This is a genomic window from Streptomyces tanashiensis (assembly GCF_014648895.1).
Taxonomy (GTDB): domain Bacteria; phylum Actinomycetota; class Actinomycetes; order Streptomycetales; family Streptomycetaceae; genus Streptomyces; species Streptomyces tanashiensis.
In genome coordinates, this window is sequence record NZ_BMRZ01000024.1 from 54,427 (window position 1) to 96,142 (window position 41,716).

39 protein-coding genes, 1 tRNA gene and 4 pseudogenes (1 of these 44 cut by a window edge) are annotated in these 41,716 nt (G+C 72.3%); 26 read left to right on the forward strand and 18 right to left on the reverse strand.

Annotated features, from left to right (window positions below; genetic code table 11):
• Positions 1-344: the final stretch of a phosphoglyceromutase gene (locus tag IE237_RS38105; protein ID WP_189806791.1), read on the forward strand. 418 nt of this gene lie to the left of the window's left edge; the window shows 344 of its 762 coding nt (coding positions 419-762); the start codon falls outside the window, past its left edge; it ends in the stop codon at positions 342-344.
• 78 nt (positions 345-422) lie between these two features.
• Here IE237_RS38105 and IE237_RS38110 read toward each other — a convergent pair.
• A pseudogene (locus tag IE237_RS38110) lies at positions 423-686 on the reverse strand (tyrosine-type recombinase/integrase); the annotation flags it as partial.
• Positions 687-1,018: 332 nt separating this feature from the next.
• On the opposite strand from IE237_RS38110, the gene IE237_RS38115 reads away from it, so the two are divergent.
• Positions 1,019-2,689, forward strand: a complete 1,671-nt coding sequence (locus IE237_RS38115; RefSeq protein WP_229844011.1) for an FG-GAP repeat domain-containing protein — start codon at positions 1,019-1,021, stop codon at positions 2,687-2,689.
• On the opposite strand, the pseudogene IE237_RS38120 reads toward IE237_RS38115, so the two are convergent.
• Positions 2,681-3,061, reverse strand: a pseudogene (locus IE237_RS38120) (transposase); the annotation flags it as partial. The gene IE237_RS38115 and the pseudogene IE237_RS38120 sit on opposite strands and share 9 nt — an antisense overlap.
• Before the next feature lie 497 nt (positions 3,062-3,558).
• On the opposite strand from IE237_RS38120, the gene IE237_RS38125 reads away from it, so the two are divergent.
• Positions 3,559-3,912: a hypothetical protein gene (locus tag IE237_RS38125; RefSeq protein ID WP_189806793.1), complete on the forward strand. Its 354-nt coding sequence runs from the start codon at positions 3,559-3,561 to the stop codon at positions 3,910-3,912.
• A gap of 33 nt (positions 3,913-3,945) precedes the next feature.
• Here IE237_RS38125 and IE237_RS38130 read toward each other — a convergent pair whose 3' ends face one another.
• Positions 3,946-4,476, reverse strand: coding sequence for a hypothetical protein (locus IE237_RS38130; RefSeq protein WP_189806794.1), 531 nt, complete (start codon positions 4,474-4,476; stop codon positions 3,946-3,948).
• Positions 4,477-4,543: 67 nt separating this feature from the next.
• Here IE237_RS38130 and IE237_RS38135 point away from each other — a divergent pair, with 67 nt between their 5' ends.
• Positions 4,544-5,011, forward strand: coding sequence for a GNAT family N-acetyltransferase (locus tag IE237_RS38135; protein WP_189806795.1), 468 nt, complete (start codon positions 4,544-4,546; stop codon positions 5,009-5,011).
• Between the two features lie 55 nt (positions 5,012-5,066).
• Here the strand turns inward: IE237_RS38135 and IE237_RS38140 are convergent, their stop codons facing one another.
• Together IE237_RS38140 and phoU are read right to left on the reverse strand one after the other, a co-directional pair.
• A complete protein-coding gene (locus IE237_RS38140) occupies positions 5,067-5,219 on the reverse strand; it encodes a hypothetical protein (RefSeq protein ID WP_189806796.1) in 153 nt (50 codons plus the stop codon).
• 127 nt (positions 5,220-5,346) lie between these two features.
• The gene (gene phoU, locus IE237_RS38145) at positions 5,347-6,027 is read right to left on the reverse strand and encodes a phosphate signaling complex protein PhoU (RefSeq protein ID WP_189806797.1); all 681 of its coding nucleotides are present in this window, start codon (positions 6,025-6,027) and stop codon (positions 5,347-5,349) included.
• A 264-nt stretch (positions 6,028-6,291) separates the two neighbouring features.
• Here phoU and phoR point away from each other — a divergent pair, with 264 nt between their 5' ends.
• The 3 genes and pseudogenes from phoR to IE237_RS41825 all read left to right on the forward strand — a co-directional run.
• Positions 6,292-7,521, forward strand: a complete 1,230-nt coding sequence (gene phoR, locus IE237_RS38150) for a two-component system sensor histidine kinase PhoR (protein WP_189806798.1) — start codon at positions 6,292-6,294, stop codon at positions 7,519-7,521.
• Between the two features lie 5 nt (positions 7,522-7,526).
• Positions 7,527-8,198 carry a two-component system response regulator PhoP gene (gene phoP / locus IE237_RS38155; RefSeq protein WP_465270246.1) on the forward strand — a complete coding sequence of 224 codons (672 nt, stop codon included), beginning with the start codon at positions 7,527-7,529 and terminating at the stop codon, positions 8,196-8,198.
• Between the two features lie 102 nt (positions 8,199-8,300).
• Positions 8,301-8,372 (forward strand): annotated as a pseudogene (locus tag IE237_RS41825) (DNA-binding response regulator); the annotation flags it as partial.
• A gap of 69 nt (positions 8,373-8,441) precedes the next feature.
• On the opposite strand, the gene IE237_RS38165 reads toward IE237_RS41825, so the two are convergent.
• A complete protein-coding gene (locus IE237_RS38165; RefSeq protein ID WP_189806799.1) occupies positions 8,442-9,077 on the reverse strand; it encodes a DUF461 domain-containing protein in 636 nt (211 codons plus the stop codon).
• A 663-nt stretch (positions 9,078-9,740) separates the two neighbouring features.
• On the opposite strand from IE237_RS38165, the gene IE237_RS38170 reads away from it, so the two are divergent.
• From IE237_RS38170 to IE237_RS38195, 6 genes are all read left to right on the forward strand, one after another.
• On the forward strand, positions 9,741-10,223 hold the full coding sequence (locus tag IE237_RS38170; protein WP_003953493.1) for a CarD family transcriptional regulator: 483 nt from the start codon (positions 9,741-9,743) through the stop codon (positions 10,221-10,223).
• A gap of 310 nt (positions 10,224-10,533) precedes the next feature.
• Positions 10,534-11,283, forward strand: a complete 750-nt coding sequence (ispD, locus tag IE237_RS38175; RefSeq protein ID WP_189806800.1) for a 2-C-methyl-D-erythritol 4-phosphate cytidylyltransferase — start codon at positions 10,534-10,536, stop codon at positions 11,281-11,283.
• Entirely contained in the window at positions 11,273-11,773 is a 501-nt protein-coding gene (gene ispF, locus IE237_RS38180) for a 2-C-methyl-D-erythritol 2,4-cyclodiphosphate synthase (protein WP_189806801.1), read from the forward strand. The genes ispD and ispF overlap by 11 nt, the downstream gene beginning before the upstream one ends.
• A gap of 92 nt (positions 11,774-11,865) precedes the next feature.
• Positions 11,866-13,266: a cysteine--tRNA ligase gene (gene cysS / locus IE237_RS38185; RefSeq protein ID WP_189806802.1), complete on the forward strand. Its 1,401-nt coding sequence runs from the start codon at positions 11,866-11,868 to the stop codon at positions 13,264-13,266.
• 77 nt (positions 13,267-13,343) lie between these two features.
• Positions 13,344-14,303, forward strand: coding sequence for a 23S rRNA (guanosine(2251)-2'-O)-methyltransferase RlmB (rlmB, locus tag IE237_RS38190; protein ID WP_189806803.1), 960 nt, complete (start codon positions 13,344-13,346; stop codon positions 14,301-14,303).
• Between the two features lie 95 nt (positions 14,304-14,398).
• Entirely contained in the window at positions 14,399-15,970 is a 1,572-nt protein-coding gene (locus IE237_RS38195) for a DoxX family membrane protein (RefSeq protein WP_189806804.1), read from the forward strand.
• A gap of 66 nt (positions 15,971-16,036) precedes the next feature.
• Here the strand turns inward: IE237_RS38195 and IE237_RS38200 are convergent, their stop codons facing one another.
• The 3 genes from IE237_RS38200 to IE237_RS38210 form a co-directional block, all read right to left on the reverse strand.
• Positions 16,037-16,753, reverse strand: a complete 717-nt coding sequence (locus IE237_RS38200; RefSeq protein WP_189806805.1) for a nucleotidyltransferase family protein — start codon at positions 16,751-16,753, stop codon at positions 16,037-16,039.
• Between the two features lie 37 nt (positions 16,754-16,790).
• Entirely contained in the window at positions 16,791-17,201 is a 411-nt protein-coding gene (locus IE237_RS38205) for a hypothetical protein (protein ID WP_189806806.1), read from the reverse strand.
• 207 nt (positions 17,202-17,408) lie between these two features.
• The gene (locus IE237_RS38210) at positions 17,409-18,506 is read right to left on the reverse strand and encodes an ABC transporter ATP-binding protein (protein ID WP_189806807.1); all 1,098 of its coding nucleotides are present in this window, start codon (positions 18,504-18,506) and stop codon (positions 17,409-17,411) included.
• Positions 18,507-18,688: 182 nt separating this feature from the next.
• Here IE237_RS38210 and IE237_RS38215 point away from each other — a divergent pair.
• From IE237_RS38215 to IE237_RS38230, 4 genes are all read left to right on the forward strand, one after another.
• A tRNA-Thr gene (locus tag IE237_RS38215) sits at positions 18,689-18,762 on the forward strand.
• 163 nt (positions 18,763-18,925) lie between these two features.
• A complete protein-coding gene (locus IE237_RS38220) occupies positions 18,926-20,245 on the forward strand; it encodes a hypothetical protein (RefSeq protein WP_189806808.1) in 1,320 nt (439 codons plus the stop codon).
• 91 nt (positions 20,246-20,336) lie between these two features.
• The gene (locus tag IE237_RS41460) at positions 20,337-21,770 is read left to right on the forward strand and encodes a PA14 domain-containing protein (protein ID WP_189806809.1); all 1,434 of its coding nucleotides are present in this window, start codon (positions 20,337-20,339) and stop codon (positions 21,768-21,770) included.
• Positions 21,771-21,866: 96 nt separating this feature from the next.
• The gene (locus IE237_RS38230; protein ID WP_189806810.1) at positions 21,867-23,960 is read left to right on the forward strand and encodes a restriction endonuclease; all 2,094 of its coding nucleotides are present in this window, start codon (positions 21,867-21,869) and stop codon (positions 23,958-23,960) included.
• A gap of 62 nt (positions 23,961-24,022) precedes the next feature.
• On the opposite strand, the gene IE237_RS38235 is transcribed toward IE237_RS38230, so the two are convergent.
• Entirely contained in the window at positions 24,023-25,411 is a 1,389-nt protein-coding gene (locus tag IE237_RS38235; protein ID WP_189806811.1) for an NAD(P)/FAD-dependent oxidoreductase, read from the reverse strand.
• Positions 25,412-25,544: 133 nt separating this feature from the next.
• Here IE237_RS38235 and IE237_RS38240 point away from each other — a divergent pair, with 133 nt between their 5' ends.
• Genes IE237_RS38240 through IE237_RS38250 form a run of 3 tightly spaced genes read left to right on the forward strand, consistent with a single transcriptional unit; the run spans position 25,545 to position 27,273 of the window.
• Entirely contained in the window at positions 25,545-26,432 is an 888-nt protein-coding gene (locus IE237_RS38240; RefSeq protein WP_189806812.1) for an aminoglycoside phosphotransferase family protein, read from the forward strand.
• Positions 26,433-26,451: 19 nt separating this feature from the next.
• Positions 26,452-26,931, forward strand: coding sequence for a GNAT family N-acetyltransferase (locus IE237_RS38245; protein ID WP_189806813.1), 480 nt, complete (start codon positions 26,452-26,454; stop codon positions 26,929-26,931).
• A 9-nt stretch (positions 26,932-26,940) separates the two neighbouring features.
• Complete coding sequence (locus IE237_RS38250) at positions 26,941-27,273, forward strand: hypothetical protein (protein ID WP_189806814.1); 333 nt, start codon at positions 26,941-26,943, stop codon at positions 27,271-27,273.
• A 21-nt stretch (positions 27,274-27,294) separates the two neighbouring features.
• On the opposite strand, the gene IE237_RS38255 is transcribed toward IE237_RS38250, so the two are convergent.
• Positions 27,295-28,293, reverse strand: coding sequence for a zinc-binding dehydrogenase (locus IE237_RS38255; protein WP_189806815.1), 999 nt, complete (start codon positions 28,291-28,293; stop codon positions 27,295-27,297).
• Positions 28,294-28,396: 103 nt separating this feature from the next.
• Entirely contained in the window at positions 28,397-29,584 is a 1,188-nt protein-coding gene (locus IE237_RS38260) for an FAD-dependent oxidoreductase (RefSeq protein WP_189806816.1), read from the reverse strand.
• Between the two features lie 99 nt (positions 29,585-29,683).
• Here IE237_RS38260 and IE237_RS38265 point away from each other — a divergent pair, with 99 nt between their 5' ends.
• Entirely contained in the window at positions 29,684-30,370 is a 687-nt protein-coding gene (locus tag IE237_RS38265) for a pentapeptide repeat-containing protein (RefSeq protein ID WP_189806817.1), read from the forward strand.
• Positions 30,371-30,407: 37 nt separating this feature from the next.
• Here IE237_RS38265 and IE237_RS38270 read toward each other — a convergent pair whose 3' ends face one another.
• From IE237_RS38270 to IE237_RS38280, 3 genes are read right to left on the reverse strand one after another with little or no spacing between them, the layout of a single operon-like run.
• Positions 30,408-30,908: a hypothetical protein gene (locus tag IE237_RS38270; protein ID WP_189806818.1), complete on the reverse strand. Its 501-nt coding sequence runs from the start codon at positions 30,906-30,908 to the stop codon at positions 30,408-30,410.
• A gap of 13 nt (positions 30,909-30,921) precedes the next feature.
• Entirely contained in the window at positions 30,922-31,584 is a 663-nt protein-coding gene (locus IE237_RS38275; protein WP_229843991.1) for a response regulator, read from the reverse strand.
• A complete protein-coding gene (locus IE237_RS38280; protein ID WP_189806819.1) occupies positions 31,581-33,107 on the reverse strand; it encodes a sensor histidine kinase in 1,527 nt (508 codons plus the stop codon). Before IE237_RS38280 ends, IE237_RS38275 begins: the two co-directional genes overlap by 4 nt.
• A 132-nt stretch (positions 33,108-33,239) precedes the next feature.
• Between IE237_RS38280 and IE237_RS38285 the strand changes: the two genes are divergently transcribed.
• The 4 genes from IE237_RS38285 (at position 33,240) to IE237_RS38300 (ending at position 38,068) form a co-directional block, all read left to right on the forward strand.
• Positions 33,240-34,157, forward strand: a complete 918-nt coding sequence (locus IE237_RS38285; RefSeq protein WP_189806820.1) for an ATP-binding cassette domain-containing protein — start codon at positions 33,240-33,242, stop codon at positions 34,155-34,157.
• On the forward strand, positions 34,157-34,834 hold the full coding sequence (locus IE237_RS38290; protein ID WP_189806821.1) for an ABC transporter permease: 678 nt from the start codon (positions 34,157-34,159) through the stop codon (positions 34,832-34,834). The genes IE237_RS38285 and IE237_RS38290 overlap by 1 nt, the downstream gene beginning before the upstream one ends.
• A gap of 133 nt (positions 34,835-34,967) precedes the next feature.
• Complete coding sequence (locus IE237_RS38295; protein WP_189806822.1) at positions 34,968-37,214, forward strand: glycoside hydrolase domain-containing protein; 2,247 nt, start codon at positions 34,968-34,970, stop codon at positions 37,212-37,214.
• A gap of 68 nt (positions 37,215-37,282) precedes the next feature.
• Positions 37,283-38,068: a hypothetical protein gene (locus IE237_RS38300; protein WP_189806823.1), complete on the forward strand. Its 786-nt coding sequence runs from the start codon at positions 37,283-37,285 to the stop codon at positions 38,066-38,068.
• Between the two features lie 62 nt (positions 38,069-38,130).
• Here the strand turns inward: IE237_RS38300 and IE237_RS38305 are convergent, their stop codons facing one another.
• The 3 genes from IE237_RS38305 to IE237_RS38315 form a co-directional block, all read right to left on the reverse strand.
• Positions 38,131-39,336, reverse strand: a complete 1,206-nt coding sequence (locus IE237_RS38305) for an FAD-dependent monooxygenase (protein WP_189806824.1) — start codon at positions 39,334-39,336, stop codon at positions 38,131-38,133.
• Between the two features lie 175 nt (positions 39,337-39,511).
• On the reverse strand, positions 39,512-40,132 hold the full coding sequence (locus IE237_RS38310; protein ID WP_015035223.1) for a response regulator: 621 nt from the start codon (positions 40,130-40,132) through the stop codon (positions 39,512-39,514).
• Positions 40,132-41,298, reverse strand: a complete 1,167-nt coding sequence (locus IE237_RS38315; RefSeq protein WP_189806825.1) for a sensor histidine kinase — start codon at positions 41,296-41,298, stop codon at positions 40,132-40,134. Before IE237_RS38315 ends, IE237_RS38310 begins: the two co-directional genes overlap by 1 nt.
• Positions 41,299-41,532: 234 nt before the next feature.
• Between IE237_RS38315 and IE237_RS38320 the strand changes: the two are divergent.
• Positions 41,533-41,716: pseudogene (locus tag IE237_RS38320) on the forward strand (heme-binding protein); the annotation flags it as partial.

Here is a 41,716-nt window from a genome sequence, read left to right on the forward strand (position 1 = left end):
CCCGCTACCAGACGATCCCGCCGGAGCTGCGCCCGCAGACCGAGTGCCTCAAGGACGTCGTCGAGCGGATGCTCCCGTACTGGTACGACAACATCGTCCCGGACCTGCTCGCCGGCCGCACGGTCCTGGTCGCCGCCCACGGCAACAGCCTCCGCGCCCTGGTGAAGCACTTGGACGGCATCTCGGACGCCGACATCGCGGGCCTGAACATCCCCACGGGCATCCCGCTCTCCTACGAGCTGGACGAGAACTTCAAGCCCCTGAACCCGGGCGGCACGTACCTCGACCCGGAGGCCGCGGCGGCGGCCATCGAGGCCGTGAAGAACCAGGGCAAGAAGAAGTAAGAAAACCGATCATGCCCCTGACCTGCGCACACGGCGCAGATCGGGGGCATTTTCGCGCTCTGGGCCCACCCTGGGCCCTCAGTGCGGAGAGCGGTCCGGCCTCAGGGCCCTGCCGAGAGCCTGCCGCGCGCGGTCCCGGCTGCTCGGCATCAGGTGGGCGTACACCTTCAGCGTGAGCCCCGGGTCCGAGTGCCCCAGGTACTCGCTGACGGCCTTGATGCTCTCTCCGGCGTCCAGCAGCACCGAGACGTAGAAGTGCCTCAGGGCGTGCATGCCGTGCTCCCGCGCGGCGGTGTACTCCCGGCCCTTCGCCGTGGGGATGACGCCAACCTTGGCCAGTGCATGCGGCAGTTCGATCGGCTGCTGCGGGTCCCCCGAAGCGGAGTGGGAACGGTCCTGGTGGTGGCCGGCCGTGGTGTTCGCTGCTGGCCGACCGGGTGCTGGTGGTGGCCGTGTACTACCGCACGAAGCTCACGATGAGGCAGCTTGCGCCAAGTATCGCCTCAGGCGCGAGCCCGCTGCGGCCGGTGGTGGAGGACACGACCGCCAAACGGCGGGCGTGTGCCTTCGCCTTGCAGGTCCGTAAGGGGGCCCTCGAGCCGCTCTGGTGTCGGAGGCGGGAGATACACTCCCGCTCACATCCAGGGGGACGCATTCCGCGTGGAAATCCGGTCATGCGCCTTGGCCCCGGTGCCTGTCATTTCGTTCCCCAGGGGGGGGATCTTTTGCGTTCCGCTTCTTCTTGGCGCTGGCGTCGTGCCGTCCTGTCGTGCACCGCGCTCGCTGCCTGCGCCGGCATGGTGATGTCGACCGCTGCGGCAGCTGCCCAGCCGACACCACCCTCGTCGGCCGAGTTCGCCACCGAACAGGCCGCACCGTCGGCGCTGTTCGACCTGAACGGCGACGGTTTCAACGAGCTGCTCTACCGCGGTGTGGACGGAGAACTTCACTCGAGCTCAACCGATAGGGGCCCGTACGAGCTGTATCCCGGCAGCACGATAGACATCGTGCCGATCGGCGATCAGGGCGGCCTCTACCCTGGCGAGCCCGAGCTCCTCACGGTGTCGGAGGACGGCCAGCTCACACTCCTTGAAGACGCCTATCACTACGGTGTCCGGGCCAAGCACCTTGTGGGGGGCGGCTGGCAGGTCTACAACAAGGTCGTATCACCGGGTGACGTGAACGGTGACGGGCTCGCAGATGTGGTCGCGCGTACGCGCGACGGTCAGTTGTATCTGTACCTGGCCACAGGAACGCTGTGGAAGCCGCTCGGAACCAGGATCAGTATCGGTGGCGGATGGGGCATCTACGATCAGGTCGTCGGTGCGGGTGACGCCAACGGGGATGGCCGGGGTGATCTCTACGCCCGCGACTACAGCGGCGTGCTCTGGTTCTACGCCGGTACGGGCAACACTGCCAAGCCGTTTGCCACGCGTAAATCCGTCGGCCGTGGCTGGAACATCTACAACCAGGTCATGCCCTCCGGCGGAGGAGGCCTGTGGGCCCGGGACGACTCCGGCACGCTCTACTCGTACGCTCCCAGCGGGAACGGCACCCTGGCTTCTCGTCAACAGAAGGGGGCCGCAGGCGAGTGGGTCGGCGTCACGCAGTTCGCGGGCTCCGGCAGCATCTCCCACACGGGTAAGGACGAGGTCCTGGCGACCACCCCCGGCGGCTCGGCGTACTGGTACGAGACCAGCACCACCGGAAAACTGGCGCCACGCACGCTCTATGGCGAAGAGGGCATGTGGAAAGGCTTCCCTTACTTCAGCGCGTCCTCCATAGGCACCGACAACGTGTCCGACGTGCTTCTCGTCTGGGACGACCGTCTCACCATCGACAACTACTACATCGGCAGTGGTTGGAGTATCTACAACCACATCGTCGGCCCGGGGGACGTGAGCGGAGACGGTCGGGGGGACCTCCTGGCACGCGATCGTTCCGGCGCCCTGTACCTGTACCAGCGCAAGCCCTCGTTGCCGTTCGAACCCCGCATCCGGGTCGGCACGGGCTGGGGAGTCTACAACGCGATTGTCGGCTCGGGTGATTACACCGGCGACGGACGCAAGGACCTTCTCGCACGGACCACCAATGGCGACCTGTACCTCTACGCCGGCACCGGGAAGGCAACGGCGCCGTTCAAGAGCCGCGTCAAGATCGGCACCGGCTGGAACATCTACAAACGTCTTGTGGCTCCCGGCGATCTGAACTCCGACGGCAAGGGTGACCTGCTCGGCGTCACCGCCACCGGCGAGCTCTACCGCTACCTGAACACCAGCCCGTCGAAGTTCTCGACCCGTATGAAGATCGGTTCCGGCTTCCAGATCTACAACTCGATGACCTGATCGCCCTTCCACATAGCGGTGCTGCGGTGAGGTGTGGGCGTTGGGCCGCCGCCAGAACGTGATGTCGACGGCCAGGACTAACCGGCCGTCGGCGGCATGCGTCAGCGGCACCGAGGCCAGGGCCTGCCGCATCCGGCTGGCGTCGACCCGGCCTTCGGCGAGCGCGGCGTAGAGCCCTTCGTGCCCGCGGCGGTGTTCGCCCACCAGCGACAGTTCGGCCAGCGATTTCACGGGTCCGTCCCCGCACAGAACCGCTTCCGGCAGCTCGAGCAGGGTGTCCGAACGGGCGTCGAGACAGCAGTCGAACTCGCCCCGGAGGCATGACAGTTCGGCTGGCAGCTCTCGTCGGGCATCGTGATGCTGCGGGCTCATCCTCACAGCCTTCGTGCTGGATGTGTGCGTTCCTTGGTGGGAGCGCATGTTCAGACGAAGGCCGCTTCCACGTAAGGCGGTTACGAACCGAGTGATCAAGTACGACGCACTGTTCGGCGGCGCACGTTAAAGATCAAGTTGGCGCTAGCAGCCATGGCGGGCCCGGGGCTGGGCCCTCTCTGGGCCCTCCGAGGGTGACCGGCGACGACCAACAATGACCAACAACAACCGCTCGACCACGGGTCACTTGGGGTGCGCGACCCTCTGGCCAGGGGTGGAAGACGGGCCCGCCAGACCCAGGGCAAGAAGTAACCCTGACCCACGAACGAGCCCCCGCCCCGCCGGTCTCCGGCGCGGCGGGGGCTTCTGCGTGCCCTGCCTCTCGGCCGGAAGGGTGAGGGCGAAACCTTCCGGCTGCGGTGCGCCGCTTACGGGGTGGGGGTGGGGGTTACGGGTGGGGGTGACCTTGGTCGTCCTCACCGAAACGAGAACCCCCCGTGCGTCTCCGCCACTCCGTCGCCGCCGTCTGCGGCGCACTCGCCCTCACCGCCGCCCTGGCCTCCCCCGCCCACGCCGCCACCGGCGAGTTCCACTATCGGTTCGTCGGGATCAGCGGCGACCCGCAGTCGGCCACGCTGCTCGACCCGGCGAGCGGTGAGTGCGTCACCATCCCCGAGGCCGCCGACCCGGGCGCCTCCGAGCCCGCGTTCGCGCCGCACAACGACACGGACGAGTTCGCGATCGTCTTCACGGAGCCCGACTGCTCGGGCGACTCCTGGACCCTCCGCCCCCACGGCCGCCCCGCCACCGACCGGCTGAAGCTGCGTTCGGTGGTGTTCCTCCGGCCGTAGCGGGGATCGGCGGGCTTCCCCGGAGATCTCTCCTCAGAGATCCGCGCACGCGTGCGCGCGGAAGTCCGCCACCGTCGTCGTCCGCACCTCGTCGCCCACCGAGTAGGAGACCTGGTCCGGGGTCAGCTTCTTCAGGTCCGCCAGGGTGAAGGTGTGGTGCGACGTCGCCCAGGAGTTGTCGTCGCTCGTGCCCTGGAGGGTGTAGCGCCGGCCCGGCTCCAGGGCGTGCGGGGGCGCGTCCGGTGTCCAGAAGTTGGTGGCGGTGTCGAAGCCGGGAGGGACGGTCAGGGGCCAGCTCGTGTAGCCGCCGACGGGCGTCGCCGAGGCCCAGGAGTCCGTGTACTCCGGTTCCTCCTCCGCCGCGTCCTTCGCGTCCGCGTCGACGTCTGCCTCCGGGTAGAGCACAGCCCCGTCGATCCGGTCGTGGCACACGAGGATCACCCCCAGCGGTTCCCCCTCCGCGGTCACCGTGACGCCCGTGAAGCCGGCGACCGGGACGGTGCAGCCGGTGAGGGCGAAGAGGGCGGATGCGGTCAGGAGTACGCGGCGCTGCAAGGTCGTCATGGGCCTCATCCTGGCCCGGTCCGATAATCACCGGCGGCGCGCGCGGACAATCGTTACCGTCCTGCACATGAGCACGTCACTCCGCCTGGAGCCGGTCACCCCCGCCACCATCGACGCCGCACTCGACCTGCGCGTCCACCCCCATCAGGAGCGCAACGTCGCCCCCGTCGTGCGCTCCCTCGCCGAGGCCTACGCCTTCGGGGAGAACGCCTGGCCGCGGCTGATCTTCGACGGCGACGAGCTCGTCGGCTTCCTGATGGCCTTCCTCGACATTCCGTGGAACGAGCAGCAGGACCCCACCGACCGCCGCAGCGGCCTCTGGCGCCTCAACATCGCCGCCGACGGACAGGGCAAGGGGTACGGACGCTTCGCCGTCGAGGCCGTACGCGACGAACTGCGCCGCCGCGGCGAGCAGCGCCTCTACGTGACCTGGGAGCCCGGCGAGGACGGGCCCGGTGCCTTCTACGACAAGCTCGGCTTCCGCACGACCGGCGAGGTCAGCGGCGGTCAGACCGTCGGCGTGCTCGACATCTAGGGGGATGGGGAGGGGGTGGGGGTGCGGCTGGCGCACCCCCACCCCCTCTCGCCGGTCAGCCCGAGCAGCCCCCGCACTGGCACGGGGAGCCCGACTGGCAGCCGCAGCCGCAGCCCGAGCCGCAGCCGCAGGCGCCGAGCACCGGCAGGAACACCGCCTCGCGCGGCGCCTCCGCTCCGGATCCGGTCGTCATGGGGGATTCGGCCATGGGGGTCCCTCCCTTTCGAGGCGCGCATCGCCTCCCCCCATTGCATGCCCACTCGGACCGGCGCATCAACGGCGCATCGGCGCCCGTGCGCTCGGGGCCCGCTCGGCCCCGATGCGCCGGACCGGCGCTACGCGCCCTCCACCGGCGCGTCCGCCGCCTGCAGCTCGTCCGCGTGCTCACCCGTCACCAGGTACACGACGCGCTTCGCCACCGACACCGCGTGGTCCGCGAACCGCTCGTAGTACCGGCCCAGCAGCGTCACGTCCACGGCCGTCTCGATGCCGTGCTTCCAGCGGTCGTCCATCAGGTGCTGGAAGAGCGTCCGGTGCAGCAGGTCCATCTCGTCGTCGTCCTGCTCCAGCTGGAGCGCCAGGTCGACGTCCTTCGTGATGATGACCTCCGCCGCCTTCGCCATCAGGCGCTGCGCCAGCTGACCCATCTCCAGGATGGTCGCGTGCAGGTCCCGCGGCACCGCCGTCTCCGGGAACCGCAGCCGCGCCAGCTTCGCCACGTGCTGCGCCAGGTCGCCGGAGCGCTCCAGGTCGGCGCTCATCCGCAGCGAGGTCACCACGATCCGCAGGTCCGTCGCCACCGGCTGCTGCCGGGCGAGCAGCGCTATCGCCCGTGCCTCCAGGTCGTGCTGGAGGTCGTCGACCTTCTGGTCCGCCGCGATCACGCTCTCCGCGAGCTTGAGGTCCGCGTCGAGCATCGCCGTCGTGGCGCGCCCGATCGCCGACCCGACGAGCCGGGCCATCTCGACCAGGCTCTCACCGATCGAGTCCAGTTCCTCGTGGTACGCGTCCCGCATGGTGTCCCTCTCTACGCAAAACTCCGGGGTCCGGGTGGGGCTTCGGACCCCCACGCTCCCACGTTCGGCCCCCTGTGCGTCCGGTTCCACCCCCTGATGTGAACCGGCACTTTCCCCCAGGTGAACTCTGGGCGACACGCGCCACCCGGGCCGCCAGGGCAAATGAACCAACCGCATCTCCACGGTGAACTCTGGGCGACGACTGTTCGAGGAGCCACTCGGACGGCTGGGAGAGTGTCCGTGAGCCCGCATAACCTTGGAGGCATGGACGTGAACGCGGCGGTCGCCGCATTGGCAGCGATCGCCGGCGTGTGCACCGGCGTGATCGCCATGCTGGCGTTCCGCTGGAGCGAACGCGACCAGGCGCGACCGACCCGTACCTCGCTGCACACCGACGCCGTGCTCCCGCCCGGCGTCGACACCGTGCTCTCCGTACTGCGCTCCTCCGCGGTCGTTCTCGACGAGAGCGACTCCGTGGTGAAGGCCAGCTCGGCGGCGTACGCGCTCGGCCTGGTCCGGGGCGGCAAGCTGGCCGTCGAACCCATGCTCAACATGGCCCGTGACACCCGCCGCGACGGGGAGATACGGCAGGTCGAGCTGGACCTGGCCCGGCGCGGCACCGGACGCGGCGAGGCCCTCGCCGTCTCCGCCCGGGTCGCCCCGCTGGGCTCGCGGCTCGTGCTGCTCCTGGTCGAGGACCTCACCGAGGCCCGCCGCATCGAAGCGGTACGGCGCGACTTCGTCGCCAACGTGAGCCATGAGCTCAAGACTCCCGTGGGCGCGCTCTCGCTGCTCTCCGAGGCGGTCATGGACGCCTCGGACGACCCCGAGGCGGTCACCCGCTTCGCCGGCCGGATGCAGATCGAGGCGACCCGCCTCACCAACCTCGTACAGGAGCTCATCGACCTCTCCCGCGTGCAGAACGACGACCCGCTGGAGGACTCCGAGCCGGTGTCCGTGGACGAGCTCGTCGCCGAGGCGATCGACCGCTCCCGGCAGCCCGCCTCCACCAAGCAGATCACCATGGTCTCCGGCGGTTCCGCCGACCTGTACGTGTGGGGCAGCCGGGGCCAGCTCGCGGCGGCCCTGGGCAACCTCGTCGAGAACGCCGTCAACTACTCACCGGCCCGTACGCGCGTGGGCATCGCCGCCCGTCGCGTCGCCGCGCCCGCCGGCGACGTGATCGAGATAGCCGTGACCGACCAGGGCATCGGCATTCCCGACAAGGACAAGGAGCGCGTCTTCGAGCGCTTCTACCGCGTCGACCCGGCCCGTTCCCGTGCCACCGGCGGTACGGGGCTCGGCCTGGCCATCGTCAAGCACGTGGCCGCCTCGCACGGCGGGGAGGTCACCGTCTGGAGCACCGAGGGTCAGGGCTCCACCTTCACCCTGCGGCTGCCCGAGGCGGGCGCCGTACGGGACCGCCGGCCCGCCTCGTCCCCCACCCCAGATCTCATGACCGAACCGCTTCCCGCCCCGGAGGTCCTTCCGTGACCCGAGTGCTCGTCGTCGAGGATGAGGAATCCTTCAGCGACGCCCTGTCGTACATGCTCCGCAAGGAAGGCTTCGAGGTCGCCGTCGCGGCGACCGGGCCCGACGGCCTCGACGAGTTCGAGCGCAACGGAGCCGACCTCGTCCTCCTCGACCTGATGCTTCCGGGTCTGCCCGGTACCGAGGTGTGCCGCCAGCTGCGCGGCCGCTCGAACGTCCCGGTGATCATGGTGACCGCCAAGGACAGTGAGATCGACAAGGTCGTCGGCCTGGAGATAGGAGCCGACGACTACGTGACGAAGCCCTTCTCCTCGCGGGAGCTGGTCGCCCGCATCCGCGCGGTGCTGCGCCGCCGCGGGGAGCCGGAGGAGGTCACCCCGGCGGCCCTGGAGGCCGGCCCGGTCCGCATGGACGTCGACCGCCACGTGGTGACGGTCTCGGGCGGCAAGGTCGACCTGCCCCTGAAGGAGTTCGACCTCCTGGAGATGCTCCTGCGCAACGCGGGCCGCGTGCTGACCCGCATGCAGCTGATCGACCGGGTCTGGGGTGCGGACTACGTGGGCGACACCAAGACCCTCGACGTCCACGTCAAGCGCCTCCGCGCCAAGATCGAACCCGACCCGGGCGCGCCGCGCTACCTGGTGACGGTCCGCGGCCTGGGCTACAAGTTCGAGCCGTAGACCGGCCGGAGCCGAGGCCGCCGGGCGGAGTCCGGCGCAGCGTCCCGAAGCCTGCGAGGCCCCCTGGGGCCGCGCAGTGCGAGGGGCGCGTCCGGGAAGGGGCTCGAACCCGACCCGGGCGCGCCGCGCTACCTGGTGACGGTCCGCGGCCTGGGCCACAAGTTCGAGCCGTAGAGAGTCTTCGGATATACGTCGAAGGGGCGCCCCCCAGGGGGCGCCCCTTCGACGTATATCCGTTCGCCGTCAGTGGCCGGCGGTCGTCGGCTCGCCCGAGGCCGGGGTCTCGGCGCCGTGCTCGGCGCCGTGCTCCGCCTCGCCCGAGGGCGACGCGGTGGCGCTCGGCGTGGCCTCCGGGGGAGCCGGGACGATGCTCGGGCCGAAGTCCTTGAAGTAGCTCTTCGACGGGACGACGAAGGCGCTCAGGCCGACGTCGCCGGTCTTGCTCAGCTTGAAGACGACCTGCTGCGCGTCGCCGTCACGGAGGGCCTGGGCGCCGTTCTCGATCAGGGCGGAGGCGTTGCCCTCGCCGCCGATGACGACGGAGCCGTGGGCCGGGACGACCACCGGGCCGGTGCCCTCGGCGGCCTTCAGCGTCACCGCGGCGCTCATGCCCGGCACGCTGATCGAGTCGATCGTCTGCGGCAGGCTGCCGTTGTTGAAGACGGTCGCCGAGACGGCGGCCGGGCCCTTGGTGCCGGGCAGCGGCTGGGTGATGACCAGTGCGTTCTGGATCTTGACGTCGTCGACCGTGACGGCGGCGTTGTCCGGCCGGATCTCGAGCGTCTGCGCGTCGTTGCCCGCGCCACAGGCGGAGAGCGCGGCGACGGAGAACACGATGGCGGTGGCGGCGAGGGCGCCGCGTCGAAGGCTGCGGCTCACGGCGGCGGCATCTCCTAGGACGTACGGACGGGCGTGGGAACTAAGGGACAGCTAAAGGTGTGTCAGCGCGCTTAGGTTACCGAGCCTCACTCCGCGTCCCGCACCCGACCCGCCCCTAACCGGTCACGGCCGTACCTGGTGGAGCCGGTGGGTGCCCCCGCCGGACCTCCCGCCGCTCACCGCGTGGCCGACCGCGTGGCCGGCGGCGCGGTGGGCGACGTGGCCGGATCACGACCCATTGGCCCGCTGTTCACATAACCGCCTTGATCAATTCGGGGGCACCCCCGCATTCCCCCGAGCCGCCCCCGCGGAAAAGCCCGCGCCGATGTCGGTTGATGTCCACTGATCAATTTCGGGAATCACCCCGACATGCATCCGTACGGGTGGTCGATCCTCGAACGGAGTAGGCGAAGAAGGCCACTCCGAACCCGACAAAACGGGACATCGCCCCTCCCTGGAGGGCCTCCAGGTGTGTGTAACGTGCGCGTTTCTCTCCGTCCACGCAGCCGCTCCGACCTGCGAATACCGCCTTCCGGAAGCCCTCCGCAGCACGTCCGTGTCACCGTTGTCAAGCCCCGAGATATGCCCTGACCTGCGAAAACGCCATTCAGAAGAAGCCGAATCCGTGTTACCCTGGATAGCCACGGAAGGGGTACCTGTCACATGACGTTCAAGGTTGGCGACACCGTGGTCTATCCCCATCACGGGGCCGCGCTGATCGAGGCCATCGAAACTCGCCAGATCAAAGGCGTGGACAAGACCTACTTGGTGCTCAAGGTCGCGCAGGGCGACCTGACGGTTCGTGTGCCGGCGGACAATGCGGAGTTCGTCGGTGTTCGCGACGTGGTCGGTCAGGACGGGCTGGACCGGGTCTTCGAGGTGCTGCGCGCGCCGTACGCCGAAGAGCCGACGAACTGGTCCCGTCGCTACAAGGCAAATCTCGAGAAGCTCGCCTCCGGCGATGTCATCAAGGTCGCCGAAGTGGTGCGCGACCTGTGGCGTCGTGAGCGCGAGCGCGGACTTTCCGCAGGTGAGAAGCGCATGCTTGCCAAGGCTCGTCAGATCCTGGTGAGCGAGCTGGCCCTCGCGGAGAACACGAACGAGGACAAGGCCGAGGCTCTCCTCGACGAGGTCCTCGCGTCCTGAGCCGCGTTTCCAAGTGAAGCAGTGAAGCGATGCCGCGGTGCCCGCTGGCGTGCTGTGATCCACACAGTGCTGTCGTCGGGCGCTGCGGCATATCCGCGTCGTCCCGTTTCGCGTACGTTCGCGGACCGTACGCGCGACCGCACCACTGAAGTAACCCGCACCCCCTGAACTTCTCTACGCCCGAACCCCTGTGCCCACGCGGCCACGCCTCGACCGTCGTCACGGAAAGGGCCCGGTCAAGGCGGTGCGTCCGGCACGGTGAGGCCATACCCATGTCGGCCGCGGAAACAAACCTGCCGGAGTGCAACCGATGTCAGACGAAGTGCGTCCTAGCCGTACCGCCGTGGTGATCCCGGCCGCAGGGCGGGGCGTACGCCTCGGCCCCGGCGCCCCCAAGGCGCTTCGCGCGCTGAACGGCACCCCCATGCTCATCCACGCCGTCCGCGCGATGGCCGCCTCCCGCGCGGTCTCGCTCGTCGTCGTGGTCGCCCCCTCCGACGGCGCCGCCGAGGTCAAGAACCTCCTCGACGCCCACGCCCTGCCCGAGCGGACCGACTACCTCGTCGTCCCCGGCGGCGACACCCGCCAGGAGTCCGTGCACCTCGGCCTCAAGGCGCTCCCCGAGGGCATCACCACGGTCCTCGTCCACGACGCGGCCCGCCCGCTGGTGCCCGTCGACACCGTGGACGCCGTCATCGAGGCCGTACGGGACGGGGCCGTCGCCGTCGTCCCCGCGCTGCCCGTCGCCGACACCGTCAAGGAGGTCGAGCCGGCCGAGAAGCCCGGCGACCCCGAGCAGGTCGTCGCCACCCCGGTCCGCGCCCGCCTCCGCGCCGTCCAGACCCCGCAGGGCTTCGACCACGACACCCTGGTCAACGCCCACGCCACCATCGCCCTCACCGGTGACGGCGCCACCGACGACGCCGGCATGGTCGAGCGGCTCGGCGCGCCCGTCGTCGTCGTGCCCGGCCACGAAGAGGCCTTCAAGGTGACCCGCCCCCTCGACCTCGTCCTCGCCGAGGCCGTACTCGCCCGCAGGAGGGCCAACGATGGCTTCTGACCGACCCGTCCTTCCCCGTACCGGCATCGGCACCGACGTCCACGCCTTCGAGAAGGGCCGCGAACTCTGGTGCGCGGGTCTCCTCTGGGAGGGTGAGGAGTACGGCCTCGCCGGGCACTCCGACGGTGACGTCGCCGCCCACGCCGCCTGCGACGCGCTCTTCTCCGCCGCCGGCGTCGGCGACCTCGGCGCCCACTTCGGCACCTCGCGCCCCGAGTGGTCCGGCGCCTCCGGCGTCACCCTGCTCGCCGAGGCCGCCCGGATCGTCCGCGCCGAGGGGTACGAGATCGGGAACATCGCCGTGCAGGTCGTCGGCGTCCGCCCCAAGATCGGCAAGCGGCGCGACGAGGCCCAGAAGGCGCTGAGCGAGGCGGCGGGCGCACCCGTCTCCGTCTCCGGCACCACCACGGACGGCCTCGGCCTCACCGGCCGTGCCGAGGGTCTCGCGGCCCTCGCGACCGCCCTCGTCTACCCCGTGGGCGCCCCGTAGGGCTCCCGTGGTGCGCCGGGCGCGGTGAAAAACGTCATCGGTGACCCCGATCAGGTCGCAGGGCACTACCACACGCCCACTACTCTGGAGTGGTGACTATTCGCCTGTACGACACCAGCGCCCGGCAGATCCGTGACTTCACCCCGCTCACGCCGGGCTGTGTCTCGATCTACCTCTGTGGTGCCACCGTGCAGGCGGCCCCGCACATCGGTCACATCCGGTCGGGGCTGAACTTCGACATCATGCGCCGCTGGTTCGCGTACCGCGGATACGACGTCACGTTCATCCGCAACGTCACCGACATCGACGACAAGATCATCAGGAAGGGCGCCGAGCAGGGCCGCCCCTGGTGGTCCATCGGCTACGAGAACGAGCGCGCGTTCAACGCCGGTTACGAGGCCCTCGGTTGCCTCCCGCCGACCTACGAGCCCCGCGCCACCGGTCACGTCCCCGAGATGATCGAGATGATGCGGGGTCTGATCGAGCGCGGCCACGCCTACGAGGCGGACGGCAGCGTCTACTTCGACGTGCGCTCCTTCCCGGGGTACCTGGAGCTCTCCAACCAGGACATCGACGACCTCCGCCAGCCCGCCGAGGACGGCATCACCGGCAAGCGCGACCCGCGCGACTTCGCCATGTGGAAGGCGACCAAGCCGGGCGAGCCCGACTGGGAGACCCCGTGGGGCCGCGGCCGTCCCGGCTGGCACCTGGAGTGCTCGGCCATGGCCCACAAGTACCTGGGCTCCGCCTTCGACATCCACGGCGGCGGCCTCGACCTGATCTTCCCGCACCACGAGAACGAGATCGCCCAGGCCAAGGCCTTCGGCGACGAGTTCGCCCGGTACTGGGTGCACAACGCCTGGGTCACCATGAGCGGCGAGAAGATGTCGAAGTCGCTCGGCAACAGCGTGCTGGTGTCCGAGATGGTGAAGAACTGGCGCCCCATCGTCCTCCGCTACTACCTGGGCACCCCGCACTACCGCTCGATGATCGAGTACAGCGAGGAGTCCCTGCGCGAGGCCGAGTCGGCGTTCGCCCGCATCGAGGGCTTCGTCCAGCGCGCCACCGAGAAGGCCGGGACGACCGTCGCCCCCGCCGCCGAGGTGCCGCCGGCCTTCGCCGAGGCCATGGACGACGACCTGGGCGTGCCGCACGCGCTGGCGATCATCCACACCACCGTCCGCCAGGGCAACAGCGCCCTCGCCGCGGACGACAAGGACGAGGCCATCGCCCGCCTCGCCGAGGTCCGCGCCATGCTCGGCGTCCTCGGCCTGGACCCGCTCGACCCGCACTGGGCCGAGGAGACCGGTGGCGGCGAGGAGCTCCACGGCGCCGTCGACACCCTCGTACGTCTCGTGCTCCAGCAGCGCGAGTCGGCGCGCGAGCGCAAGGACTGGGCGACCGCGGACGCGATCCGCGACCAGCTCAACCAGTCCGGCCTCGCCATCGAGGACAGCCCCGACGGCCCCCGCTGGACGCTGGGCAACCGTTAGAAGACGTGCCGCTCGGGCCTCCGGGCGGCACACTTCAGTTACAGACCTACGTACGCAACACCGAGGATTAGGTAGTCATGGCCGGGAACAGCCAGCGCAGGAACCGTCGGACGTCCAACAAGAAGGGTGCGACGGTCGGCAGCGGTGGCCAGCGGCGCAAGGGCCTCGAAGGCAAGGGCCCGACGCCCAAGGCCGAGGACCGCAAGGGCCACAAGGCGTACCGCGTCTCCAACGCGATGGCCCGGCAGGCGGCCAAGCGCCGTCCCGCGCCCCGCCGCGGCGGCCCCAAGGGCGCCAGCGAGATGGTCGTCGGCCGCAACCCGGTCTTCGAGGCGCTGCGCGACGGCGTGCCCGCCACCACGCTGTACGTGCAGCAGTTCATCGACAACGACGAGCGGGTGCGCGAGGCCCTCCAGCTCGCCGGCGCGCGCGGCAACATCAACCTGATGGAAGCCCCGCGCCCCGAGCTCGACCGCATGACCAACGGGCTGAACCACCAGGGTCTGGTCCTCGTGGTCCCGCCGTACGAGTACGCGCACCCGGAGGACCTCACCGCCGCGGCCTACGACGAGCACGAGGAGCCGCTGATCGTCGCCCTCGACGGCGTCACCGACCCGCGCAACCTCGGCGCGATCGTCCGCTCCGTCTCCGCCTTCGCGGGCCACGGCGTGGTCATCCCCGAGCGCCGCGCCGCCGGTATGACCGCCGGTGCCTGGAAGACCTCCGCCGGCACCGCCGCGCGCACCCCGGTCGCCCGCGTCACCAACCTGACCCGCGCTCTGCAGGAGTACAAGAAGGCCGGCATCGCCGTCGTCGGCCTCGCCGCCGAGGGCACGCACGAGGTGCAGGACCTGGAGGCGCTCGGCGGCCCGGTCGTCATCGTCGTCGGCTCCGAGGGCAAGGGTCTCTCCCGCCTCGTCGGCGAGACCTGCGACTTCCTCGTCCGCATCCCGATGCCGGGCGGCGCCGAGTCGCTCAACGCCGGTGTCGCCGCCGGTGTCGTGCTCTACGAGGCGGCCCGCCGCCGCATGGGCTGACCCGAACGAGGGACGCGCCCCGGCCGTGATCTTGACGGGCCTCGGACATTTGGCAACCGTCAAGGCAGTGTCCTAACCGCACATCACTCGGTTAGATGAGTGTGGACACCAGAACGCCCCGGCCGGGGTTCGACGATCAGCCCGCGCTGAGCATGGTCAAAGTGGATTCCGATCCCGCCCAGGTGATCGTGAACCACGCCAGCTTCCGTGTGCGGCTCGCGCCGGCCCCGCAGCCCAAGTTCGGCGCCGGTGCCCGCACCGCCGCCCTCGCCGGAGCCGCCGCAGCCGCGGCGGGCGGCCCGCGCCGTCGCCCCGTGGTGTGGACCGGGAAGTCCACGCCGGGCGCGACCGGCCTGCTCCAGGCCGTGCGCGAGTCGTCCGTCTCCACGCTCGAACCGGCCGTCGGCCGCGGCGGCCACGACCTCGGCAGCACCCAGGCCATCCCGCGCATCGACACCACGATGCCCACGCCCGTGGTGCCCTCCGAGGCCGCCCCGCTGCTGCCGCCGATGCGCCGCGCCGAGGGCGCCTACGACGAGCTGTACGACCTGAGGCCCGAGCCCACCGAGCCGTACGAGAGCGACGCGCCGCACGGCCGGGCCGCCCAGCGGCACGGGCAGGACAACGTCCGGCACGCCTACTACCCCGGCCGCCGGATGAACCTCGGCGTCGTCCTCCTCCCGCTCCGCGTCTTCCTCGGCTTCATCTCCATCTACGCGGGCATGGGCAAGCTCTGCGACCCCGTCTACTTCGACGGCGGCGAGCGCGGCTCCATGGTGAAGTGGCTCAACTCCCTCCACCCCTGGGCCCTCGCCGAACCCCTGCGGGACTTCGCCCTCCAGCACCCCGTCGGCGCCGGACTCACCGTCGCCTTCCTCCAGGTCGTCGTCGGCGTCCTCACCGTCCTCGGACTCTGGCAGCGCGTCGCCGCCGTCGTCGGCGGGCTGCTCTCCGCCGCCCTCCTCCTGACGGTCAGCTGGAAGACCGTCCCGGTCTACGACTCCGCCGACATCATCTACCTCGCCGCCTGGTCGCCGCTGATCATCGCCGGCGCCCCGGTCTACTCCCTCGACGGCCGCCTCGCCGGCGAGGCCTGGCGCACCCTCGGCCCCCGCGCCGAGCTCTGGGACCTCCGCCGCCGCGTCACCCGCCGCAGCACCCTCCTCGCCGCGGTCGTCGTCGGCCTCACCCTCCTCGTCGGCTCCGTCCTCGGCGGCGCCGTCCGCTCCACCGAGATGGTCACCGTCCCGGGCCCCAACGACGACCCGATCAACCACCTCCCCGGCGAGCCGCTCCCGCAGGAGCCGACCCGCCGCGCCCCCTCGAAGGCCGCCTCCACGGCGCCGAAGCCCGCCGCGACCACCGAGGCTCCCGCGCGGCGCGAGGAGACCCAGGAGGCCGCCCGGCCCACCGAGACGACCCGCGAGTCCACCCGGACCCAGGAGCAGCGCCCGACCGCCACCCAGGGCACGACGAGCACCGGCGGCACCAGCAGCCGTACGCCGACGCAGTCGAAGCCGGCGCCCCCGCCGTCCACGAGCGACAGCCCGGGCGGTGCCGGCGGCACGTCGGGCGGCGGCTCGACCGGCTCCACCAGCACCCCGCCCGAGAGCGGCTCGACGTCGGGCGGCGGCGCCCGGAACCCGATCGGCGGCCTGCTGGGCTGACCCACGGGCACGGGAAAGGGCGGCACCGCTTCTCCGGCGGTGCCGCCCTTCTCGTACGTCCGCCCGTCAGGCCTTCTGGGCGGCCAGCTCCTTGGCCGCCTCCGTCAGGTCCTTGGCGGTGTCGATGGCCCTCCAGTACGCGCCCTGGGGCAGCGGGAAGCCCGCCAGGCGCCGCTCGCGCGCGAGGCGGGGGAAGGTGGTCCGCTCGTGGTCGCCGAGGTCGGGGAGGAGCTCCGTGAAGGCCGCGGAGAAGACGTACACGCCCGCGTTGATGAGGAACGGGGACGGCGGCGCCTCGATGAAGTCGGTGATGTGCCCGAAGGTGTCGGTCTCGACGGCGCCCCACGGGATCCTGGGGCGGGCCAGGGCGAGCGTGGCGAGGGCGTCGCGCTCCGCGTGGAAGGCGGCCATCTCGCGCAGCGAGAAGCGGGTCCAGATGTCGCCGTTGGTGGCGTACCAGGGCTGGTCCGGGGCGGGCAGGTGCGCGGCGGCGTACTTGAGGCCGCCGCCGCGCCCCAGGGGCTCGCTCTCGACGACCGTGGTCACCTTCAGCGGCAGGTTCGCGGAATCCAGCCACTCCTGGAGCACCTCGGCGAGGTGGCCGCAGGAGACGACGGCGTCGGTCACGCCCTCGGCGGCCAGCCAGGAAAGCTGATGGCCGATGATCGGGGTCCCGGTGCCCGGGATCTCGACCATCGGCTTGGGGCGGTCGTCGGTGTACGGGCGGAGCCGTGAGCCCTGGCCGCCCGCCAGGACCACGGCCTGCGTCGGAGTGGTGTGCATACGGGGAACGATAGGCGCCCGGTATGCGTCAGGCCGTTCAGCTCGCGCGCATCACGCCGGTCGCGTACGAGGTGTCGCAGACCGGGCGGGAGAAGGACTGGGCGCGCGAGGGGCCGTAGTGCTCGACGGCGGCGCGGCCGAGGGCGCGGGCGATGGAGAAGCAGTGCTTGGCGAGGGAGGGCCGGTTCTCCACCTCGCGCTGGAGGTGGGTGAGGGCCGTGCCGGGGTCCTTCTCCTGAAGCTCTGCGAGGAGCTGGTCGCGGAGAATATCCTGCGGGGCACGGGACTTGGCCCGGACGGAGACCTCCGTGGAGGACGCCGTCAGCTGGGTGCCGGAGTCCTGGCCGGCCCACGGAACGGCGGACACCGCGAGCGTTCCCGAGAGCACCAGGACGACGGGCAGGACGAGGGCGAGAGAGCGGCCGATTCGGCGGGCAGTGTGCGTCACGCAGGCGAGCGTAGCGGCCGGTAGTGATATGGCGACATTTAGTCACTCTCGCGAGGGATGGTTCGAGGCGGCTTTTCGAATCCCGTGTTGACGCGGGGGCTTCGGCGGGGCCCCGAATGCCGGGGTTTTCCGGGGAAAGCCCGTTTAAACGAACGGCCCCGCATCTGCAACAGATGCGGGGCCGTACGGCAGTGCTCGGGGCCGGTCTCAGTCGCTGAGGCGGGCACCCGTGGAGGTCGAGAAGACGTGCAGCTCGTCGGCGCGCGGCACGACGTGCAGCGTGGAGCCCTTGGAGGGCACGTCACGGCCGCCGACGCGGACCACCAGGTCCTTGTCCTCGCCGCCGACGCGGGTGGAGCCGTACACGAAGCCGTCGGAGCCGAGCTCCTCGACGACGTTGACGGTGACGGCCAGGCCGTCCTTGGACGTCGCGCTCTGCACGTCGAAGTGCTCCGGGCGGACGCCGACGGTGACGGTGGTGTCGCCGGCGGCGGAGGCGGCGGCGATCGCGTCGCGGGTCACCGGCACGACGCTCGTGCCGAACTTCACGCCGCCGTCGACGATCGGGACCTCGATCAGGTTCATGGCCGGGGAGCCGATGAAGCCTGCGACGAAGAGGTTGGCGGGCTTGTCGTACATGTTGCGCGGCGAGTCGACCTGCTGGAGCAGACCGTCCTTCAGGACGGCGACGCGGTCGCCCATGGTGAGGGCCTCGGTCTGGTCGTGCGTGACGTAGACCGTGGTGATGCCCAGCCGGCGCTGGAGGCCCGCGATCTGCGTACGGGTCGAGACGCGGAGCTTGGCGTCGAGGTTCGACAGCGGCTCGTCCATGAGGAAGACCTGCGGCTCGCGGACGATGGCGCGGCCCATCGCGACACGCTGACGCTGACCGCCGGAGAGCGCCTTCGGCTTGCGGTCCAGGTACTCGGTGAGGTCGAGGATCTTCGCGGCCTCTTCGACCTTGGCGCGGATCTCGGACTTGTTGACGCCGGCGATCTTGAGGGCGAAGCCCATGTTGTCGGCGACGGTCATGTGCGGGTACAGCGCGTAGTTCTGGAACACCATCGCGATGTCCCGGTCCTTCGGCGGCAGGTGCGTGACGTCGCGGTCACCGATGCGGATGGAGCCGGCGTTGACGTCCTCGAGACCCGCGAGCATGCGCAGGGAGGTCGACTTGCCACAGCCGGAGGGGCCGACGAGAACGAGGAACTCGCCGTCCGCGATCTCGATGTCGAGCTGGTCGACGGAGGGCTTGGTGGCACCCGGGTAGACCCGGGTGGCCTTGTCGAACGTGACGGAAGCCATGGTGATGCGTCCCTTCACCGGCAGGAACGTGCCGGACGATCCGAGTAAAGGAAGGATTGAGGTCTAGTCCACCTGGGTGAACCGCAAGTGACGCTACCTGCCGGTGCCCGATCTGTCAGCACTCACGGGCCAGTGAGATTTCCGACCGTCGCCGGGGCCGCGTTGGTTACACTGCACTCGCTGCCTCCTTAGCTCAGCTGGCCAGAGCACCGCTCTTGTAAAGCGGGGGTCGTCGGTTCGAACCCGACAGGGGGCTCCGGACGAAGGGCCGGCGCAGGGGCGTGATTCCCCGGCGTCGGTCCTTTCGCATGGGCCTGCAACCTTCTGCGGCGTCACGGGGTCGAACGGGTGCACGGGAAGCGGGTCGGCGCTTCCGTCAGCACCAGGTGCCTCCGCATCCGGGGGCCGAGGAGGATTTCGTGGCACGTATGCGTACGGCAGTGGTGGCGGCGGCGTTGATCGCCGCGCTGGCGCCGGTGACGCTCGGGGGATCGGCGGCCTTCGCCGCGCCCGCGACGCCGGCCGCCGGCACCGCGGTGGCGGAGGTCGGGACGGTCGTCCAGAACGGCGGTCCGGTGGCCGTTCCGGCGGGTGAGGAAGGGGCGGTGACGCTTCGGTTCACGGCCTCGCTGCCGGCGGGGGTGCGGGGTCCGGTGACCGGGGCCCTCCACCTGTCCACCAAGCTCTTCGAGATCGCGGGGAACTCGCCGGTGAGCGAGAACGTGGTCCGCTCCACCTGCTCGGTCAACGGCGTCGCGTACGGCGCGTGCCGGTGGAACATGCCCTTCATGCACGACACGCAGGACGCGGATCCGCCGTCTCTCGACCTTCCGACGGTGACCGCCGCAGGTACCCTCGCCTACACCGTCACCCTGGACGCCGACCGGACCGCGGACGCCCTGGTCGACAAGGAGGCCCGGGTCGAGCTGAAGGACAGCACGGGCGCGGTGGTGGCTCGGGGAACGGTCGGCCTCGACTTCGTCCCCGGGACGCCTCCACCGGGGCAGCGCGGCACCGTGCACGCGCGGGACAAGTCCGGCGTGCTGTGGCGGTACGAGGGCACGGGCGACGTCACCAGGCCGTTCGCCGCGCGCAAGCGCGTCGGCGGCGGCTGGAACGCGTACACCGCCGTCACCCCGGTGGACAGCCCGACCGCCGCGGGGTACGGCGACCTCGTGGCCCGCGACCGGGACGGGGTGCTCTGGTACTACACGGGCACCGGCAAGCCCGACGCCCCGTTCGCACCGCGGCGGCGGGTCGGCGGCGGCTGGAACGTCTACACCTCCCTCGTCGGCAACAGCCACTACGGTCTGGTCGCCCGGGACAGGGACGGCGTGCTGTGGTCGTACGACCACGTCTTCGGACAGCGGAAGCGGGTCGGCGGCGGCTGGAACACCTACACGGCGCTGACCATGCCGGGCAACTGGGGCGGGATCCTGGGCCGCGACAAGGACGGCGTGCTGTGGAAGTACGACCTCCAGGGCTGCGCCCCCTGTGCGCCCTTCGAGCCGAGGCAGCGCGTCGGCGGCGGCTGGAACGTCTACACCGCCCTCGCCGGTACGACGGAGCTCGGACGTGACGAGAATCCCGACCTGGTCGCCCGCGACGCCGCCGGGAAGCTCTGGCTCCACCAGGGCGTGCGCAAGTCCTCGCCCTACCACTCCTGGGGCACCACCGTTCCCGGCTCGACCCGCACCCTCGTCGGCGGCGGCTGGAACACCTACAACCTGATCTTCTGAGCCCTTCCGGGGAGAAGGGGAGGGGCGGGGCAACCTTCGGGGTGGGGTGGGAGTCTTCGTGCTGAGTTTCCGTACCGTGTGAAGGGTCCCCGTGTCCTCGAAGAGCCTCGTCGCCGCCCTCGGTGGTGGCGTCATGTCCGCCGCCCTCCTCGGTGGTCTGGTGGTCGTCGCCCCGCCGGCGGCCGCCGCCAGTGTCGTCTGCCCGGCCAACGTCCCCCTGCGGACGTTCTACAAGAACACCTCGTTCTCCGGGACGCCCGTGAAGACCGACTGCGACACCACGGTCGCCGAGAGCTGGCCGGGCAGTCCGGCCGCCGGCGTGCACACGAACAACTTCGGTGTCCGCTGGTGGGTGTCCCGCGACTTCGGTTCCGGCGGGCCCTTCACCTTCACCGTGTCCGCCACCGACGGCGCCCGTGTCTACCTGGACGGCGTCCGGAAGATCGACCTGTGGGCGAACACCGGCGACACCGCGCGCTCCCGGAGCGTCAACCTCACCGTCCCCGCCGGCCGGCACACCGTCCGCGTCGACCACGCCAACTGGAGCGGCGCCGCCAAGGTCTCCTTCAGCTACACGCCCCGGACCTCGGCCACGTACGACAAGGTGAAGCCGCTCGCCCCCACCGGCGTGACGACCGCCTACAACACCACCTCCCGCAGGACGACCGTCTCCTGGGCGGGCAACAAGGAGATGGACCTCGCCGGTTACTCCCTCCACCGCCGGGCCGTCGGCTCCGGCACCTGGACGACCGTCACCGCCTCCACCACCGGGCGCAGCTTCACCGACCCCCTGGTGAACCCCGACGACCGCACGCCCTACTACTACGAGGTGCGCGCCAAGGACAGGGCGGGCAACACCTCGGCCGGCAGCGCCGACGCCCTCGTGCGTCCGCTGCCCGTCGTCACCTCCCTGACCGGCACCTTCGACAAGGCGACCCGCAGGGTCACCCTGAAGTGGCCCCTCAACACCGAGCCGCACTTCGACCACTACACGGTCCTGAGCAACGACCGGGTCGACGGCTCCTACGTCTGGGTCCCGCTCGGCACCACCAAGGGCAGCACCTGGACCACCGCCCCCCTCGCCGCCGACGGCGAGACCCGGCACTACCGCGTCCTCGTCACCAACGACGGCGGCACCACCACGTACAGCCCGAACTGGCTCGACGCCACGGCGCCCCACGAGCTGTGGCTCGCCGTCCCCGACGGCATCGCCCCCGCCTCCGCCCCGGATCTGACCGTGGGGTCCTGCACGGGCGGTGTCCTGGCGACCGCCACCGACTGGACCCCCGCCCCGATCCGTGACTTCAGCGGTTTCGAGATCGCCCGCCGGGCGGAGGGGACGACCACGTGGTCGGTCGTCCTGAACAAGGCGTTCGACCCGCGCCTCGACCCGGCCAAGGTCTCCGTCTGCGCCCCGCAGGCCGCCGACGGGGTCGCCTACGAGTACCGGGCCCGCACCTACGACGACGCCGGGAACTACTCGCCGGCCGGCGCGAGTCATGTGGTGACGCTGCCGCGCGGCTGATCCGCCGTTCGCGTGCCCCGGCCCGCCGCGGTCCCTGACACTTGGGTGTCACGGGGGTGTACCGGTGGCGTGGGTCGTGTGTGGGAGGGGTGTCTGATGAGTCGGCGTTCCGGTGGGCTGATCGGGGTGTGGGCCGAGCAGCAGCGGGTGGCGCAGAGGCAGCGGGAGGGCCAGCACCAGGCGGTGCTGCGGCAGCAGCGGGACGCCGAGCGGACGCAGCGGGCGTACGAGCGGGACGTCGCCCGCATGCAGCGGGAGCAGCGCGCCGCCTACCGGCAGCAGCGGGACGCCGACGCCCTGCGGCGGACGCAGGAGCTCGATCAGCGGGTGGCCCTCCTGGAGTCGCTGCTCGCGGAGGGCTGCCGGGCGCCCGCCTTCGGCGTGGAGTCGCTGCGGCGGGAGGAGGACGTGGAGCCCTTCGCGCCCGGGCCGTTGGGGGAGCCCGTCGCCATGCCGGACCAGCGGTTCTACCGGCCGCAGGAGGCCTGGACCGCGTCCGGGCGCGCCCAGGCCGAGCGGGACGCGCGGGCCAGGTTCGAGCACGACTGGTACGCGGCGCAGGCCGCCGAGGCGCGGCGGGTGGAGCAACTGGCGGCGTACCGCAGCGCGTACGACGCCTGGGCGGCGGCCCGCCGTGCCGAGATACGCGCCCACAACAGCGGGGTCGACGGGACGGTCGCGGCCCTGCGGGGCGGGGAGGCCGACACGGTCGTCGAGTACTTCACCGCGGTGCTCTTCGCGTCGACGGCCTGGCCCGAGGGGTTCCCCCGGGAGGTGTCGGCCGCCTACGACCGGTCCGGGCGCCGGTTCGTCCTCGACTGGGACCTGCCCGGGTACGAGGTCGTTCCCGAGGCCAAGGGCGTCAAGTACCTGCCGAGCACCGACCAGGAGAAAGAGGTCCCGCGGCCGGTGACGCAGCGGCGGGCGCTGTACCGGGACGTGCTGGCGCAGAGCGTGCTGCTCGCGGTGCGGGAGCTGTTCGCGGCGGACCGGTTCGGGTCGCTCGACGGGGTGGCGCTGAACGGGTACGTCGGCGGGGTCGATCCCGCCACCGGGCTGGCCTCGCGCGTGTGCGTCGCGTCGGTCGTGGTGGAGCGGCCGGTGTTCGACCGGCTGAATCTGGAGCTCGTGGGGGCCGTCGAGTGCCTGACCGGTGCCCTGGCCGGGCGGCTCTCGGCCAGACCGGAGGAACGGGTGCCGGTGGCAGCGCTGGTGACGCCCGATCAGGTGGGTTCCGATGTCGTGGTGCAGGGGGACGGGGAGGAGCCCGATCTGCTCGCCATGGATCCGATCGCCTTCGAGGGGCTCGTGGCCGAGCTGTTCCGGGCGCGGGGGCTCCAGGCCGTCACGACGCAGCGGTCGGGTGACGGCGGGGTCGACGTCCAGGCGCTGGATCCCGATCCGATCAGCGGCGGGTCGATCGTGGTGCAGGTCAAGCGGTACCGGAACACGGTGCCGCCGAGCGCGGTACGGGATCTGTTCGGGACCGTGCAGGACAAGGGGGCCAACAAGGGCGTGCTCGTCACCACCTCGAAGTTCGGGCCCGGTTCGTACACCTTCGCCAACGGCAAGCCGCTGACGCTGATATCGGGGACCGAGCTGGTGGATCTGCTGCACCAGCACGGTCTGCGGGGCCGGCTGGGCGGGACCGCGCCGGAGGCGGTGCCCGCGCCGGCCCCGGCCTCCGCTCCCGCCGAGGCCGCCGAGGACTTCAACCTGCTCGGGATGGTGTGGTCGGGGTCCGCCGCCCTGGACGTGTGCGCGCTGGTCTGTGCCGGGAACAGGGTCCTCGGCGACGAGTGGTTCGTCTTCTTCAACAACCCGGCGACGCCCGACGGTTCGGTGGCCATGGTGGCGGCCGCGCCCGGCGACCGTGCGGCCGTGCGGGTCGGCTTCGACGCGCTGCCCGCGCGGGCGGACCGGCTGGTCCTGGTGGCGGCCGTGGACCCGGAGGTGAACCCCGAGGCCGACCTGGGCGGGTTCACGGAGGCCGGGATCCGGCTGCGGGACGACTCGGGTGTCGAGCTCGACCGTCTGGAGGTGTCCGACGGGCGGCCGGGGGAGACGGCGCTCGTCCTCGGCTCGTTCCGGCGCAGGGCCGGCGGCGACTGGGACTTCGTCCTCGGCGGGAAGGGGTACCGGGGCGGTCTGGAGGAGCTCGTGGGGGACTTCGGCATCGAGGTGGAGTAGGTCCCTCCCGACGGATGCCCGTGCGTCCGGGTGGGGGCCGCGTGCCCCCACCCGGACGTCGTTCAGCGGCCGCTCAGGCGGTTCGCCAGGACCGCCACGCGGTCCGTCGCAGCCGAGTGGGCGGTGGCCTCGCGCCGGTCGGCGCCCCGGAACGCGGCGTACATGGTCTGGACGCCGAGCCAGCGCAGCGGCTCCGGCTCCCACTTGCGGACCTTGTGGTTCACCCAGGGGAGGGCGGTCAGGTCCGTGGGGCCCGACTGGCCGGAGTCCTGCTGGATCAGGTCGCGCAGGGTGCGGGCGGCGAGGTTGGCGGTGGCGACGCCGGAGCCGACGTAGCCGCCGGCCCAGCCGAGGCCGGTGGAACGGTCGAGGGTGACGGTGGCGCACCAGTCGCGCGGGACGCCGAGGACGCCGGACCAGGCGTGGTCGATCCCGACCCCGGCGAGCTGCGGGAAGAAGCGGACCAGGATCTCGCGGAGCGCCTCGACGGTCTGCGGCTGGGTGCGGCCGTCGTTGTCGGTCTTCGAGCCGAAGCGGTACGGGACGCCCCGGCCGCCGAGCGCGATGCGGCCGTCGGCGGTGCGCTGGGCGTACATGTAGGCGTGGGCCATGTCGCCGAGGGTCTCGCGGCCGTCCCAGCCGATGGACTCCCACTGGGCGTCGGTGAGGGGCTCGGTGGCGATCATGGAGGAGTTCATGGGGAGCCAGGTGCGGCGCTGCCCCGCGAGGGAGGCCGTGAAGCCCTCGGTGCAGCGCAGCACGTACGGGGCGCGGACCGTGCCGTACGGGGTGATCGCGTGCTTCGGCCTGATCTCGGTGACGGGCGTCGACTCGTGGATCGTGACGCCGAGGGCCTCCACGGCGTCGGCGAGGCCCTTGACCAGTTTGACGGGGTGCAGGCGGGCGCCGTGCGGGGTCCAGGAGGAGCCGACGGCTCCGGCGACGCGGATGCGGTCGGCGGTCTCGCGGGCGCCGTACAGCTCGCGGTCGCTCTCGCCGAAGGCGAGCTCGGCGGCGTGGAAGGCCTTGAGGCGGGCGAGCTGGGCGGGGGAGAGCGCGACCTCCAGGACGCCGCCGCGGTGCTGGTCGGCGTCGATCTTCTCGGTCTCGCAGACGTCGAGGACCTCGGTGACGGTGGCGTTCATGGCCTGCTGGAGGCGGACGGCGGCCTCCTGGCCGTGGAGCCGGGCGTAGCGGTCGCGGCCGGCGATGCCGTTGTAGAGCCAGCCGCCGTTGCGCCCGGAGGCGCCGTACCCGCAGAACTTGGCTTCGAGGACGGTGATGTTGAGGAAGGGGACGGCCTTCTTGAGGTAGTAGGCGGTCCACAGGCCGGTGTATCCGGCGCCGACGATGCAGACGTCGGCGGTGGTGTCGCCGGGGAGCGGTTCGCGGGGCGCGGGGGCGCCCTCCTGCGCGTACCAGAACGATATGCCGCCGTTGACCGTGCTCATGTGTACCCCTGGATTCCGGATGCGTGGGCGGGACGTTACCGGTGGCCTCCGCTTCCTGGATACAGGTCCTTCGGCGGACCCGCGCGCCGGATTCTCGAAGGCGCCGCGCGACGCGGATGTCTAGGGTCGTGGGGTGATTCACGTACCGGAGGAACTGGTCCAGTCGCAGACGAAGTACAACGGTGAGGCGGGGCGGGCGTTCGTCGCCGGGCTGCCGGAGCGGGTCGAGGAGTTCCTCGGCCGGTGGGGGCTGAGGGTCACCGGGCCCTCGATGTACGGGATGGCCTCGCTGGTGCTGCCGGTCCGGCGGGACGCGGACGGCACGCGCGCGGCCCTGAAGATGCAGCTCCTGGACGAGGAGACGGAGGGGGAGCCGGTCGGTCTGCGCGTCTGGGACGGGGCCGGCGCGGTGCGGCTCCTCGACCACGACGGCGCGACCGGGACGATGCTCCTGGAGCGGCTCGACGAGGCCCGGCCGCTGTCGACGGTCGAGGACACCGACGAGGCGCTCGGGATCGTCGCGGACCTGCTCGCCCGGCTGGTCGCCGTCCCCGCCCCGGAGGGGCTGCGGACGCTCGGGGACATCGCGGCCGGGATGCTCGCCGACGTCCCGGAGGCCGTGGCGCGGCTCGGCGCCGACGACGCGGCGGTGCTGCGGGACTGCGCGGCGGCCGTACGGGAGGTGGCCGGGGAGCCGGGGGACCGGCTGCTCTACTGGGACCTGCACTTCGGGAACGTCCTGGCGGGCGCGCGGGAGCCCTGGCTGGCGATCGACCCCAAGCCGCTCGCCGGGGACCCCGGCTTCGACCTGCTCCCGGCCCTGATGGACCGCTTCGATCCGGAGCGGTTTCTGTGGCGGTTCGACCTCCTCGCGGAGGTCGTCGGCGACCGGCGGCGCGCGACCGCGTGGACGCTGGGCCGGGTCCTGCAGAACGGTCTGTGGGACGTCGAGGACGGTGAGCCGGGCCTCGACCCCGAGCAGGTCGCCGCCGCACGAATTCTGCTGGCCAGAAGGGCCTGACCCGGGGCAGGCTGGCCCCATGATCCGTACAGCCACTCCTGCCGACGTCCCCGTCATCCACGCGCTGATCCGTGACCTCGCCGCGTACGAGAAGGCCCTCGACGAGGTCCGCGCGACGCCCGAGCAGCTCCACGAGGCCCTGTTCGGCGAGCGTCCCGCCGCTTTCGCGCACATCGCCGAGACGGAGTCGGGCGAGGCGGTGGGCTTTGCGCTCTGGTTCCTCAACTTCTCGACCTGGCGCGGTGTTCACGGCATCTACCTGGAGGACCTGTACGTCCGCCCGGAGGCCCGGGGCGGCGGCCACGGCAAGGCCCTGCTGCGCGAACTGGCCCGGATCTGCGTCGAGCGCGGCTACGAGCGCCTGGAGTGGTCGGTTCTCGACTGGAACAAGCCCTCGATCGACTTCTACGAGTCCCTGGGCGCCCGCCCGCAGGACGAGTGGACGGTCTACCGGCTGACGGACGGGGCCCTGGCGGAGCTCGGCGGGGCGACGGTGTAGGAAAGAGGCATGGATGACATCGAGCAGCGGTTCCAGCGGATCACCGGCTTCATCGAGGCGCGGCTGACGCCGCTCTTCGACCCCGCGAACGGGAGCGACCACGGGTTCGGCATGGACGACACGTCGCGGGCGCTGCGGGCCCTGCGCTACACCGTGCAGGCCGCTTCGGCGGTGAACGGGCTCGTGGAGAAGCGGGAGACGGCGCCGGAGCTGCGCCAGGTCGTCGACCAGGCGCTGGAGCACAACTGGGACGTGCTGCGTTCCATCGCCCGGATGTGGGAGGACCACCCCGAGTTCGTGAAGGAGTTCAAGGCGCACTCCTGGGACGTCCTCGGGGTGTGACCCTCAGGAGCCTCCGGGTCCTCAGGGGATGAGGACCACCTTGCCCGTCGTGCCCCGGTTCTCCAGGGCGCGGTGGGCCTCCGCCGCCTCCGCGAGCGGGAAGCGGTGGACCGCGGGGCGGAGGGTGCCGGTGGCCGCGGCGTCGAGGGCGGCGAGTTCGAGCGTACGGATGTCGCCGCCCGCCTTCTGGATCATGACGGGGCCGAGGACGGACTCCGAGGTGATGCCGCGCTCGGCGAGTTCCGCCGGGGTGAAGGTGAGCGGTTCGCCGTCGTGGAGTCCTGCGCCGGACCAGCCGAAGACCAGGTGCTGGCCGCCCTTGCCGAGCAGGTCGACGGCGGCGCGGCCGGTGTCGCCGCCGACCGAGTCGAAGACGACGGTGGCGGTGCGGTCGCCGAGGAACGCGCGGACCTTCTCCGGCCAGTCGGGACGCCTGTAGTCGACGGCCAGGTCGGCGCCGTTCGCCTCGACGAGGGCGACCTTCGCGGGGCCGCCGGCGAGGCCGATGACGGTGGCGCCGGCGTTCTTCGCGTACTGGACGAGCAGGGTGCCGATGCCGCCGGCGGCGGCCGGGACGATCGCGACCGAGTCGGGGCCGAGCTCGGTGAAGCCCAGGATGCCCAGGGCCGTGCGGCCGGTGCCGATCATGGCGACGGCCTCCGCCTCGCCGAGGTGCTCGGGCAGGGCGTGCAGGCGCGTGGCGTCGGTGACGGCGAGTTCGGCGTAGCCGCCGGGGTTCATGCCGAGGTGTGCGACGACCCGCCGGCCGAGCCAGGACGGGTCGGTGCCCTCGCCGAGGGCGTCGACGGTGCCGGCGACCTCGCGGCCGGGGATCGTGGGGAGTGCGGCGGGCGCCGGGAAGGGGCCCGTGGCGCCCTCGCGGAGGGCCGTGTCGAGGAGGTGCACGCCGGCCGCCGCGACGCGGACGCGGACCTGGCCGGGGCCCGGCACGGGGTCGGGCGTCTCCTCGTGGGTGAGGTTCTCGGCGGGGCCGAAGGCGTGGAGGCGGATGGCGTGCATGACGTTTCCCCTGTCGTCGTACGGATGAACCGGAGCGGGCGCGCAGCCCTGCGGTCCGGTGCGCACCCGCTCCGGACCGGACCGGCGCGTACAGCCTCCGACCTCAAGCGCGCTTGAGGTCAAGCCCGTGCTGGTGGTGGCGGCCCACGAGGTCCGCGCGCAGGGCCAGCGACACCGCCTCGACGGCGCTCGTGAACGACACCTCCGACAGCACGCCCGGCGCCGCGACCTGGTCGCCCACCAGGTACACCCCGTCGCCCCGGTCGACGGCCGGCCGGTCGCGCCAGGTGGTGCCCGGGCGGTCCACCGCGCCCGTACGGCCCTGGGAGACGGCCTCCCGCCGCCACACCGTCCGCTCGCGCCAGCCCGGGAAACCGAGGTCGAGCAGCCGCTCGGCGTGGGCGACGCCCTCCGCCTTCGACGCGTCGGGGCCGATGGGCAGCTGCGCCTGGATCAGCTGCTGCCCGGCCGGGGCCAGCGAGGGGTCCTGCGCCGTGAACCGCTCGACCCAGCCGGGCGCGTCCAGGTCGGAGACCACGAACGGGTCGCCCTTCCGGGTGCGCAGCGCCAGGTCGAGCAGGACCGTACGGCCGCTCTCCCAGGCCAGCGACGGGTCGCCGAGGAGCCGGGCGGCGGCGGGCAGCGCGGTCGCGACGATCACCGGCCCGCCGTCGAGCGGCAGGTCGTCGACGCGGGACGAGGTCTCGATCCGCACGCCCAGCTCCCACGCGCGCGCGGCCATCCGGTCGATGAGCTGTCCCCAGCCGCCCCGGACGAAGTGCGCCTCGGGCGGCAGGGAGGCGGCCCGGTGCAGCCGCTCCTGGACGAAGCGGGCCGAGAGCGAGCCGGGGTCGTGGTGGAAGAGCGCCACCCCGCTGTACGCGGCGGCCACGCGCGCGGTGCGCTCGCCCGCGAGACCGGTGGCCCAGGTGCGGAAGTCGACGTCGACGGGGGCCTGCTCGGCGGTCCGGAGGGCCTGGCGCAGCAGGCCCAGCGGCGGAACGCGGTGCAGGGCGCCGGCGCGGTGGAAGCGGAACCGGGCCGCCTCGGCGGCCGGCAGCGGGGCGAGCGGGCCGAGGAGGCCGCGCTGCTTGAGCCAGGTCCAGTGGGGGCCGCCGCTGTAGAGGGCGTGCGGGCCCTCGTTGGTGAGGTACGGGCCCTCGGCCGTGCGCGCCCGCCCGCCGAGCGTCCGGTGCGCCTCGTGGACGGTCACCCTGGTGCCGGCCTCGGCGGCCGTGATGGCGGCGGTCAGTCCGGCGAAGCCGCCGCCGATGATCGTGAGCTTCCGCATGTGTCCGTCTCCCTCGTATCGCTTCTCCTGGGGGACGGAGGGCGGGGCCGCGGATGTGACATCGGGGGCACTGTCAGTGGCGTACATCACGATGGGGGCATGGCGACGCGTGCGGATCGGGATCCGAATCGGAAGAAGAAGGTGGCGGGGGCGCGGCGGCCGGAGGTCCGGCTGCCTCCGCTGGAGGCGTACGGGGACGGGCTCGAACCGGACGGGGACTACGACGGCCTCGAACTGGCCGGGCTCGACCTGACGGGCCAGTCGGGCGAGGGGGCCCGGTTCCTGGACTGCGCCCTGCGGGAGTGCGGGCTCGACGGGGCGCGCCTGACGGGAGCGCGGTTCCTCGACTCGGTGCTGACGGGGGTACGGGGGGTGGGCACGGAGCTGGCCGGGGCCCAGCTGCGGGACGTGGAGGTCGTGGAGGCGCGGCTCGGCGGGGCGCAGCTGCACGGGGCGGTCCTGGAGAGGGTCGTCGTCCGGGGCGGCAAGATCGACTACCTGAACCTGCGGGCGGCGAAGCTGCGGGACGTCGTCTTCGAGGGGTGCGTGCTGAGCGAGCCGGACTTCGGGGGCGCGGTCCTGGAGCGGGTCGAGTTCGTGGACTGCGTGCTCACGGGCGTGGATTTCACGGGGGCGCGGCTCACGGACGTGGACCTGCGCGGGGTGCAGCGCCTGGAGATCGCGCGCGGTGTGGAGTCCCTGGCGGGCGCCGTGATCTCCCCGCCCCAGCTCCTGGACCTGGCGCCGATGCTGGCGGCGCGGCTGGGGGTGCGGGTGGAGGAGTGAGGGACGCGCGCCCGCGAGGGCGGGGCGCGGCCCGGTGCTACGGCACGCGGGGGAAGCGGGACTGGAGGGTCCAGATCGCCGGGTTGTCGGCGAGGCCGTCGTGCATGTCCGTGAGGTCGGCGATCAGGTCGTGCAGGAAGTCGCGTGCCTCGCGCCGCAGTTCGGCGTGGTTGAAGGTGACCGGCGGCTCGTCGCCGGGCATCCAGTCGGCCTCGACGTCCACCCATCCGAAGCGGCGCTCGAAGAGCATCCGGTCCGTGGACTCGGTGAAGTCGAGCTCCGCGTACTGCGGCTGCGCGGCGCGGCTGCCGCGCGGGTCCTGGTCGAGCTGCTCGACGATGTCGCACAGCGCCCACGCGAAGTCGAGCACCGGCACCCATCCCCAGGCTGTGGACACCTCGCGGTCCGCCTCGGTGTCCGCGAGGTAGACGTCCCCGCAGAACAGGTCGTGGCGCAGCGCGTGGACGTCCGCGCGCCGGTAGTCGGTCTGCGGAGGGTCGGGGAAGCGACGCGAGAGGGAGTAGCCGATGTCGAGCACGGCACCGATGGTGTCACGGCACGAGACCCGCGTCGTACGCGAGGATCACCAGCTGCACCCGGTCGCGCGCGTCCAGCTTGGAGAAGAGCCGCGCCACGTGCGCCTTCGCGGTGGCCGCGCTGATGTGGAGCCGTTCCGCGATCTCGCCGTTCGACAGGCCCCGGCCGACGAGGGTGAGGACCTCCCGCTCGCGCCCGGTGACCCCGTCCAGGCCGCGCGGGACGCCCCGTACCGCCCGGGGCTCGGGCCGCGCCGCGAACTCCTCGATCAGCCGGCGGGTCACGCCCGGCGCGATCAGGGCGTCGCCGGCCGCGACCACCCGGATCGCGGACAGGATGTCGTCGAGGGCCATGTCCTTGACGAGGAAGCCGCTCGCGCCGGAGCGGAGCGCGCCGTACACGTACTCGTCGTCGTCGAAGGTGGTGAGGACGAGGACCCTGGGCGCGCCGGGGCCGGCGGTGACGATCCGGGTGGCCTCGATGCCGTCCATGCCGGGCATCCGGACGTCCATCACCACCACGTCGGGCCCGAGTTCCCGGGCCATCGCGACCGCCTCCGTGCCGGTGCCGGCCTCCCCGGCGACCTCGATGTCGGGGGTGTCGGCCATGAGGACGCGCAGCCCGGCCCGGACCAGCGGCTGATCGTCGACGAGGAGGACGCGGATCCGGGGGGTCACGGGGCGGGGGGTCCTTCCGGACGCGGGCTTGGACCTGGGCTCGGGCTCGGGCTTGGACTTGGACTTGGACCTGGGCTCGGGCTTGGGCTTGGGCTTGGGCTCGGACTTGGGCTTGGGGTCGGGCTCGGACCCGGACCCGGACCCGGACGCGAACTCGGGCTCGGACCCGGACCCGGGGTCGTACGTGGGCTCGGGCCCGGATGCGGGCGGTCGGCGGGCAGCGGCAGCAGCGCGGTCACGTGGAAGCCGCCGCCGGGGCGGGGGCCCGCGGAAAGGCTGCCGCCCAGGAGCGCGGCGCGCTCGCGCATCCCGACGAGGCCGTAGCCGCCCCCGTGGTCCGCGCCGGGCGCGCCGCGGCCGTCGTCGGCGATCTCGACGAGCAGGGTGTCGGTGCGCCGCTCCACCGTCACCCGGCAGGTGGAGGTGGCCGCGTGGCGGACGACGTTGGTGAGGGACTCCTGCACGATCCGGTACGCGGCGAGGTCGACCTCCGGCGGGAGGGAGACGTCGGGGTTGCCGAGGTGCCGCAGTTCGACCCGTACCCCCGCGTCCGCCGTGGACGCGGCGAGCCGTTCCAGGTCGGCGAGGCCGGGCGCCGGGTCGCGCGGCGCGGGACGGCCGTCGGCGTCGGCGCCCCGCAGTGCGCCCAGGGTGCGGCGCAGACCCGCGAGGGTCTCCCGGCTGGTGGTCTCGATGGTGGCGAGCGCCTGGCGGGCCTCGGCGGGCTGGGTCTCGATGACCCGGCGGCCGACGCCCGCCTGGATGGCGATGACGCCGATGCTGTGGGCGACGACGTCGTGCAGCTCGCGGGCGATCCGGAGCCGTTCGGCGGCGACCGCCTCGGCGGCCGTCGCGGCGCGCAGCTGCGCCGTGTGGTCGCGCCGGATCCGTACGGAACGGCCGAGGAGCCCGGCGGTGAGCAGGGCGAGCGCGAGGGCCACGACGGTGCTGACGAAGACGTCCTGCCCGGAGGTGGTGTAGGTCGCGGCCGCGATCTGCACGGCGAGCACGCCGAGCGCGGTGGGCAGCAGGACGCGGAACGGGCGCAGGGCGGCGATCCGGCCCACGACGGCGTCGGCGGCGAGCAGCGGGAGGGCGAGGAGCGCGGCGTCCGGCCGGGTGGTCGCCACGGCGAACAGCCCTGCGAGCAGCGGTACGAGCGCCGCGAGCGGGTTGCGGCGCACCAGGGGCAGGGTCAGGCCCACGGCGACGGCGCTGAGGAAGAGCCGCAGTTCGGTGGAGTGGTAGGGGCCGGTCCGCACGGCGGTGATCAGCAGGAAGGGGTGAGCGACGGCCGCGCCCCAGGTGAGGGCCGCCGCGACCCGTCCGGGCGCGAGGGTCGTGTCCAGGGAGCCGGCCGCGCCTGCGGCGAGGGCCGCGCCTCGGGAGACGATCGCGCCCTTGGCGAGGGCCGCGCCCCTGGCGAGGGTCGCTCGCACTCGTCCGGGCGCGAAGGCCGCGCCCCGCGCGAGGGGCGGCGGCACCCGCCCGCTGGACGGGCGGTCGGTCGGGGTGGCGGGCATGGCCCCGATCGTAGGCGCGGGCGTACACCGGGACATCGGCCCGCGGGCGTACGCCCCCGGGCCACCCCCGCGCACGGGTTGTGGTCGCCGGGCCGATGTGCCGGGGGCGTGGGTCCCGGCACCGTGGGCCGCATGATCGAAGTCCACGAACTGACCAAGCGCTACGGCCGTCCCGGCGCCGGGCGCCTCGCCGTCGACCGCCTCGGTTTCGGTGTGGGGCCCGGCCGGGTGACGGGGTTCCTCGGGCCCAACGGGGCCGGGAAGTCGACGACGCTGCGGCTGATCCTGGGGCTGAACGAGCCGACGTCCGGGACCGCCACCGTCGGCGGGCGGCGCTTCCGGGAGCTGCCGCGCGGGCTGCGGGACGTCGGGGCGCTCCTCGACGCGCACGACGTGCACGGCGGGCGGACCGCCGAGGCCCATCTCGCGGCGCTGGCCCGCACCAACGGCATCCCGCGCCGCCGGGCCGCCGAGGTCCTGGAGGAGGTCGGCCTCGCGGAGGCCGCCCGCCGGAGGATCGGCGGCTACTCGCTCGGAATGAAGCAGCGCCTCGGGATCGCCGCCGCGCTGCTCGGCGACCCGCCGGTGCTGCTCTTCGACGAGCCGGTGAACGGACTCGACCCGGAGGGCGTGCGGTGGGCGCGGGGCCTGTTCCGGCGGCTCGCCGCCGAGGGCCGCACGGTGTTCGTCTCCAGCCATCTGATGAGCGAGATGGAGCACACCGCCGACGACCTCGTCGTCATCGGCCGCGGCCGGCTCATCGCGGCCGAGAGCGCGGCGGACTTCGCCGCGCGCGGCACCCGCCGGAGCGTGACGGTGCGGACGGCCGACCCGGCCGCCGCCCCGGGCCTCGCCGACGCCCTGGCGGCCGGGGGCGCGACCGTACGGCGGGGGGAGGCGGGGACCCTCACCGTGACCGGCACGGACGCGGACCGGGTCGGCGTCCTCGCCTTCCGGCACGGTGTCCCGCTCGCCGAACTGACCGCGCGCGCCTCCTCCCTCGAAGAGGCGTTCATGGAGCTCACCGCCGACAGTGTGGAGTACCGCTGATGCCCGCCCGCTTCCGTGACCTGCTCGCCGCCGAGTGGATGAAGCTGTGGTCGCTCCGGTCCACGCCCTGGGCGTTCGCCGTCGGCGCGGTCGCCGCCCTCGGCGTCAACCTCAACGCGACCCTCGCCGACCACCGCAACTACCCGGACTACCCGTACGGCATCAAGGAACTCTTCGTGCCGATCTGGGCGATGCGCGACGCGTTCACGCTCGGCGGGGCGATGGTGTTCACGCTCGCCACCGGCTCCATCGGGGCGCTGGTCGCCGGGGTCTCGTTCGCCGCCACGCAGGCCGTGCTCGACGACCGGGGCGTCGGCATGGCGATCGGCGACGCGGGCGTGCTGCGGGCCGTCGCCGCGTCGGCGCTCCTCGCGCCGGTCTGCGCGCTCGCCGGCTTCGGTCTCGGGGCGCTGCTGCGGCACACGGCGACGACGATCGTCTCCCTCACCGGGGTGCTGCTCCTGCTGCCGGCGCTGATGGACGAACGCGACCGCTGGGGAGCGACGTTCCTGCACGCGCTGCCGCAGGGCGCGTGGAAGCGGCTGACGGAGGTGGGGGTGTCGCCGGTCCCGGTGGACCATCCGTGGACCGCGGGCGGGGCGTGGACGGTGTACGCGGCCTGGGCGGCGGTCGCGGTGACGGTGGCCTTCGTGGCCGTCGGACGCCGCGACGTGTGAGACCCGAAGGCCGCGGCGGCGCTCAAGAACGACCCGGGACGTCCCGGGACGGCCGGGACACGGGCTGGGCGGGGCCCGGACCTTACGTTCGAAAGGTCCCCCGTGCTTTCCGCACCCTGGAGCAAGGAGTCCGATGGCCGACGAAATGGTGCTGCGCGCCCAGCGATTCATCAACCTCACCTACATGGACGGCGCGACGCTCGGCATCCCCAAGCTGGAGGAGAACGGCCGCACGGGGTGGGTGGTCATGTACGCCCTCACGCGTGCCCTGCAGTACGAGTTGGGCATCACCGCGCTCTCCAACAGCTTCGGCCCGACCACCCTCTCCACGATCCAGACGACGTACGGGGAGATAGACGACACCCGGCTCCCGTCGCCGAACTTCGCCAAGATCATCCAGTCCGCCCTGTACTGCAAGGGGTACGACGGCGGCGACATCGACGGGACGTACAACTCCCGCGTCCACAACGCGGTGCTGAAGCTCAAGGACGACATGGGGCTGGGCGAGACCTACCCCAACAGTTCCCTCCAGCCGAAGGTGATCAAGGGCCTGTTCAACATGGACGCCTACGTCACCGTCAACTACGGCCTGGACAAGATCCGCGCCATCCAGCGCTGGCTGAACAGCCGTTACATCCACCGCAAGGACTTCTACGTCATCCCCTGCGACGGCCACCACTCCCGTGACGTCGCCAAGTCGATGCTCTTCGCCATCCAGTACGAGCTGGGCATGGCCGACGGCGTCGCCAACGGGGCCTTCGGGCCCGGCACCCAGGCGGGCCTGAAGTCCCGCACCCTGTCCGTCGGCTCCTCCGGTGTGTGGGTGCAGCTGTTCACCGCGGCCATGGTGCTCAACGGGCGGATGGCGCCCTTCACCGATGTGTTCGACACCGGTTTCGAGGCGACGGTCCGCTCGTTCCAGAACTTCTCCCAGGTCCCCCAGACCGGTGCGGGAGACTTCCCGACCTGGGCGTCGCTGCTCGTCTCGTACGGCGACCAGACCCGCGCGGGCGCCGCCTGCGACGGCGTCACGAAGATCACGCCCGCCCGCGCCGCGGCGCTGAAGGCCGCCGGCTACGAGGTCATCGGCCGCTACCTGTACAACGCGTCCACCACCTCCCTGCCGGAGAAGGAGATCCAGCCGGGCGAGCTGGAGACCATCAAGGCCGCCGGGCTGCGCTGCTTCCCGATCTACCAGACCTGGGCGCGCTCGGTCGACTACTACAGCCCCGCGCAGGGCGTCACGGACTGCCGGACGGCCGTGCACAAGGCGCAGCAGCACGGCTTCAAGGCGCGGTCGCGCATCTACTTCGCCGTCGACTACGACGCCATGGACGACGAGGTCACCAGCTACATCCTCCCGTACTTCCAGAGCCTCCGGCGGGAGATGGACCGCCTGGGCGACCCGTACGACATCGGGGTCTACGGCCCGCGCAACGTGTGCTCCCGGGTCTCGGGGAAGGGCTACTCGGACGCCAGCTTCGTGTCGGACATGTCGTCCGGGTTCTCCGGCAACCTCGGCTATCCGCTGCCCGTCGACTGGGCCTTCGACCAGATCGTCACCAAGACGATCGGCTCGGGCGACGGCCGGATCGAGATCGACAACAACCTCGCCTCGCGGCGTGACCGGGGCCAGAGCGACTTCCACCCGACCAGCGCGGAGAGGCTGGACGTCGCCTTCGACCCCGCCCACCTCGCGCTCATGGGCATGGAGGTCGAGAACTACATGGCGGAGATCGGGAAGCCCGGTGGTACGGGACGCGTCTACACCGTGCGCGAGTGCTTCGACGAGATCATGCGGTACGACGACACGATCACCGCGGCGGCCCGCACCTTCCGCATGCGCAAGGCCCTCATCCAGACCTCGGCCTTCTGGGAGCGCTGCCACTACAGCATCAAGGACCAGGTGGAGGACGCCGGCGTCATCCAGTACCACACCGGCATCGTCCCGGACTGGGCCAAGGACCTGCCCGTCGTCGAGAAGTTCGTCGACAGCAGCACCGGCATCGCCAAGATCTCGGGACGCACCGGCATCCTCTCCCGCAACTGGGCGATCCTCGCGGGGATGCTCCAGGGCGACCTGCTCGGCCACCTCCGTGACGAGGACCGGTTCGGGATGTGGCTGAGGCTCAACGGCGACCCCGTCTTCAACCTGACCACCGTCGCGTACCTGCACATGTGGGGGGCCGCCGGAAAGGCCGGTGACGTGGCCGAGCCCGCGATGCGTCTCCCCGCGCTCGACTACACCTTGGACGAGACCCGCACGGTCCTGCGCCGGTACCAGGGCACCCCCGACAGCGTGGCGGTGGAGCACGCGCAGCTGCGGATGCCGCTCTACGCCATCTTCGAGCGCTACAACGCCCTGATCCGCAACCGCTGACGGTCCCTTCCCCGAGCGTCCCACCCACCCCTGCCACCGCACGACACCACGGAAGAAGGGCCGATCCGTTGAACCCCACCGACCTGACCCGCAGGCGCGCCCTCGTCACCGCGGCCGGTGCCACCGCCGCCGCGAGCCTCGCCTCCACCGGGCTCCTCGCCACACCGGCCGCCGCCGCGCCCCGGCCTCCGGTGCCCCCGCCCGCCGGGAGCGACGCGCTGTTCGAGAACGACGAGCTGAAGGCGGCGATCCGCCGCGCCGAGGCCCGGCACCGCCGGTTCGCCACCGGGCGGCCGTCCGCCAACGGCTGGGAGATGCAGAAGGCCGTCGACGTCGAGGGCGACATCATCACCCGGCCCGTGGTCGGCACGGGCCTGACCGTCGCCGTCCGCGCCGGAGACCCCGCGACGCTCCTCATCCACGTGATCCGCCGGTTCCACTACGAGGTCGAGGCCCTCGGCCGCGCCGGGGAGCCGGACCAGCTCGAAGGCTGGGTGCCGCCCGCGGCCGTCAGGGACGGCCGGCTCCCCGAGTCGAACCAGGCCTCCGGCACGGCCGTCGTCATCCGTCCGGGCTCCTACCCGCGGGGTGTACGGGGCGGGTTCACGGCCGGGCAGGTGCTGGTCGTCCGCGACATCCTCGCCGACACCGAGGGCCTCGTCCGCTGGGGCGGCGACGAACGCCGTCCGTACGAGGGTCTGTTCCACCTCGCCGCGCGGCCCGGCGACGCCCGGCTGGCACTGGTCGCGGGCCGGCTCCGGGCCTGGGAGGAGACCCCGGGCCAGGGCGCCGGCGTGATCCCCGACGTGACGGCCCCGACACGCCGGCGGCGCGCCGCCCGCTACGGCCGGTGACACGCGGGGATCGGTGATCCGGGACCGGTGACGGTCCACGGCCGTTCCCGGCCCGGGGGGGCTCAGCGGCGGCCGTGGACCGCCCGGGCCACCCGGGGGCCGAGCCAGCGCTTGAGGCGGCGCAGGGCCTCCAGCTGCTCGGCGGCCCGGTCGATCCGGTAGTACAGCTGCGGCGGGACGTGCGGGAGCAGCGGCGAGTGGCGCTGGCCGAGGAGCGCGAACATCTGGGCGGGCTCCAGGCTCATGTAGCGCGGCAGGTTCTCGTACCACTGGGCGCTGTAGCGGGCGGCGCTCTGCGCGGAGACGAGCTCGGCGCGGCGCCGCTTCCCGTACGCGGTGAGGGCGGCGTCCAGGTCGCCGGGGGCGCTCAGGGCGTCCGCGAGGGCGAGCGCGTCCTCCAGGGCCAGGGTGGTGCCCGCGCCGATCGAGTAGTGCGTGGTGTGGGCGGCGTCGCCGAGGAGGACGAGGTTGCCGCGGTGCCAGACCCGGTTGGTGAGGGTGCGGAAGGTCAGCCACTGGGCGGCGCCGTCGGCGCGCTCGCGGCCGATCAGCTCGTGCCCGTCGAGGAGGTCGTGGAACAGCTTCTCCAGGAGGTTCAGGCTGTCGGCCTCGCCGCGCGTGTCGAGGCCGAGGCCGGTCCAGGTCTCCGGGGAGCACTCGACGACACAGGTCGAGCGCTCGCCGCTGAACCCGTAGGCGTAGCACCAGATCCAGCCGTGCTCGGTCTCCTTGAAGGCGAAGCTGAAGGAGTCGAAGACCTTGGTGGTGCCGAGCCAGATGTACTGGTTGCGGCCGGCGGTGACCTCGCTGCCGAAGTGCTCGGAGTGGGCCTCGCGGAGCACGCTGTTGACGCCGTCGGCGGCGACGACGAGGTCCGCGCCGGCCAGTTCGGGGGCGTCCGGTCCGGGGATGTCGTGCTCGAACTCGACCCGTACGCCGAGCTCCTCGGCCCGGTCGGCGAGCAGCGCGAGCATCCGCCTCCGTCCGATGCCGAAGCCCGCGTCGCCGCGGTGGACGGTCCGCTCGTCGCGGACGATGGCGACGCCGTCGGTCCAGGTGACGGAGGCCTCGGCGACGGCGGCCGCGGACTCGGGGTCGCCCGCGCGCAGCTTGTCGAGGAGCCCGGCCCAGTAGGTGACGCCCCAGCCGTAGGTGGAGCCCTCGGGGTTCCGTTCGTACACGGCGATGTCGTGGGACGGGTCCTGCCGCTTCAGCAGGATCGAGAGGTAGAGGCCGGCGGGGCCGCCGCCGACGATCGCGAGCTTCACGTGCGCTCCCACTGAGACATGACACCGTGCGGTCGAGTGACGACGCACGGTAGCAGTGGGGGCGCTGTGGCGTGGGGGAACGGCACCCCGGACCAGCCCAACGGGCTACTGCGGGCTCAGGCGCCCCAGGGCAGTAGGCGCCCCAGGGCAGCGGGCGCCCCAGGGCAGCGGGCGGCTACGGCAGCAGGCGGCGTTCCTTCGCCACCGCGACCGCGCCCGCGCGGGTGTCGACGCCGAGCTTGGCGTAGATCCGGCCCAGGTGCGTCTTCACCGTCGCCTCGCTGATGAAGAGCGCCCGAGCGATCTCCCGGTTGCCCAGGCCCCGCCCCAGCTGCCCGAGGATGTCCCGCTCCCGGTCGGTGAGGCTCGGCCCCGCGGCGCCCCGCATGCGGTCCATGACCCGGCTGGCGACCGGCGGGGAGAGGGCCGTGCGGCCCTGGGCGGCGGAGTGGATCGCGGCGAACAGCTCCTCGGGCCGCTCGGCCTTCAGGAGGTAGCCGGTGGCGCCCGCCTCGATGGCCCGGGTGATGTCCGCGTCCGTGTCGTACGTGGTGAGGACCAGGACGTGGACCCCCGTGGGCGCGATCCGCCGGGTCGCCTCCACGCCGTCGATGCCCGCGCCGAGCTGGAGGTCCATGAGGACGACGTCCGGCTTCAGCTTCGCCGCCATCGCGACGGCCTCCTCTCCGCTGCCCGCCTCGCCGACCACCTCGATGTCGGGGGTGCTGCCCAGCAGCGCGAGCAGGCCGGCGCGGACGACGACGTGGTCGTCGCAGAGGAGGATCCGTACGGACATCAGGACTCCAGGGAGAGCGGGATCGCGGCGGAGAGCACCGTGCCCTCGCCCGGGGTGGACTCGACCGTCAGGGTGCCACCGAGCTGCTGGGCCCGCACCCGCATCGCGGGCAGGCCGTGGCCCCGCTCGGCCTGCTCGCGCGCGAGCGCCGGGTCGAAGCCGCGGCCGTCGTCGGCGATGTCGAGGACCACCTGGTCGTCGAGGTAGGTGAGGGTCAGGGCGGCGGAGTCGGCGCCGGCGTGCTCGCGGATGTTGGCGAGGGCGCCCTGCGCGATCCGCAGCAGCGCCGCCTGCACGCGGTCGGGCAGCGGCACCGCGATCCCGTCGACCCGGAAGGCCGCCGACTCGCGGGCGGCGAGGCCGCGCAGGGCCTCCTCCAGGCCGCCGCCTCCGGCGAGGTCGGCGGGGGCGAGGTCCTGCACGAAGCGGCGGGCCTCGGCGAGGTTGCGTTCGGCGATGGACTCGGCGGTGCGGACGTGACGGCGCGCGGTGACCGGGTCGCTGTCCCAGGTGCGGTCGGCCGCCTGGAGCAGCATCTGCTGGCTGGACAGGCCCTGGGCGAGGGTGTCGTGGATCTCCATGGACAGCCGCTGCCGCTCGGCGAGGGTGCCCTCGCGGCGCTCGATCGCGGCGAGTTCGCGCCGGGTGCGGATCAGGTCGTCGATGAGCGCCCGCTGGCGGGCGGCCTGCCGGTCGGAGTGGACGAAGACGCCGGTGGCGAGGGCGGCGACGGCCGGCGGGGCGACGATCAGGTTCGGGTCCCAGCCGCCGTGCGAGAGCTGGACCTGTGCGAAGACCACGAAGGCGGTGAGGAGGGTGACCAGGCCGAGGGCGGCGCGCGGCGGGAGGGTGCGCAAGCCCGTGTAGAAGAGCGGCACCGCGCACCAGGCGAAGCTGGGCGCGAGGACGACGAGGACGACCCAGACGGTGACGACCGTGCCGAGCCAGGCGATGCGGCGCGGGGTGGCGCGGGTGCCGAGGACCGGGCCCAGGAGGTAGAGGGAGGCGAGGGCGCCGGTGAGGGCGATGATCCAGGGGCTGCGGGCCTCCCAGTCGTGCCGCAGCAGGAAGCGGGCGAGGGAGGCGCCGAGCAGCAGGAAGAACGCGATGTGCATGACCCGCGCCAGCCAGCGGGCGTCCGGGTCGTGTTCCGTGGGCCGGGTCACCGTGCCGCCTCCCTGCCTTCCTGACCTGGGTGTACTCGTCCATGGTGGCCCGGAGGGACCAACCGGGCATCAACCGATCGGCTGACAGCCCCGTCGTCCGGTGTGCGCGCGGAGGGCAGCCGGACCGTGGACCGTCGGGCGCCGGTTCCGGCAGGAGGATCGATGCAGAGCGAAGGAACGAACCGCTCGCAGGCTTCTCCTCCTCCTTTCCTCCTCACCTCTACGGAGTCCCTCATGAAGAAGATCCTCCTCGGTGCCACCGCCGCCGCTGTCGTCGCCGCCGGTACCTTCGGCGTGGTCTCCGCGAACGCCGCCGCCCCGGCCGCCGCTCCCGCCGCCGTCATGGCCGACGCGGACAACGGCAACACGATGACGTCGACGCACCTGACGATCGAGGCCGCGACGAAGGCCGCGCAGG

Bases quoted from the DNA above. Each gene is read 5' to 3' on its own strand.
- IE237_RS38285 (WP_189806820.1), top strand. From the start codon at position 33,240: ATGATCGAAGTCCACGAACTGACCAAGCGCTACGGCCGTCCCGGCGCC.
- IE237_RS38140 (WP_189806796.1), bottom strand. From the start codon at position 5,219: ATGGCCGAATCCCCCATGACGACCGGATCCGGAGCGGAGGCGCCGCGC.
- IE237_RS38115 (WP_229844011.1), top strand. From the start codon at position 1,019: ATGCGCCTTGGCCCCGGTGCCTGTCATTTCGTTCCCCAGGGGGGGGAT.
- IE237_RS38200 (WP_189806805.1), bottom strand. From the start codon at position 16,753: ATGCACACCACTCCGACGCAGGCCGTGGTCCTGGCGGGCGGCCAGGGC.
- IE237_RS38170 (WP_003953493.1), top strand. From the start codon at position 9,741: ATGACGTTCAAGGTTGGCGACACCGTGGTCTATCCCCATCACGGGGCC.
- IE237_RS38230 (WP_189806810.1), top strand. From the start codon at position 21,867: ATGAGTCGGCGTTCCGGTGGGCTGATCGGGGTGTGGGCCGAGCAGCAG.
- IE237_RS38255 (WP_189806815.1), bottom strand. From the start codon at position 28,293: ATGCACGCCATCCGCCTCCACGCCTTCGGCCCCGCCGAGAACCTCACC.
- IE237_RS38310 (WP_015035223.1), bottom strand. From the start codon at position 40,132: ATGTCCGTACGGATCCTCCTCTGCGACGACCACGTCGTCGTCCGCGCC.
- IE237_RS38245 (WP_189806813.1), top strand. From the start codon at position 26,452: ATGATCCGTACAGCCACTCCTGCCGACGTCCCCGTCATCCACGCGCTG.
- ispD (WP_189806800.1), top strand. From the start codon at position 10,534: ATGTCAGACGAAGTGCGTCCTAGCCGTACCGCCGTGGTGATCCCGGCC.
- IE237_RS38135 (WP_189806795.1), top strand. From the start codon at position 4,544: ATGAGCACGTCACTCCGCCTGGAGCCGGTCACCCCCGCCACCATCGAC.
- IE237_RS38290 (WP_189806821.1), top strand. From the start codon at position 34,157: ATGCCCGCCCGCTTCCGTGACCTGCTCGCCGCCGAGTGGATGAAGCTG.
- IE237_RS38210 (WP_189806807.1), bottom strand. From the start codon at position 18,506: ATGGCTTCCGTCACGTTCGACAAGGCCACCCGGGTCTACCCGGGTGCC.
- IE237_RS38195 (WP_189806804.1), top strand. From the start codon at position 14,399: ATGAGTGTGGACACCAGAACGCCCCGGCCGGGGTTCGACGATCAGCCC.
- IE237_RS38235 (WP_189806811.1), bottom strand. From the start codon at position 25,411: ATGAGCACGGTCAACGGCGGCATATCGTTCTGGTACGCGCAGGAGGGC.
- IE237_RS38280 (WP_189806819.1), bottom strand. From the start codon at position 33,107: ATGCCCGCCACCCCGACCGACCGCCCGTCCAGCGGGCGGGTGCCGCCG.
- IE237_RS38295 (WP_189806822.1), top strand. From the start codon at position 34,968: ATGGCCGACGAAATGGTGCTGCGCGCCCAGCGATTCATCAACCTCACC.
- phoR (WP_189806798.1), top strand. From the start codon at position 6,292: ATGGACGTGAACGCGGCGGTCGCCGCATTGGCAGCGATCGCCGGCGTG.
- IE237_RS38250 (WP_189806814.1), top strand. From the start codon at position 26,941: ATGGATGACATCGAGCAGCGGTTCCAGCGGATCACCGGCTTCATCGAG.
- IE237_RS38265 (WP_189806817.1), top strand. From the start codon at position 29,684: ATGGCGACGCGTGCGGATCGGGATCCGAATCGGAAGAAGAAGGTGGCG.
- ispF (WP_189806801.1), top strand. From the start codon at position 11,273: ATGGCTTCTGACCGACCCGTCCTTCCCCGTACCGGCATCGGCACCGAC.
- IE237_RS38130 (WP_189806794.1), bottom strand. From the start codon at position 4,476: ATGACGACCTTGCAGCGCCGCGTACTCCTGACCGCATCCGCCCTCTTC.
- rlmB (WP_189806803.1), top strand. From the start codon at position 13,344: ATGGCCGGGAACAGCCAGCGCAGGAACCGTCGGACGTCCAACAAGAAG.
- IE237_RS38260 (WP_189806816.1), bottom strand. From the start codon at position 29,584: ATGCGGAAGCTCACGATCATCGGCGGCGGCTTCGCCGGACTGACCGCC.
- phoU (WP_189806797.1), bottom strand. From the start codon at position 6,027: ATGCGGGACGCGTACCACGAGGAACTGGACTCGATCGGTGAGAGCCTG.